General features: G+C 67.8%; 52 protein-coding genes, 1 tRNA gene and 1 riboswitch. Of the genes, 29 read left to right on the top strand and 24 right to left on the bottom strand.

Annotated features, from left to right (window positions below; genetic code table 11):
* The first annotated feature begins 117 nt into the window (after positions 1-117).
* From U5809_RS33050 to metF, 11 genes are all read left to right on the top strand, one after another.
* Positions 118-615: a VOC family protein gene (locus tag U5809_RS33050; protein WP_176048931.1), complete on the top strand. Its 498-nt coding sequence runs from the start codon at positions 118-120 to the stop codon at positions 613-615.
* Between the two features lie 110 nt (positions 616-725).
* Positions 726-896 carry a hypothetical protein gene (locus U5809_RS33055; RefSeq protein ID WP_322089640.1) on the top strand — a complete coding sequence of 57 codons (171 nt, stop codon included), beginning with the start codon at positions 726-728 and terminating at the stop codon, positions 894-896.
* A 17-nt stretch (positions 897-913) separates the two neighbouring features.
* Positions 914-1,294: a DUF805 domain-containing protein gene (locus U5809_RS33060; protein ID WP_282506364.1), complete on the top strand. Its 381-nt coding sequence runs from the start codon at positions 914-916 to the stop codon at positions 1,292-1,294.
* Between the two features lie 327 nt (positions 1,295-1,621).
* Positions 1,622-2,821: a flagellar biosynthesis protein FlhB gene (flhB, locus tag U5809_RS33065; RefSeq protein WP_322089641.1), complete on the top strand. Its 1,200-nt coding sequence runs from the start codon at positions 1,622-1,624 to the stop codon at positions 2,819-2,821.
* A complete protein-coding gene (gene flhA / locus U5809_RS33070; RefSeq protein ID WP_322089642.1) occupies positions 2,818-4,917 on the top strand; it encodes a flagellar biosynthesis protein FlhA in 2,100 nt (699 codons plus the stop codon). Before flhB ends, flhA begins: the two co-directional genes overlap by 4 nt.
* Entirely contained in the window at positions 4,914-6,689 is a 1,776-nt protein-coding gene (gene flhF / locus U5809_RS33075) for a flagellar biosynthesis protein FlhF (protein WP_322089643.1), read from the top strand. The genes flhA and flhF overlap by 4 nt, the downstream gene beginning before the upstream one ends.
* Positions 6,682-7,500, top strand: a complete 819-nt coding sequence (locus U5809_RS33080) for a MinD/ParA family protein (RefSeq protein WP_282506368.1) — start codon at positions 6,682-6,684, stop codon at positions 7,498-7,500. Before flhF ends, U5809_RS33080 begins: the two co-directional genes overlap by 8 nt.
* Before the next feature lie 22 nt (positions 7,501-7,522).
* Entirely contained in the window at positions 7,523-8,257 is a 735-nt protein-coding gene (locus U5809_RS33085; RefSeq protein WP_176048920.1) for an RNA polymerase sigma factor FliA, read from the top strand.
* Between the two features lie 87 nt (positions 8,258-8,344).
* Positions 8,345-8,472, top strand: a riboswitch (S-adenosyl-L-homocysteine riboswitch).
* 32 nt (positions 8,473-8,504) lie between these two features.
* Positions 8,505-9,923 (top strand): adenosylhomocysteinase, encoded by a 1,419-nt coding sequence (gene ahcY / locus U5809_RS33090; RefSeq protein WP_282506369.1) that lies wholly within the window; start codon positions 8,505-8,507, stop codon positions 9,921-9,923.
* A 101-nt stretch (positions 9,924-10,024) separates the two neighbouring features.
* Positions 10,025-10,378, top strand: a complete 354-nt coding sequence (locus U5809_RS33095) for a phage holin family protein (protein ID WP_006477367.1) — start codon at positions 10,025-10,027, stop codon at positions 10,376-10,378.
* Between the two features lie 34 nt (positions 10,379-10,412).
* Positions 10,413-11,243: a methylenetetrahydrofolate reductase [NAD(P)H] gene (metF, locus tag U5809_RS33100; protein ID WP_175904793.1), complete on the top strand. Its 831-nt coding sequence runs from the start codon at positions 10,413-10,415 to the stop codon at positions 11,241-11,243.
* A 94-nt stretch (positions 11,244-11,337) separates the two neighbouring features.
* On the opposite strand, the gene U5809_RS33105 is transcribed toward metF, so the two are convergent.
* Both U5809_RS33105 and U5809_RS33110 read right to left on the bottom strand, forming a co-directional pair.
* Positions 11,338-12,816, bottom strand: a complete 1,479-nt coding sequence (locus tag U5809_RS33105) for an amidase (protein WP_322089671.1) — start codon at positions 12,814-12,816, stop codon at positions 11,338-11,340.
* A gap of 81 nt (positions 12,817-12,897) precedes the next feature.
* Complete coding sequence (locus U5809_RS33110; protein WP_282506372.1) at positions 12,898-13,590, bottom strand: dienelactone hydrolase family protein; 693 nt, start codon at positions 13,588-13,590, stop codon at positions 12,898-12,900.
* Positions 13,591-13,813: 223 nt separating this feature from the next.
* Here U5809_RS33110 and U5809_RS33115 point away from each other — a divergent pair, with 223 nt between their 5' ends.
* Positions 13,814-14,893: an NAD(P)H-dependent flavin oxidoreductase gene (locus U5809_RS33115; RefSeq protein ID WP_322089644.1), complete on the top strand. Its 1,080-nt coding sequence runs from the start codon at positions 13,814-13,816 to the stop codon at positions 14,891-14,893.
* A 419-nt stretch (positions 14,894-15,312) separates the two neighbouring features.
* The gene (locus U5809_RS33120; RefSeq protein WP_322089645.1) at positions 15,313-16,455 is read left to right on the top strand and encodes a branched-chain amino acid ABC transporter substrate-binding protein; all 1,143 of its coding nucleotides are present in this window, start codon (positions 15,313-15,315) and stop codon (positions 16,453-16,455) included.
* Between the two features lie 94 nt (positions 16,456-16,549).
* On the opposite strand, the gene U5809_RS33125 is transcribed toward U5809_RS33120, so the two are convergent.
* A complete protein-coding gene (locus U5809_RS33125) occupies positions 16,550-17,767 on the bottom strand; it encodes an MFS transporter (RefSeq protein ID WP_176048912.1) in 1,218 nt (405 codons plus the stop codon).
* Positions 17,768-17,989: 222 nt separating this feature from the next.
* Here U5809_RS33125 and U5809_RS33130 point away from each other — a divergent pair, with 222 nt between their 5' ends.
* The 3 genes from U5809_RS33130 to U5809_RS33140 all read left to right on the top strand — a co-directional run bounded on the left by U5809_RS33130 (position 17,990) and on the right by U5809_RS33140 (position 20,698).
* Positions 17,990-18,649, top strand: coding sequence for a HugZ family protein (locus tag U5809_RS33130; protein ID WP_322089646.1), 660 nt, complete (start codon positions 17,990-17,992; stop codon positions 18,647-18,649).
* A gap of 356 nt (positions 18,650-19,005) precedes the next feature.
* Positions 19,006-19,299 (top strand): H-NS family nucleoid-associated regulatory protein, encoded by a 294-nt coding sequence (locus tag U5809_RS33135; RefSeq protein ID WP_006491875.1) that lies wholly within the window; start codon positions 19,006-19,008, stop codon positions 19,297-19,299.
* 241 nt (positions 19,300-19,540) lie between these two features.
* Positions 19,541-20,698, top strand: coding sequence for a cation diffusion facilitator family transporter (locus tag U5809_RS33140; RefSeq protein ID WP_322089647.1), 1,158 nt, complete (start codon positions 19,541-19,543; stop codon positions 20,696-20,698).
* Positions 20,699-20,745: 47 nt separating this feature from the next.
* On the opposite strand, the gene U5809_RS33145 is transcribed toward U5809_RS33140, so the two are convergent.
* From U5809_RS33145 to U5809_RS33155, 3 genes are all read right to left on the bottom strand, one after another.
* Positions 20,746-21,216: an Lrp/AsnC family transcriptional regulator gene (locus U5809_RS33145; protein WP_006477376.1), complete on the bottom strand. Its 471-nt coding sequence runs from the start codon at positions 21,214-21,216 to the stop codon at positions 20,746-20,748.
* A 79-nt stretch (positions 21,217-21,295) separates the two neighbouring features.
* Positions 21,296-21,955 (bottom strand): exonuclease, encoded by a 660-nt coding sequence (locus U5809_RS33150; RefSeq protein ID WP_322089648.1) that lies wholly within the window; start codon positions 21,953-21,955, stop codon positions 21,296-21,298.
* Positions 21,952-22,596, bottom strand: a complete 645-nt coding sequence (locus tag U5809_RS33155; RefSeq protein WP_176048906.1) for an MBL fold metallo-hydrolase — start codon at positions 22,594-22,596, stop codon at positions 21,952-21,954. The genes U5809_RS33150 and U5809_RS33155 overlap by 4 nt, the downstream gene beginning before the upstream one ends.
* Positions 22,597-23,251: 655 nt before the next feature.
* On the opposite strand from U5809_RS33155, the gene U5809_RS33160 reads away from it, so the two are divergent.
* Positions 23,252-23,860 (top strand): septal ring lytic transglycosylase RlpA family protein, encoded by a 609-nt coding sequence (locus U5809_RS33160; protein WP_176048904.1) that lies wholly within the window; start codon positions 23,252-23,254, stop codon positions 23,858-23,860.
* A gap of 99 nt (positions 23,861-23,959) precedes the next feature.
* Here the strand turns inward: U5809_RS33160 and rsmI are convergent, their stop codons facing one another.
* Positions 23,960-24,838, bottom strand: coding sequence for a 16S rRNA (cytidine(1402)-2'-O)-methyltransferase (rsmI, locus tag U5809_RS33165; RefSeq protein WP_322089649.1), 879 nt, complete (start codon positions 24,836-24,838; stop codon positions 23,960-23,962).
* Positions 24,839-24,884: 46 nt separating this feature from the next.
* Here rsmI and U5809_RS33170 point away from each other — a divergent pair, with 46 nt between their 5' ends.
* From U5809_RS33170 to U5809_RS33190, 5 genes are all read left to right on the top strand, one after another.
* A complete protein-coding gene (locus tag U5809_RS33170) occupies positions 24,885-25,313 on the top strand; it encodes a YraN family protein (RefSeq protein ID WP_322089672.1) in 429 nt (142 codons plus the stop codon).
* Positions 25,314-25,439: 126 nt separating this feature from the next.
* Positions 25,440-26,024, top strand: coding sequence for an SIS domain-containing protein (locus U5809_RS33175; protein WP_322089650.1), 585 nt, complete (start codon positions 25,440-25,442; stop codon positions 26,022-26,024).
* 17 nt (positions 26,025-26,041) lie between these two features.
* Positions 26,042-26,842: a BON domain-containing protein gene (locus U5809_RS33180; RefSeq protein WP_322089651.1), complete on the top strand. Its 801-nt coding sequence runs from the start codon at positions 26,042-26,044 to the stop codon at positions 26,840-26,842.
* On the top strand, positions 26,839-27,201 hold the full coding sequence (locus U5809_RS33185) for a c-type cytochrome (RefSeq protein WP_322089652.1): 363 nt from the start codon (positions 26,839-26,841) through the stop codon (positions 27,199-27,201). The genes U5809_RS33180 and U5809_RS33185 overlap by 4 nt, the downstream gene beginning before the upstream one ends.
* A gap of 66 nt (positions 27,202-27,267) precedes the next feature.
* Positions 27,268-27,343 (top strand) — tRNA-Ala (locus tag U5809_RS33190).
* An 87-nt stretch (positions 27,344-27,430) separates the two neighbouring features.
* Here U5809_RS33190 and U5809_RS33195 read toward each other — a convergent pair.
* The 4 genes from U5809_RS33195 to U5809_RS33210 all read right to left on the bottom strand — a co-directional run bounded on the left by U5809_RS33195 (position 27,431) and on the right by U5809_RS33210 (position 31,856).
* A complete protein-coding gene (locus U5809_RS33195) occupies positions 27,431-27,742 on the bottom strand; it encodes a hypothetical protein (protein ID WP_322089653.1) in 312 nt (103 codons plus the stop codon).
* A gap of 126 nt (positions 27,743-27,868) precedes the next feature.
* Positions 27,869-29,266 carry an enolase C-terminal domain-like protein gene (locus U5809_RS33200; RefSeq protein WP_322089654.1) on the bottom strand — a complete coding sequence of 466 codons (1,398 nt, stop codon included), beginning with the start codon at positions 29,264-29,266 and terminating at the stop codon, positions 27,869-27,871.
* Between the two features lie 62 nt (positions 29,267-29,328).
* The gene (locus tag U5809_RS33205; RefSeq protein ID WP_176048892.1) at positions 29,329-30,669 is read right to left on the bottom strand and encodes an MFS transporter; all 1,341 of its coding nucleotides are present in this window, start codon (positions 30,667-30,669) and stop codon (positions 29,329-29,331) included.
* A gap of 212 nt (positions 30,670-30,881) precedes the next feature.
* A complete protein-coding gene (locus U5809_RS33210; RefSeq protein WP_322089655.1) occupies positions 30,882-31,856 on the bottom strand; it encodes a LysR family transcriptional regulator in 975 nt (324 codons plus the stop codon).
* A gap of 40 nt (positions 31,857-31,896) precedes the next feature.
* Here U5809_RS33210 and U5809_RS33215 point away from each other — a divergent pair, with 40 nt between their 5' ends.
* The 3 genes from U5809_RS33215 (at position 31,897) to U5809_RS33225 (ending at position 34,729) form a co-directional block, all read left to right on the top strand.
* The gene (locus U5809_RS33215) at positions 31,897-32,628 is read left to right on the top strand and encodes a glutathione S-transferase (protein WP_322089656.1); all 732 of its coding nucleotides are present in this window, start codon (positions 31,897-31,899) and stop codon (positions 32,626-32,628) included.
* 124 nt (positions 32,629-32,752) lie between these two features.
* Entirely contained in the window at positions 32,753-33,379 is a 627-nt protein-coding gene (locus tag U5809_RS33220) for a DUF2239 family protein (RefSeq protein ID WP_322089657.1), read from the top strand.
* Positions 33,380-33,394: 15 nt separating this feature from the next.
* A complete protein-coding gene (locus U5809_RS33225; RefSeq protein WP_322089658.1) occupies positions 33,395-34,729 on the top strand; it encodes a carotenoid oxygenase family protein in 1,335 nt (444 codons plus the stop codon).
* A 13-nt stretch (positions 34,730-34,742) separates the two neighbouring features.
* Here U5809_RS33225 and U5809_RS33230 read toward each other — a convergent pair whose 3' ends face one another.
* From U5809_RS33230 to U5809_RS33245, 4 genes are read right to left on the bottom strand one after another with little or no spacing between them, the layout of a single operon-like run.
* Positions 34,743-35,909 carry an ABC transporter permease gene (locus tag U5809_RS33230; protein WP_322089659.1) on the bottom strand — a complete coding sequence of 389 codons (1,167 nt, stop codon included), beginning with the start codon at positions 35,907-35,909 and terminating at the stop codon, positions 34,743-34,745.
* A gap of 8 nt (positions 35,910-35,917) precedes the next feature.
* A complete protein-coding gene (locus U5809_RS33235) occupies positions 35,918-37,072 on the bottom strand; it encodes an ABC transporter permease (protein ID WP_322089660.1) in 1,155 nt (384 codons plus the stop codon).
* Between the two features lie 21 nt (positions 37,073-37,093).
* Positions 37,094-37,792 carry an ABC transporter ATP-binding protein gene (locus U5809_RS33240; protein WP_176048879.1) on the bottom strand — a complete coding sequence of 233 codons (699 nt, stop codon included), beginning with the start codon at positions 37,790-37,792 and terminating at the stop codon, positions 37,094-37,096.
* A 5-nt stretch (positions 37,793-37,797) separates the two neighbouring features.
* Entirely contained in the window at positions 37,798-39,003 is a 1,206-nt protein-coding gene (locus U5809_RS33245) for an efflux RND transporter periplasmic adaptor subunit (protein ID WP_322089661.1), read from the bottom strand.
* Between the two features lie 359 nt (positions 39,004-39,362).
* On the opposite strand from U5809_RS33245, the gene U5809_RS33250 reads away from it, so the two are divergent.
* Entirely contained in the window at positions 39,363-39,596 is a 234-nt protein-coding gene (locus U5809_RS33250; protein ID WP_043185133.1) for a hypothetical protein, read from the top strand.
* Between the two features lie 77 nt (positions 39,597-39,673).
* Here the strand turns inward: U5809_RS33250 and U5809_RS33255 are convergent, their stop codons facing one another.
* Positions 39,674-40,450 (bottom strand): Mut7-C RNAse domain-containing protein, encoded by a 777-nt coding sequence (locus tag U5809_RS33255; protein WP_322089662.1) that lies wholly within the window; start codon positions 40,448-40,450, stop codon positions 39,674-39,676.
* Here U5809_RS33255 and U5809_RS33260 point away from each other — a divergent pair.
* Positions 40,340-41,416: an NAD(P)-dependent oxidoreductase gene (locus U5809_RS33260; protein WP_322089663.1), complete on the top strand. Its 1,077-nt coding sequence runs from the start codon at positions 40,340-40,342 to the stop codon at positions 41,414-41,416. The genes U5809_RS33255 and U5809_RS33260 overlap by 111 nt on opposite strands.
* 71 nt (positions 41,417-41,487) lie before the next feature.
* Positions 41,488-42,129, top strand: a complete 642-nt coding sequence (locus tag U5809_RS33265; protein WP_282506405.1) for a LysE family translocator — start codon at positions 41,488-41,490, stop codon at positions 42,127-42,129.
* 90 nt (positions 42,130-42,219) lie between these two features.
* On the opposite strand, the gene U5809_RS33270 is transcribed toward U5809_RS33265, so the two are convergent.
* The gene (locus U5809_RS33270; protein ID WP_322089664.1) at positions 42,220-43,503 is read right to left on the bottom strand and encodes an MFS transporter; all 1,284 of its coding nucleotides are present in this window, start codon (positions 43,501-43,503) and stop codon (positions 42,220-42,222) included.
* A 97-nt stretch (positions 43,504-43,600) separates the two neighbouring features.
* Here U5809_RS33270 and U5809_RS33275 point away from each other — a divergent pair, with 97 nt between their 5' ends.
* Entirely contained in the window at positions 43,601-44,530 is a 930-nt protein-coding gene (locus U5809_RS33275) for a LysR family transcriptional regulator (RefSeq protein WP_322089665.1), read from the top strand.
* 184 nt (positions 44,531-44,714) lie between these two features.
* Here U5809_RS33275 and U5809_RS33280 read toward each other — a convergent pair whose 3' ends face one another.
* The 7 genes from U5809_RS33280 to U5809_RS33310 form a co-directional block, all read right to left on the bottom strand.
* Positions 44,715-45,548 carry an OmpW/AlkL family protein gene (locus U5809_RS33280; protein WP_322089666.1) on the bottom strand — a complete coding sequence of 278 codons (834 nt, stop codon included), beginning with the start codon at positions 45,546-45,548 and terminating at the stop codon, positions 44,715-44,717.
* Between the two features lie 18 nt (positions 45,549-45,566).
* A complete protein-coding gene (locus U5809_RS33285) occupies positions 45,567-46,808 on the bottom strand; it encodes a DUF2957 domain-containing protein (protein WP_322089667.1) in 1,242 nt (413 codons plus the stop codon).
* Between the two features lie 148 nt (positions 46,809-46,956).
* Positions 46,957-48,375 (bottom strand): DUF2957 domain-containing protein, encoded by a 1,419-nt coding sequence (locus U5809_RS33290; protein WP_322089668.1) that lies wholly within the window; start codon positions 48,373-48,375, stop codon positions 46,957-46,959.
* A 434-nt stretch (positions 48,376-48,809) separates the two neighbouring features.
* Entirely contained in the window at positions 48,810-49,760 is a 951-nt protein-coding gene (argC, locus tag U5809_RS33295) for an N-acetyl-gamma-glutamyl-phosphate reductase (RefSeq protein ID WP_282506411.1), read from the bottom strand.
* A gap of 161 nt (positions 49,761-49,921) precedes the next feature.
* The gene (locus tag U5809_RS33300) at positions 49,922-50,494 is read right to left on the bottom strand and encodes a flavodoxin family protein (RefSeq protein ID WP_322089669.1); all 573 of its coding nucleotides are present in this window, start codon (positions 50,492-50,494) and stop codon (positions 49,922-49,924) included.
* Between the two features lie 192 nt (positions 50,495-50,686).
* On the bottom strand, positions 50,687-51,283 hold the full coding sequence (locus tag U5809_RS33305; protein WP_322089670.1) for a YbhB/YbcL family Raf kinase inhibitor-like protein: 597 nt from the start codon (positions 51,281-51,283) through the stop codon (positions 50,687-50,689).
* A gap of 240 nt (positions 51,284-51,523) precedes the next feature.
* On the bottom strand, positions 51,524-52,210 hold the full coding sequence (locus tag U5809_RS33310) for an orotate phosphoribosyltransferase (protein ID WP_006482887.1): 687 nt from the start codon (positions 52,208-52,210) through the stop codon (positions 51,524-51,526).
* Between the last annotated feature and the right edge of the window lie 483 nt (positions 52,211-52,693).

The following is a 52,693-nucleotide window of genomic DNA, read 5'->3' on the forward strand; positions in this document are numbered from 1 at the left end:
TTTTTTTTATCCGGCGGCCGGGCGAGTGCGCCAATCCGGATTCCCGCCATCCGCGGGCGTAGCGCCTACGATGTAAGACCGGCACCGGTGCCGGCACGACATCGAGGAGACAACGCCATGAGCCCGCGAATCCAGCGCATCACGCCGTTCCTGTGGTTCGACCGCGACGCCGAGGCGGCGGCCGGCTTCTACGTGTCGGTGTTCGACAACGCGCGCATCGTGCACGTCGCGCGCTACGGCAAGGCCGGCGCGCATGCGTCCGGCAGCGCGGAGGGCGCGGTGATGACCGTCGCGTTCGAGCTTGACGGGCAGGCGTTCGTCGCGCTGAACGGCGGCCCCGTGTTCCAGATCACGCCGGCCGTGTCGTTCGTCGTCAACTGCCGCGACCAGGACGAGATCGATCGTTACTGGGCGCGCCTGGGCGAAGGCGGCGACGAGCGCGCGCAGCAGTGCGGCTGGCTGCGCGACCGCTTCGGCGTGTCGTGGCAGGTCGTGCCGGTGCAACTGTCCGAACTGATGGCCGGCGATGCCGCGCGCGCCGAACGCGTAATGGCGCAGGTGATGACGATGAAGAAGCTCGATCTCGCCGTGCTGCAGCGGGCGGCGGCCGGTTAATCGAATGCCGCACATGCGCTGATTATCGATCGTGCCGGATTTCATTCGGTTGTAATCAGTTGCTGGATTATGGGGGCTGTCGTTTCTGTCAGGTCTTCAAGATTATTAAAATGACGCGACATGCCAATCCGTGGCGCCGCTTTATGCTGCTGCGGCCTTTTCCGCGCTGTATCGGCGTGCTGCTCAAGCGGGCTGGCGGGCTGGCGCACAAGCGAAAAGAATTGGAATCCGGCGAAATTCAAACATATAATGCCGGCGTTGTTTCCGGGGTGCCAATATAAAACAGGAGGGTAATAAGATGGGTTTTTCCGAAGCCGTTCGTACCGTACTCAATAAATACGCGACATTCGAAGGCCGTGCGCGTCGCGCCGAATACTGGTATTTCACGCTGGTGAGCGTCATTCTTTCGATCGTGGTCCAGATCATCGGCGCGGTCGGCCGCGAAGGGGGCCTGATCACACTGTTGCTGCTCGGCATCATCTGCCTGGTTTCGCTGGCGCTGATCATTCCGGGCATCGCGGTGAGCGTGCGTCGCCTGCACGATACCGGCCGCTCGGGCTGGTTCCTGCTGATCGCGCTGATTCCGATCGTCGGCGGCATCCTGCTGCTCGTGTGGATGTGCTCGCGCGGCACCGACGGCCCGAACCGCTTCGGCGCCGATCCGATCCCGGCGGTCTGACCGACGCCTGCCCCGGCGCGCGACGCCGTCGCGCCGGGGCCTGAATGCTCCGCCTTTCCCGCCCGTCGTTTCTCCGTTTCTCCGTTTCCCCGCTTCCCGCCGTCGGCATCCTGCCCGCGGCCGGCATCTCGCCAGCGCGCCGATCGGCACGTTTTCCGCCTTGCCGCGCCTCGCTGCGCCCCGCGCCAGCCGCGTTCGCGCCGGCTCGGCCGATTCCCCGAAATACCCCCCTTTCCCGGCTTTGCTCGACCGATCGGCGTTTGACGCCTGCATGAATAATCGGTGTCACTGGAAAGCGGCATTCCGCCGTACCCGACTGGAGGCCCCGTGGCAGACGAGAGCGATCTCGACAAGACCGAAGCCGCCACTCCCAGGCGCCGCGAGAAGGCGCGCGAGGAGGGGCAGGTCGCGCGTTCGCGCGAACTGGCTTCGTTCGCGCTGCTCGCGGCCGGGTTCTACGGCGCATGGCTGCTCGCGGGCCCGTCGGGCGCGCATCTGCAGACGATGCTGCGCGGGGCGTTCACGTTCGATCGCGCGACCGCATTCGACACGAACCGGATGCTGTCGGCGGCCGGCAGCGCGAGCCTCGAGGGCCTCACCGTGCTGCTGCCGCTCCTCGCGCTCACCGGCCTCGCCGCGCTGCTCGCGCCGATGGCGCTCGGCGGCTGGCTGATCTCGCAGAAGACGTTCGAGCTGAAGTTCGACCGCCTGAACCCGATCTCGGGCCTCGGCCGGATCTTCTCGATCCAGGGGCCGATCCAGCTCGGGATGTCGGTCGCGAAGACGATCGTCGTCGGCGGGATCGGCGGCGTCGCGATCTGGCGCAGCAAGGACGAACTCCTCGGCCTCGCGACGCAGCCGCTCGGCGTCGCCCTCCCCGACGCGCTGCATCTGGTCGCCGTGTGCTGCGGCACGACGGTCGCCGGGATGCTGGTGGTCGCCGCGCTCGATGTGCCTTACCAAATCTGGCAGTACAACAAGAAGTTGCGCATGACGAAGGAAGAAGTGAAGCGCGAGCATCGCGAGAACGAAGGCGATCCGCACGTGAAGGGGCGGATCCGCCAGCAGCAGCGCGCGATCGCGCGCCGCCGGATGATGGCGGCCGTGCCGAAGGCCGACGTGGTCGTCACGAACCCGACGCACTTCGCCGTCGCGCTGCAGTACACGGACGGCGAGATGCGCGCGCCGAAGGTCGTCGCGAAGGGCGTGAACCTCGTCGCCGCGCGCATCCGCGAACTCGCGGCCGAACACAACGTGCCGCTGCTCGAAGCGCCGCCGCTCGCGCGTGCGCTGTATCACAACGTCGAACTCGAGCGCGAGATTCCCGGCTCGCTGTACTCGGCCGTCGCCGAAGTGCTCGCGTGGGTCTACCAGCTCAAGCGCTTCCGTTCGGAAGGCGGCGCGTTCCCGGCAGTGCCGGTCGATCTCGACGTGCCGGTCGAACTCGACAAGGGCGCGTCGGTGCCCGCCGACGACGAACGCGAAGAAGCCGAAGACACACTGGGCAAGCAAGGAGCCTCCGCATGAGCACCCCGACCGGCCTGCTCGGGAAGCGCCCGAACCCGTTCGCGGGCACCAACCTGCGCGCGCTCGCGGGCCCGATCCTCATCTGCATGATCCTGGGGATGATGATCCTGCCGCTGCCGCCGCTGCTGCTGGATCTGCTGTTCACGTTCAACATCGCGCTGTCGGTGATGGTGCTGCTCGTCAGCATGTACACGATGAAGCCGCTCGACTTCGCGGCGTTCCCGAGCGTGCTGCTGTTCTCGACGCTCTTGCGCCTGTCGCTGAACGTCGCGTCGACGCGCGTCGTGCTGCTCGAAGGCCACACCGGGCCGGACGCGGCCGGCCAGGTGATCGAGGCATTCGGCCACTTCCTCGTCGGCGGCAACTTCGCGGTTGGCATCGTCGTGTTCGTGATCCTGATGATCATCAACTTCATGGTGATCACGAAGGGCGCGGGGCGGATCGCCGAAGTGTCCGCGCGCTTCACGCTCGATGCGATGCCCGGCAAGCAGATGGCGATCGACGCCGACCTGAACGCGGGCCTCATCAACGAGGATCAGGCCCGCAAGCGCCGCCTGGCCGTGTCGCAGGAAGCCGAGTTCTACGGGTCGATGGACGGCGCGTCGAAATTCGTGCGCGGCGACGCGATCGCCGGCCTGATCATCATGGCGATCAACGTGATCGGCGGGCTGATCGTCGGGATGGTCCAGCACGACATGTCGTTCGCCGCGGCCGGCACGAACTACACGCTGCTGACGATCGGCGACGGCCTCGTCGCGCAGATCCCGTCGCTCGTGATCTCGACCGCGGCCGGCGTGATCGTGTCGCGCGTCGCGACCGACGAGGACATCGGCACGCAGATCACCGGCCAGCTGTTCACGAACCCGCGCGTGCTGACGATCACCGGCGTGATCATCGTGATCATGGGGCTGATCCCCGGCATGCCGCACTTCGCGTTCCTCGGGCTCGGCGGCGGCGCGATCTGGCTGGCCCGCACGCAGACCAAGCGCGCGGCGGCTCGCAAGGCAGCCGGCGACGTGTCCGACATCGCGCCGCCCGCGGTCCTGCCGACCGACAGCCACGAGGCGACCTGGGACGACGTGCAGCTGATCGACCCGCTCGGCCTCGAAGTCGGCTACCGGCTGATTCCGCTCGTCGACAAGGGCAGCGACGGCGAACTGCTCAAGCGCATCAAGAGCATCCGCAAGAAATTCGCGCAGGAAATCGGCTTCCTGCCGCCGGTGATCCATATCCGCGACAACCTCGAACTGCGGCCGAACGCGTACCGGATCGCGCTGAAGGGCGTCGAGATCGGCGTCGGCGAAGTGTTCCCGGGCCAGTGGCTCGCGATCAACCCGGGTCAGGTGACGGCCGCGCTGCCGGGGGCAGTCACGCAGGATCCCGCGTTCGGCCTGCCGGCCGTGTGGATCGACGTCGCGCTGCGCGAGCAGGCGCAGGTGTACGGCTACACGGTGGTCGACGCGAGCACGGTCGTCGCGACGCACCTGAACCATCTCGTCGTCCAGCACGCGGCCGAACTGCTCGGCCGCCAGGAAGTGCAGGCGCTCATCGAGCGCACCGGCAAGGACGCGCCGTCGCTCGTCGAGGACCTCGTGCCGAAGACGATCTCGCTGACGACGCTGCAGAAAGTGCTGCAGAACCTGCTCGAGGAAGGCGTGCCGATCCGCGACATGCGCACGATCCTCGAAGCCGTGTCCGAACACGCGGGCCGTGGCGACGCGTACGAGATCACCGCCGCGGTGCGGCTTTCGCTCGGCCGCGCGATCACGCAGCAGTGGTATCCGGGCGCCGGCGAAATGCAGGTGATGGGCCTCGACGCGAATCTCGAGCGCGTGCTGTCGCAGGCGCTCGCCACCGGCGCGAACCCGGGCCTCGAGCCCGGCCTCGCGCACAACCTTCTGACCGGCACGCAGCAAGCGATGCTGCGTCAACAGAATCTCGGGCTGCCGCCCGTGCTGCTCGTGCAGCACGCGCTGCGCGCGATGCTCGCGCGTTTCCTGCGCCGCAGCCTGCCGCAATTGAAAGTGCTGTCGTATGCCGAAGTGCCGGACACACGCACGATCAAAGTCGTTAACGTCATCGGGGGTTCCGCTTGAACATTCGCAAATTCACCGGCGCAACGAGCCGCGACGCACTTCGTCTCGTGCGCGAGGCGCTCGGCGCCGACGCGGTCGTGCTGTCGAACCGCACGCTCGATGACGGCAGCGTCGAAATCGTTGCACTCGCCGATTCGGACCTGGCCGCGGTGACGCCGCCGGCCGCCCGCCCGCGCCTCGCCACGCCGCGCCTGCCGGAATCCGTGCCGGCCGCCGCGATGTCCGGCATCGTGTCGCGCCCCGGCGCCGCGCCGGCTCGCCCGGCCGTCAATCCTTACGCTGCCGGCGAAGGCGGGCTGCCGGACGTATTCTCGTCCGTGTTCGGCGCGAGCGCCGATGCGGACGAGGCGAGCGCGCATGCGTCGGCGATCGACGCGGACACGCTGGCCGGCACACCGGCGGTTGCGGCCTCGCCGGCGAGCGCCGCATCCGCCGCCGATACGCCGGCCGCCGGTGCATCCGAACCCGCACCGTGGCTGGTCGAGCACGCGAAGCGCCTGACGCAGCAGCGCGACGCGCTGATCGCACGCGCGCAGTCGCCGGCCGCGCCGCCCGCGAGCGCGAGCGCGCCGCAGGCCGCCGCGCGCGCGACGCCGCCCGACTGGGCGCGCGACATCGTGCGCGACGCCGAGCGCCGGATGCCGGCCGCCGCCACCCGCGCGCCCGACACGAGCGCCGCGCACGCGGCGAAGACGGCCGAGCGCACGCGCCTGCCCGCCGACGCGGCCGCCGCGGTGGCCGATGCGGTGAAGTCGCGCATCGAGCGGATCGTCAACGACACGGTGATGCAGGAACTCGGCGAACTGCGCGGCATGCTGGAAGAGCAGTTCGACAGCCTGAAGTGGCACGACCGCCAGCGTCGCAGCGCCGTGCACGGCGCGCTGACGAAGCACCTGTTCGCGGCCGGTTTCTCCGCGCAGCTCGTACGGATGCTGGTCGACAACCTGCCGTCCGGCGACGGCGCGCAGACCTTCGAACAGGCTGCCGAATGGGCGCAGTCGGTGCTCGCGTCGAACCTGCCGGTGCTCGACAGCGAGGATGCGCTGATGGAGCGCGGCGGCGTGTTCGCGCTGATGGGGCCGACGGGCGTCGGCAAGACGACCACCACCGCGAAGCTGGCCGCGCGCTGCGTGATGCGCTTCGGCGCGAGCAAGGTCGCGCTGCTGACCACCGACAGCTACCGGATCGGCGGCCACGAGCAGCTGCGCATCTTCGGCAAGATCCTCGGCGTGCCGGTGCACGCGGTGAAGGATGCGGGCGATCTCGCGCTCGCACTGTCCGAGCTGCGCAACAAGCACATCGTGCTGATCGACACGATCGGCATGAGCCAGCGCGACCGCGCGGTGTCCGACCAGATCGCGATGCTGCATGGCGCGAACGCGCCGGTGCAGCGCCTGCTGCTGCTCAACGCGACGAGCCACGGCGACACGCTCAACGAAGTCGTGCAGGCGTACCGCAGCGCGGGCGAACATCCGCAGGCGGCATCCCCAGACCTGGCCGGCTGCATCCTCACGAAGCTCGACGAAGCGACCCACCTCGGCGGCGTGCTCGACACGGTGATCCGCTACAAGCTGCCGGTCCACTACGTGTCGACCGGCCAGAAGGTGCCGGAGAACCTGTACGTCGCCTCGACCAAATTCCTGCTGAAGAGCGCGTTCTGCGTGCCGCGCGACGGTTCCCCCTTCGTGCCGCAAGACGAGGACATGCCGACGCTGCTTTCCGCACTGACCGCACGTTCCACTGCCGAGCTGCACGAGGTGCGATTTGGATAAACGGATCATCGACCAGGCCGAAGGGCTGCGGCGCCTGCTGGCCGGGCGCGCGTCGCGCATCGTCGCGGTGACGGGCGGGCCGACGGGTGTCGGCTGCACGTCCACCATCGTGAACCTGGCTACGGCGCTCGCGTCGCTCGGCAAGGACGTGCTCGTCGTCGACGAACGCGCCGACGTGCATTCGGCCAGCGCGACCCTGGCGGGCGCATGGCTGCGCGACGGCGAACGCACGCGGGTGGCCGCCGGCTTCGGCCTGTGCGCGGCGGCGCGGCTCGCGCGCGCCGGCTACAGCGACGCGCAACTGAGCGATTTCATCGACGGGCCGGCCGACATCGTGCTGGTCGACACGCAACTCGGCGCCGACGGTTCGTTCTCGGCGCTCGCACGCGAAGCGCACGACGTGCTGGTCGTCACGCGCGTTGCCGCGCAGGCGATCACCGAGGCGTACGCGTGCATGAAGCGGCTGCATTTCGCGCACGCGTTCGCGCAGTTCCGCGTGCTGACCAATCACGTCGGCAGCCACGCGGACGCGAAGACGGCCTTCGACAACCTCGCGGGCGTCGCGAGCCGCTACCTGACCGTGTCGATCGCCGACGCGGGCTGCGTGAGCGCCGATCCGCTCGTCGAGCATGCACGCGAACTGATGCATGCGGTGGTCGACGCGTTCCCGTCGTCGGCGGCCGCGCGCGATTACCGGCAGATTGCCGCCGACCTGCTGTACTGGCCGATGCGCCCGCGTTCGGGCGCGGGGCGCGCGGTCCACGCGGGCGGCAAGCCGTCGTATGAGGCGGGCGCGGCACACGCCGCGTGAGCGCCACCGGAAGGAGAGAGCCATGATGTACAACGCTCAAGGAAAGATGTCCCAGGCCGACGTGCTCGCGCAATATGCGCCGCTCGTGCGCCGCCTCGGGCTGCAGCTCGTCGCGAAGATGCCGGCGAGCGTCGACCTCGACGACCTGATCCAGGCCGGCATGATCGGCCTGATGGACGCGGCCGGCCGCTACAAGGAAGACCAGGGCGCGCAGTTCGAGACCTACGCGACGCAGCGCATCCGCGGCGCGATGCTCGACGAGCTGCGCAGCAACGACTGGCTGCCGCGCAGCCTGCGCAAGACGTCGCGCGAGGTCGAGCACGCGGTGCACCAGGTCGAACAGCATCTCGGCCGCTCGGCGAGCGAGACCGAGATCGCGGAGCACCTGAAGATGCCGCTCGACGAATACCAGGGGATGCTGCAGGACCTGCACGGCAGCCAGCTCATCTACTACGAGGATTTCGACCGCGCGGCCGACGACGAGCCGTTTCTCGACCGCTATCGCGTCGATCACGCCGATCCGCTGTCGTCGCTGCTCGACGAGCATCTGCGCGAGGCGCTCGTCGAGGCGATCGAGCGGCTGCCGGAGCGGGAGAAGCTGCTGATGTCGCTGTACTACGAACGGGGTCTGAATCTGCGCGAGATCGGCGCGGTGCTCGAGGTGAGCGAGTCGCGCGTGTGCCAGCTGCACAGCCAGGCCGTCGCGCGCCTGCGCGCGCGGCTGCGCGAGCAGGCCTGGGTCGGCGCGGAGTCCTGACCCTTTCAGGGCGGCCCTGCGCGCCGACGCCGCGCGCTGGTGCCGTGCTCGCGCATTTCGCGCGCCGATTTGCTACAATCCCCTCCGTTTTCCGAGGAGCGTTGCGACGGACCCTCTGCGTCCGCCAGGCTCGGAAGGCTTCACCAAGCAGCCGTGCGGCGCGCGTTCAGCGTGTTGTCGCGCCGGCCCCGCTTCCTGAACGGCGCTCACGTCACCAATCTAGAAACTTTTTAGAAAGGAGGGCGTGATGAACGCCATTATCGATTCCAAGGCTTCCCACGATTACGTCGTCGCCGACATGGCGCTGGCCGGCTGGGGCCGCAAGGAACTCAACATCGCCGAGACCGAAATGCCGGGCCTCGTGCAGATCCGTGACGAATACAAGGCGCAGCAGCCGCTGAAGGGCGCGCGCATCGCCGGTTCGCTGCACATGACGATCCAGACGGGCGTGCTGATCGAGACGCTGAAGGCGCTCGGCGCGGACGTCCGCTGGGCCTCGTGCAACATCTTCTCGACGCAGGATCACGCCGCGGCCGCGATCGTCGAAGCCGGCACGCCGGTGTTCGCGTTCAAGGGCGAGTCGCTCGACGAATACTGGGAGTTCTCGCACCGCATCTTCGAATGGCCGAACGGCGAATTCGCGAACATGATCCTGGACGACGGCGGCGACGCAACGCTGCTGCTGATCCTCGGCTCGAAGGCCGAGAAGGACCGTTCGGTGATCGCGAAGCCGACCAACGAGGAAGAAGTCGCGCTGTACAAGTCGATCGCGAAGCACCTCGACGCGGACCCGACCTGGTACTCGACGCGCCTCGCGCACATCAAGGGCGTGACCGAAGAAACCACGACCGGCGTGCACCGCCTGTACCAGATGGAAAAGGACGGCCGCCTGCCGTTCCCGGCGTTCAACGTGAACGATTCGGTCACGAAGTCGAAGTTCGACAACCTGTACGGCTGCCGTGAATCGCTGGTCGACGGCATCAAGCGCGCGACCGACGTGATGATCGCGGGCAAGGTCGCGGTCGTTGCCGGCTACGGCGACGTGGGCAAGGGCTGCGCGCAGTCGCTGCGCGGCCTCGGCGCGACCGTGTGGGTCACCGAAATCGATCCGATCTGCGCGCTGCAGGCGGCGATGGAAGGCTACCGCGTCGTGACGATGGAATACGCGGCCGACAAGGCCGACATCTTCGTGACGGCAACCGGCAACTTCCACGTGATCGGCCATGACCACATGAAGGCGATGCGCCACAACGCGATCGTCTGCAACATCGGTCACTTCGACTCGGAAATCGACGTTGCGTCGACGCGCCAGTACCAGTGGGAAAACATCAAGCCGCAGGTCGACCACATCATCTTCCCGGACGGCAAGCGCGTGATCCTGCTGGCGGAAGGCCGTCTCGTGAACCTCGGCTGCGCGACCGGCCACCCGTCGTTCGTGATGTCGAACTCGTTCGCGAACCAGACGCTCGCGCAGATCGAGCTGTTCGTGCGCGGCAACGAGTACGAGAACAAGGTGTACGTGCTGCCGAAGCATCTCGATGAAAAGGTCGCACGCCTGCACCTCGCGCGCATCGGCGCGAACCTGTCCGTGCTGTCGGACGAGCAGGCTTCGTACATCGGCGTGCAGAAGGACGGCCCGTTCAAGCCGAACCACTACCGCTACTGATGCGTCGCGGCCGCCGCCGCGCCGTGCGCGCCCCGCTGCGGGGCGCACGGGGCGGCGGTGGTCGCTGATCGTACAGATCGACAACCGAACCGGAGCACTCCATGAGCGTCATCCTCACCTGGGTCATCAACGCGCTTGCGCTGCTGATCATCACGTATCTCGTGCCGTCGATCCACATCAAGAGCTTCGGCACGGCGCTGATCATCGCGGTCGTGCTGGGCCTGATCAACACGGTGATCCGTCCGGTGCTGATCCTGCTGACGTTGCCCGTGACGATCGTCACGCTCGGGGTGTTCATCCTCGTCGTGAACGCGCTGTGCTTCTGGTTCGCGTCGTCGCTGCTGAAGGGCTTCGAGGTGTCGGGATTCTGGTCCGCGTTCTTCGGTTCGATCCTGTACAGCATCGTGTCGTGGCTGCTGTCCGCCCTGATCTTCGGCCAGCGCGACATCGGCTGAGGGCTGGCGGGCGCAGGCCCAACCCCATCGAATCATGAAACCGATCGAACTTTCGTTTGAATTCTTCCCGCCCAAGACGGCGGACGGCGTCGAAAAGCTGCGCGCGACGCGTGCGCAGCTGCTGCCGCTGAAGCCGAAATTCGTCTCCGTGACGTTCGGCGCCGGCGGCTCGACGCAGCAGGGCACGCTCGATACCGTGCTCGACATGCAGAAGGACGGCCTCGAGGCCGCGCCGCACCTGTCGTGCATCGGCTCGTCGCGCGACAGCCTGCGGGCGATCCTCGACCAGTACCGCTCGCACGGCATCCGGCACATCGTCGCGCTGCGCGGCGACCTGCCGTCGGGGATGGGCGAGGTCGGCGAGCTGCGCTATGCGTCCGAGCTCGTCAGCTTCATCCGCGCCGAGCATGGCGACTGGTTCCACATCGAAGTCGCCGGCTATCCGGAGTACCACCCGCAATCGCGCTCGCCGAAGGCTGATCTCGAGAATTTCGCGCGCAAGGTGAAAGCCGGCGCGAATTCCGCGATCACGCAGTACTTCTTCAACGCCGACGCGTATTTCCGCTTCGTCGACGATGCGCGCAAGCTGGGCGTGGACGTGCCGATCGTGCCGGGCATCATGCCGATCACGAACTTCTCGCAGCTGATGCGCTTCTCCGAGATGTGCGGCGCGGAAGTGCCGCGCTGGGTCGCGCGCCGGCTCGAAAGCTTCGGCGACGATCGCGAGTCGATCCGCGCGTTCGGCGCGGACGTCGTCACGGGCCTGTGCCAGCGCCTGATCGATGCGGGCGTGCCGGGGCTGCATTTCTATACGCTGAACGCAGCGACCGCCACGCGGACGATCTGCGAACGGCTCGCCGTGTAGGCGCGGTCACGCGGTTGCAGGCGCAAAAGCCCCGCCGGGTTCGCCGGCGGGGCTTTTTTTCGATCGTGACGAAGGGCGAAAGCGCCTGCGCGCGTCAGCGCTGCGCCTGCATCAGCGGCGGGCGGCGGTCGAACCACGGCCGCGCCTGTTCGAGCTGCCGTGCCAGCTTGAGCAGCAGCGCTTCGTCGGCGTGGCGCGCGGCGAACTGCACGCCGATCGGCAACCCGCGCGCATTCCAGTACAGCGGCACCGACATCGCCGGCTGGCCGGTCAGGTTGAACAGCTCGGTGCAGCCGGCCCACGCGAAAGCCTTCTCCGACGATTTCGCGAGCATTTCCTTCAGCAGCGGCTTCACCGGCAGCGCGGCAACCAGCTTCATCTGTGCGGATTCGAACGGCGTCGGCTGCAGCTCGCCGATCTTCACCGGCGGCGCCGCGAGCGACGCGCACAGGATCGCGTCGTAGCGCGACACGAGGCCGGAAACCTGCACGGTCAGCTGACGTTGCCATTCGAGCACGTCCGGCAGGCGCGTGCGGGCGAGCCGCCGGCCGACCACGGCCATCGCCCATGTCGCTGCTTCGAATTCGCCGCGTCGCGGCGTGCGGCCGGTCAACTCGCGCGCGCCGAGCACCATCTCTTCGGCGATCGTCGCCCACAGCGTGAGGAAGGTTTCGGCCGCGCGCGCGTAGTCGACATGCAGCGTGGCGGGTTCGACGTGATGGCCGAGCGATTCGAGCAGCGCGGCCGCATCGTCGAGCGCGGCGCGCGTGTCGTCGGCGAGTGCCGGCGCGAGCATCGGATCGACGACGAGGCCGATCCGCAGCGGGCCGGGCGGCGTGTCGAGCTCGCCGAGGAACGTGCCGGGCGCGCCGGGCGGCAGCGTCTGGCCGGTCGTCACGTCGAGCAGCAGCGCGCTGTCGCGCACGCTGCGCGATACCGCATGCTGGACCACCAGCTCGCCGTTCGACGGCAGGTCGACGAGCACCGGGTTGCGGCTCGGCTTCAGGCCGAACAGCCCGCAACACGATGCGGGGATACGGATCGAGCCGCCGCCGTCGGACGCATGCGCGAGCGGCACGATGCCGGCCGCGACGGCTGCCGCGGCGCCGCCGCTCGAGCCGCCGGGCGTGTGGTCGAGATTCCACGGGTTGCGGCACGCGCCGAACAGCTCGGGTTCGGTGTACGGCATCTGGCCGATTTCCGACGTGTTGGTCTTGCCGAACACGTTCAGGCCCGCCGCGCGGCTGCGCGCGATCACCGGCGAATCGTCGGCCGGCACGAAATACCGGTAGTGCCGGCTGCCCATCGACAGCGGCAGCCCGGCGACGGCCGCGCCGAGATCCTTGACGAGGTACGGCACGCCCGCGAACGGCGCATCGGCGCCCGGTTCGGGCGTGGCGGTCGCGCGCTGGCGCGCGGCTTCGTAATCCTGCAGCACGATCGCGTTGATCGCGCCGTTGACCGCTTCGGCCTGGCCGATCGCGGCGTCGAGCAGTTCTCGCGGGCTGGCCTTGCGGTCGCGCACGAGCGCCGCGAGGCCGATCGCGTCATGCGCGAGATAGTCCGAGTGCATCGCAGTCACCCCCGTTGTGGCTCGTGGCGATGATGGGAGCATAACGCGGGCCCGGTGCATCGGGCCCGCGGCCGAGCGGTTTTACAGGTGCTCGGCGAGGAACGTCAGCGTGCGGCCATGCGCGAGCGCCGATGCGCGCTGGTTGTACGACGCGCGGTCCGTGCAGTTGAAGCCGTGCTCGGCACCCGGGTACACGTGGAAAGACGCGTGACCATGGCCGGCGAACGCGGCCTTCACTTCGTCGACGGCCGTCAGCGGGATGCCGTGGTCGTTTTCCGCGTAGTGGAACAGGATCGGCTGCGTGACCTTGCCGGCGAGGTCGAGTGCATTCTGGATGCCACCGCCGTAATAGGACACCGCCGCATCGAGCTTGCCGGTCGCGGCGGAGCGGTACGCGAGCTGGCCGCCGAAGCAGTAGCCGATCGCGGCGACCTTGCCGGCCACTTCGGGGCGTGCGCGCAACGCATCGGCTGCCGCGCCGATGTCGGCAACCGCGAGACCCACGTCGGTCTTCTTCATCAGCTCGATGCCCTTGTCGCGATCCGCGCCTTCGTAAGTCAGCTCGACGCGCGGCTGCGTGCGCCAGAACACGTCCGGCGCGAGCGCGACGAAGCCGTCGGATGCGTACTGGTCGGCGACCGCGCGGATATGCGAGTTCACGCCGAAGATCTCCTGGATGATGATGACGGCAGGGCCCTTGCCGCGCTTGGGCAGCGCGAGATAGCCACCGAAGCTGTCGTTACCGGTCGGGATGTCGATCCATTGGGCAGTCACGTTCTGAACTCCTGGCGAACGGGATGCGCGGTGCGCACCCCGGGGTGAAAGAGGGCGGCCTAGTGTGCCATCAATCGTCGGGTGATGCAGGGCGCGCGCCTGCTTCTCGCGCAGCGATCGTTTCGATCTCGATTATTCATTTTTCGGCGCTGCGCCGCTTCGATAGAGTCGATGTGTCGGCCTTTACAAAGCGCTTTCGCGCATCGTCATCGAAGGATTCGCCATGTCTGCCCGTCTGTTTTCCACCCCCTTTTCCGAACGCTTCGGCCTGCGCCTGCCGCTCGTGCAGGCGCCGATGGTCGGCGCGACCACGACCGCGATGGTCGCCGCCGCATCGAACGCCGGCGCGCTCGGCAGCCTCGGCGCCGCCGCGTTCGCGCCCGAGCGCCTCGCCACCGAAGTCGACGCCATTCGCGCGGCCACCGATCGCCCGTTCGCGATCAACCTGTTCGTGCTGCCGGATGCCACGCCCGATGTGGCGACCGTCGCGCGGGCGCTGGCCGCGATCGACCCGCTGAACGCGGCGCTCGGCTTGCCGCCGGGTACCGCGCCGGCCCGCTATGCGCCCGACTTCCGCGCGCAGCTCGATGCGCTCGTGGCGCTGCGCGTGCCGGTCGCGAGCTTCACGTTCGGCGTGCTCGACGCGGCCGACGTCGCGCGCCTGAAGGCGGCCGGCACCTATGTGATCGGTACCGCGACGCACGTGGCCGAAGGGCTCGCGTGGCAAGCGGCCGGTGCCGACGCGCTGTCCGCGCAGGGCGCCGAGGCGGGCGGCCATCGCGGCACGTTCATCGGTTCCGCCGACGATGCCCTGATCGGTACGCTCGCGCTCGTGCCGCAGCTCGTCGACGCGACCGGCCTGCCCGTGCTCGCCGCGGGCGGCATCATGGACGGCCGCGGGATCGCGGCCGCGCTCGCGCTCGGCGCGCAGGGCGCCCAGCTCGGCACCGCGTTCCTCACCTGTATGGAAAGCGCGATCGCGGCGGACTGGAAGGCACGCCTGCTCGCGAGCACCGATACGTCGACGCAGGTCACGCGGGCGATCACCGGCCGCCATGCGCGCGGATTGCGCAACACGCTGATGGCGCGGCTCGGTGAACATGTGGCCGACGTCGCGCCGTACCCGGTGCAGAACGCACTGACGCAGCCGCTGCGCCAGGCCGCCGCGCGCGCGAACGACGGCGACTACCTGTCGTTGTGGGCCGGGCAGGGTGCGCCGCTTGCGCGGCGGCGCGGCGACGCGCTGACGACGTCGCAGCTCGTCGCTGCGCTCGATGCCGAATGGCGTGCATCGGCCGCCTGAATCGTTCATATCGGACGACGAAACGCGCGTGTTGTCACGCGCGTTTCATTCAATGATCCCGGGCACAAAATACCGAATCGAAATGACCCGGGAATCCTTTGAAACGACCTTTCATCGGGTTGCCATGAATTAGCGGAAACCCTTATCCGGCGGGGCTCGCGGCGATATTCGAGTAGTCATTCCAGAGTGTGCATATCAGTAGTGTTACCACTACCCCAAAAAAGTCCCACAAATTAATTTGATCACCTACACTTGCGCGCAAGTACGGACGGGTGGCTGCTAAAAGCGGCTGTTTTCACGTGCTTGAGGCCAAGTGCATGAACGATGCAACCGGCGAATCGTCCAGTGATTGCAAACACAGGGATGGCAGCGGGGCACCGGGCGATGGCGTTTTATTGGGACCGAAACTGGAGACTTACATGAATATCAAGATGCAAAAGCTGTTGCCGATCACCGCCGCGGCGATGCTGTGCGTTGCAGCTGCAAGCAACGCGGCCGCCGATCAAGTCGTCAAGATCGGCCACGTCGCGCCCTTGACGGGCGGTATTGCACACCTGGGCAAGGACAACGAAAACGGCGCACGTCTCGCAGTTGAAGAGATCAACGCGAAGGGTCTCACGGTCGGCGGCCAGAAAATCACGCTGCAACTCGACCCGCAGGATGACGCGGCCGACCCGCGGCAGGCCACGCAGGTTGCGCAGAAGCTCGTCGACGACAAGGTCGTCGCCGTGGTCGGCCACCTGAACTCGGGCACGTCGATCCCGGCCTCGAAGATCTACAGCGATGCGGGCATCGTGCAGATCTCGCCGTCGGCGACCAACCCGGCTTACACGCAGCAAGGCTTCAAGACCACGTACCGCGTGGTCGCGACCGATGCGCAACAGGGCCCGGCACTGGCGAACTACGCGCACTCGAAGGGTATCAAGAGCGTGGCGGTGGTCGACGATTCGACCGCCTACGGCCAGGGTCTCGCGAACGAGTTCGAGAAGAAGGCGAAGGCGCTCGGCCTGAAGGTGATGTCGCATGATGCGACGAACGACAAGGCCGTCGACTTCCGCGCGATTCTGACCAAGATCAAGGGCGAGAATCCGGACGCGATCATGTACGGCGGCATGGACGCCACCGGCGGCCCGTTCGCGAAACAGGCGAAGCAGCTCGGCCTGCGCGCGAAGATCCTCGCGGGCGACGGCGTGTGCACGGAAAAGCTGGCCGACCTGGCCGGCGACGCGACCGACAACGTGGTGTGCTCGGAAGCCGGTGCTTCGCTCGAGAAGATGTCGGGCGGCGCAGCGTTCAAGGCGAAGTACGAGAAGCGCTTCGGCCAGCCGATCCAGATCTACGCTCCGTTCACGTATGACGCCGTGTACATCATCGTCGATGCGATGAAGCGCGCGAACTCGACGGATCCGGCGAAGATTCTCGCCGCAATGCCGGCGACGAACTACTCGGGCGTGATCGGCACGACGACCTTCGACTCGAAGGGCGACCTGCAGCACGGCGTGATCTCGCTGTACAACTACAAGAGCGGCAAGAAGTCGCTGCTCGACGAAGTGAAGATGTAACGCGCCTGGCGGCCGACAGAAGGGGTGAAAGCGCGCATGCGGCAACGCATGCGCGCTTTCTTTTTGGCCGCTCGGGCCGATGAGCGCCGCGCCGTCAGATTTTCAGGTGGGCGAGCACCTTCGGCGCGATGATCGCGACGAGCGCCGCACACAGCGCGACGACCGACAGGCCGATCGTCAGGTTTGCGGCCTGCGCGACCGCACCGATCACGACCGGACCGAACAGCAGTCCGAAATACGCGAGCCCCGCCACGTGCGCGAGCCCTTCGGCCGCATGGATGCCCTTGACGCGCGCGGCGGCGGCGAACAGCACGGGCATCATGTTCGCGAGGCCGAGGCCCATCAACGTGAAGCCGGTCAGCACCGCGACGGGATTCGGCAGTAGCAGCGCGCCGATCATCCCCGCGCATGCGAGCGACGCGCTCGCGAATACGAGCTGCGGCGCGCCGAAGCGCGCCCGCACGGCGTCGCCCGCGAAGCGCGCGATGGCCATCCCGCCGGAGAACGCCGCATAGGCGGCGCTCGCGAGTGCGGGGCTCGCCGCGACGACGTCGCGCATGTAGACCGTCGCCCAGTCGTACATCGCGCCTTCGGCGATCAGTGCGATCAGCGCGATGCCGCCGAGCATCCACAACGCGGGCGAGCGCCAGCGGTTGCCGCCGCCGTGTGCGTGTTCGTGGTGCGGCACATGCGGCAGCACGGCCGGGCTGGCGGCCACGAGTACCGCGGCGCTCACGGCTGCCGCGAGTGCGAGATGCACGGCCGGCGCCATGCCGGCCGACAGCAGCGCGCCGCCGGCGGCCGCGCCCGACATCCCGCCGATGCTGAACATCCCGTGCAGCGACGACATGATCGGCTTGCCGAGCGCGATCTCGACCGCGCTGGCCTCGGCGTTCATCGCGACGTCGAGCGTCGCCATCGAGAAGCCGAACAGCGCGAGCACCGCGAGCAGCATCCAGTAGTCGGGCACGACGAGGATCAGCGCCGCGCACGCGGACATCACGAGCCCGCCCGTGACACATGCGGTGCGCGAGCCGACGCGGGTGATCCAGCGCGCGATGGTCAGCATCGCGGCGATCGAGCCGCCGGCGACCGCGAACAGCGCGATCGACAGCAGGCCGGGGCTCAGCGCGAACTTGTCGCGCACGGTCGGCACGTGCACACCCCATGACGCGTACATCATGCCGGCAACGAAGAACAGCGCCATGGACGCCGTGCGCGCGCGCTGGCGGGCCGGCAGCGGCAGCACGCGATGCGCATCGGGCGGCGCGGCGAACGGGGACGACGATTCGGGAGAAGAGGATTCGGACACGGGAAGGCTCGTCAAGAAATGCACGGACGCACGCAGCGTCCGTCGGAATCGTCCGATTCTATCGAACCGCTTACGATCCTGCCGGGCGCTGTCCGTTCGACCGACGATCGGGGGCCGGACAGCATCGGCCGTTCGACCGATGCGCGGCGCGCCGCGTCGGCGGGTAACATCGAAGCGCATGCGGCATGAACGACGCGCCGCCCTTCGACCGCAGGAGTCCTCTTGAACATCGATCCCGCCCTCGCGCTGCATCTGCTGCACCGTTGCGCGCTCGGCACGCTCGCTACCCATACGCGCGAACCGCAGGGTTTCCCGTACCCGACGGTCGTCCCGTTTGCACCCGATGCAAGCCATCGTCCCGTGATTCTCGTCAGCGGCCTGGCCGAGCACACGCGCAATCTCGCCGCCGATCCGCGGGCGGGCTTCCTGGTTGTCGACGCGCCGGATGGCGACGTGCTGAACGCCGAACGCGCGACGCTGCTCGGCCGGTTCGTGCCGCTCGCCGCCGATCCGCATGTCGCCGCGCGCTACCTGCGCTACGAGCCGGACGCCGCGCGTTATCTCGCACTTGGCGATTTCACGTTCTGGGCGCTCGATATCGAGCGGCTGCGCTATATCGGCGGTTTCGGGCGGATGGGCTGGGTCGACGGCACGCATCTCGACGGACTGTCGCCGCTCGCGTTCGACGACGAGCAGGCGCTGTGGAACGCCTACGATACCGGCGAGGCACACCGCGACGGGCTCGACCTGCTCGGCGTCGATCGCCACGGCGCCGACTGGCGATACGACGGCCGTCGCGTGCGCACACCATTCGATATGCCGTCGGCCGATATTGGCGCGCTGCGCGACCGGCTGATTGCATGTGCTCGGGATGTGACGTGACGTCGCGGGTCAGTCATTTGTGCGTTTGGCAAACCGCGTCATGTGGTTTTAGCAAAGCTGTCGTCCGATGAGAGCTTCGATTTTCCCGAATACAGGGTAATTGCGTATGTTGATAGCCCTAATAGGCAATCACTAATGTCCTAATCTCTGTACAGGGACGTAAAAATTTGAGAAAAGGCCGCGGCAGGTCAAAATGACATGCGCGAATTACAATTGGTCTCGGGATTTTCGTGAATCTCGCTTCTATCAAATCTTTTTTGTGCTAATCTCTGCCTTCGAAAATCCGAGGCACATATATTTCATGAATGGTGAGCTGGCTGCAGACCGGCGCCATTGGTCAGATAGAAAGGGAAACTATGTCTTCTTACAAGGACCTGCTGGCCCAGCGGGAAAAGCTGGAGAAGCAAATCGAAGAAGCGAAGTCGCGTGAATACGCTGAAGTGCTGAATGACGTGAAGCAGAAAATTGCCGACTACGGCTTTTCGCTCGCTGAACTCGGTCTCAGCCGCGCGAAGGCAGGCAAGGTTGGCCGTCCGCGCGCAGGCGTGGCCGCGAAGTACCGCGATCCGGAAACCGGCGCAACGTGGTCGGGCCGTGGCAAGCCGCCGCGCTGGATTGCCGGCAAGAACCGCGAGCAGTTTGCGATTTAAACGTTTGTTTAAGTCGTCTGTGCTTCAAAAGAGCCGCGTATCCGTTCAGGAGCGCGGCTTTTTTGTTTCTGGGCACCGCCGGTGCGCAAACATTGTCATGAAAATGTAATAATGCCGCGTGAATGAAAATGCGACACGTTCGCATAAGCGATTGATTTAAATAAGAAATTTGTGGGTATTGGGCGGGTTCGCGGGGTGCGTTTGATAGAATTGCCCATCGCAAACCGATATCCCATATTTCATGTCCACGTTTTCCGGCGACGCGCAGAGCGCAGATAAGCACGCGGTTGCGCGCAAGAGCACGCTCGTCAGTATTGTGCTGAATGTCGTGCTTGCGACATTTCAGATCGTCGTCGGTACGATTGCGCATTCGCAGGCATTGATTGCTGACGGTGTGCATTCGATATCCGATTTGATCTCGGATTTTGTCGTGCTGGTTGCGAATCGCCATAGCGGTGCATCGCCGGATGCCGACCACAATTACGGCCATAGCCGCTACGAAACGGTCGCGTCATTGTTTCTCGGCGCGATCCTGATTGCGGTCGGGATCGGCATGCTCTGGCGCGCCGGCGATCGCCTCGTTAATCTCGAAAACATTCCCGCTGTCCATTTCTCCGCGCTGATCGTCGCGCTGACGGTGCTCGTGTCGAAAGAGGCGCTGTTTCGCTACATGCTGCGCGAGGCGCGGCGCGTGCGTTCGGCGATGCTCGTCGCCAACGCGTGGCATGCGCGCTCGGATGCCGCGTCGTCGCTGGTCGTCGCGATCGGTATCGTCGGCAGCCTGGCCGGCGTGAAGCTGCTCGACCCGATCGCGGCCGCGATCGTCGGCTTCATGGTCGCGCGGATGGGCTGGACGTTCGGCTATGACGCGTTGCAGGACCTGTCCGACCGTGCGCTCGACACGGCCGACACGGCCGAGATCCGCGCGCTGCTCGCGGCGACGCCCGGTGTGCGCGACGTGCACGACCTGCGCACGCGCAAGATGGGCGACGCCGCGCTCGTCGACGCGCACATCCTCGTCGATCCGAAGATCTCCGTATCCGAAGGGCACTACATTGCCGAGACCGCGCGTGCGCGCGCGCTGTCCGATCCGCGCGTGCTCGATGCGTTGATCCACGTCGACCCGGAGAACGACGCCGCGCGCCGCCCGGCGCTCGCGCTGCCGCCGCGCGGCGAGATCGCGGCACGGCTCGAAGCCGCGCTCGCGCAGCGCGGGCTGCGTGCGACGGCGATCAACCTGCATTACCTGAGTACGGGGCTGGAGATCGACGTCACGCTCGCCAGCGATCCGCACGATACCGATGCGGCGCTGGCCGGCCGGATCGACGTCGGCGCGCTGGAGCGCGAGTTCGGCGCGCGCCGGATCGGCTTCACGCGCGCGATGCCTGCGCAACCGTGACCGACGGCAGGTCGCCTGGCCGCGAACGCCGCGCACCGGCCCGCGCGTTACAGCGGCAGTTGCGTGTCGAACTTGATTTCGCGCAGCACGACGCTCGTGCGCACCTGCGACACGGCCGGGATCTTGAAGATGCGTTCGTGCAGGAAGACGTCGTAGGCCTTGATGTCAGGCGCGACGATCTTGAGGATGTAGTCGGCTTCGCCGGTCGTGCTGTAGCACTCGGTGACTTCCGGGCAGGTCGCGATCTCGCGCTCGAACTGCTCGACGCCGCCTTCGTTGTGGCGCGTCAGGTGCACGTGCGCGAGCGCGCAGACGTGCAGGCCGAGCTTCTCGCGATCGAGCAGCGCCGTGTAGCGCTGGATCACGCCCGACTGTTCCATGTCCTTGATGCGACGCCAGCACGGCGTGCTCGACAGGCCGACCTGGTCGGAAATTTCCTGAACGGAACGGCGCGCGTCGAGCTGCAACAGGCGAAGGATTTTTTGCGAAAAGGAATCGAGCGTCACCTGCGCCTCCATGCGGCAGCAACAACATGCTGAATGTTAGAGGGCCGGGAAAGGAAAGGCAATCTGGCGTGGCGCTGGTGAGCGAGATTCGCTAATTTGCTCGCGGATCCGTGGGATTTTGCCCCGACTCCGTGTTTTCCGACCGACCGGTGTCCGCGACGGCGAGGTCCGCGAGCGCGGCCTGCTGCCGGCGCAGGTCGGCGAGCATGTTGCAGAACAGCGCGCCTTGCTCGATCGCGTCGTCGAGCGCGACGTGCGTATGCGGATGGTCGTCGAACCAGTGCTTCGGAAAGCGCGGCTTGATCGCCTTGCGGTACGGCAGGCCCGTGATCGCGAACGCGAGCGTCTTGATGTCGAGCGCGGACCACGAGAACGGGCAGCGGCCCGTGAAGCGCATCATGTACCAGAACATGAACGTGAAATCGAAGCCGGCCGGCATCGCGACGAACACGGGCTTGCCGGGCAGCGCCTCGACCCAGTCGACGTACGCGAGCAGCGCCGCCTCGGGCGCCTGCAGGTCGCGCCGGCACGCGGCCCACGCTTCGGGTTCGGTCTTCCACCACGCTTCCTGCACCGGGTGCGCCTGCGCGCCGGGCAGCGTCTCGAGGTTGGCCGAGAACGTCGCGATCAGCTGCTTGTCCTCGGTATAGGCGGCCGACGCGAAGCTCAGCATCGAGTGCGGGCCGGGAATCGGGCCGTCGGCCTCGACGTCGGTGCTGACGTAGATTTCCGGGATGGCGGTCTGGTTCATCCGAATACCTTGTCGGACACGAACGGGTTCGTGCGGCGCTCGTCGCCGAACGTCGACACCGGGCCGTGGCCCGGCACGAACGTCACGTCGTCGCCGAGCGGCCAGAGCTTCTCCTTGATCGAACGGACGAGATCCTCGTGATTGCCTCGCGGGAAATCGGTCCGGCCGATCGAGCCGGCGAACAGCACGTCGCCGACGATCGCGACGCGATGCGCGCGGCTGAAGAACACGACATGGCCGGGCGTGTGGCCCGGGCAGTGATAGACCTCGAGCGTTTCGTCGCCGAACTGCACGGTGTCGCCGTCGTTCAGCCAGTGGTCGGGCTCGAAGGCGTCGGCGGCCGGGAAGCCGAAGCGCTCGCTCTGCATCGGCAGCTTCTCGATCCAGAAGCGTTCTTCTTCCTGCGGCCCCTCGATCGGCACGCCGTAGTGCGTCGCGAGCGTCTTCGCGCCCGCGCAGTGATCGATGTGCCCGTGCGTGAGCAGCACCTTCTCGACCTGCACGTTCTGCCGCGCGACTTCCTGCTGGATCCGATCGAGATCGCCGCCCGGATCGACGACGGCGGCACGGCCCGTTTTCTCGCAGACGAGCAGCGAGCAGTTCTGCTGGAACGGCGTGACCGGAATGAGCGTGACTTTCATGGAGACACCGGCGGCTAAAAGGAGCGATTGTACCGGTCGCGCGCGCCGCCTGCCGTTCGCTCGACGCGTGCCGCGACGCGCGGATGAGGGCATTCCCGGAGCATGTCGATTGTTACAGCCATAGTGAGAATCAATGGTCCTCCGGGGGGGCTTTCCGGGTAGACGTTTTGGTTTATGTATAATGCGCCCCATTGAGCGTGAATTTCACGCCATTCGCTGGTGTTTCGGCCCCGTTAAAAAAGGGCGTCGGAAGCACCGTCAAGCATCAGCCGCCGGGGAGTCCGGCGGTGTATCCAGCACCGAGCATTCGGTGCTCACGTCTTGTCCGGCCGGGTGCTGCGCGCCCGCCTGCGGCCCTGCTGCCGCGCCGCCGGATGAGGCCTGTGCCGCCGTTCCTGTGCGTTGGTCGTATCGACGCGCGCGAACTTGAAGCCATGTTCGATGGCGGCATGTGGGGTCTGGTCAGGCTGTTGGGGACAGGTTGCGCCAGACGTGAAAGCTAATCAGGACGGTTGCGGCATAGACGAAAGCCGCGCCCATGCTAGCCGCCTGCTCGCATTCGAGCGGGGCGTGCACGCATTTGCCGTCCGGGCCGCGAGTCTGCGCTGTGAACAGCGTGATGTAGGAGCGGCCCGAACCAGAAGGCGACACGTCGATGAACGTACGATTTCCGAGCCGATTCGGGACCATTGCATTATTTTTTGCGTTGACGGGCTGTGCGGTGCCACCCAGCCAGACCACCGGAAGCGCGAACCAGAAGAACGCGGTCGACAAGACGGCCGCTGCCGCGAAAGCGGACAACGACAAGCAACTGAATTTCGATTCCGCACTGGCATCGATGCCGGCTGCCGACGCCAAGGACGCGAAGAAGTCGTCGCTGGCGGACGCCGAGCCGATCGACGGCAAGGACGTGTCCGACTTCCGTCAGACGGGCCGCGCATCGTGGTACGGGCGGGATTTCCACGGCCGCCGCACCGCGAACGGCGAACGCTTCAACATGAATGCGCTCACCGCCGCGCACCGCACGCTGCCGCTGTCGTCGTACATCAAGGTGACGAATGCGTCGAGCGGCAAGTGGGTCGTCGTGAAGGTCAACGATCGCGGGCCGTTCAAGCGCGGCCGCGTGCTCGACCTGTCGTATGCCGCTGCCAAGATGATCGGCCTCGTGCATGCCGGCACGGGCCGCGTGAAGATCGAAGGGCTGTCGCCGCAGGAAGCACGCGAGGCACGCGACGAAATGTTCGCGTCGATCTCGGCGAAGTAACGCGGCGGTTCGCCCGCTCACGCATCAGGTATCACGCATCAAGTACAAAGGGCTGCCTCCCGGCAGCCCTTTGTCGTTTCGGCGCGGCATCGTCGCGCGTCAGCCTTCCTTCAGCGCGAGCGCACGCGCATACAGCGTGTTGCGCGATGCGCCCGTCAGCGCGGCCGCGAGCTTCGCGGCGCTCTTCACCGGCACTTCTTCCAGCAGCAGCCTGAGCAGCGCGTCGTGCGCGGTGTCGTCGGCTTCGCCGCTCGCCGCCGGCGCGCCTTCGACAACCAGCACGAACTCGCCGCGCTGCCGGTTCGCATCGCCGGCAAGCCAGGTCTGTCCTTCGGCCAGGGTGCCCTGGAACAACTGCTCGTGTAGTTTGGTGAGTTCGCGCGCAATCAGCAGCCGGCGCGCGGGGCCGAACGCATCGGCGAGTGCGGTGACGGTTTCGGCGATCCGGTGCGGCGCTTCGTAGAACACCAGCGCATACGGGTGAGACACCAGCGCCTGCAGCGCGGTTGCGCGCTGCCTGGCCTTCGGCGGCAGGAAGCCGGCGAACGTGAACGCGCCGGCCCATTCACCGGCCACGCTCAGCGCGGTCACGGCCGCGCTCGCGCCCGGCAGCGGGATCACCGCGAAGCCGGCCGCGCGCACCGCGTCGACCAGCCGCGCGCCGGGGTCCGAGATGCCGGGCGTGCCGGCGTCCGAGACGTAAGCCACGCGTTCGCCGCCACGCAGCATGTCGATCACGCGCTGCGCGGCTTCGCGTTCGTTGTGCTCGTGCACGGCCAGGAGCGGCTTCGAGATCCCGTAGCGGGCGAGCAACTGGCCGGTGTTGCGGGTGTCTTCGGCCGCGATGCGGTCGGCGAGGCCGAGCACGTGCAGCGCGCGCAGCGTGATGTCGGCCGTATTGCCGATCGGCGTGGCGACCACGTAAAGCGTGGCGTCCGGGTAGTGCTGCGTATGCGCGAGTTCGAGGAGGGCAGTCATGGCAGGCAATGCACGCAATCGCGGCGCAAGCGGAACAAGGTCGGCATTGTGCCACGCGGCGCCGGCCGGCCCGGGCGACAGGCGCGGTTTGCCGCGCGCGGGCGACAACTTTTCCGGCGCGGCACGATCCAAACCGGTCGGCGCGGCGTTCGAGCTGCGCGCGCGGCAATTTCTCGAGCGGCGCGGCCTCGGGTTCGTCGCGGCGAACGTGACGATGCGCGGTGGCGAGCTCGATCTCGTGATGCGCGAGCCGGACGGCATGCTCGTGTTCGTCGAAGTGCGCGCGCGGCGCAGTGTCCGGCATGGCGGCGCGGCCGCGAGCGTCGGCTGGCGCAAGCGGCGGCGTCTCGTCGCGGCGGCGTTGCAGTTCTGGGCGCGGCACGGTGCCGGTGCCGCGTGCCGGTTCGACGTCGTCGCATTCGAGGCCGGCCGGCTCGTGTGGCTGCGCGACGCATTTCGTACCGACGATGCGTAGCCGCGACGTGTGACGAGATGTAAAGAGTTCTTGCCGGACCCCCGGAGAGGGTGCTGGAGTACGGTAAACTCGCCGCACCCACGATGTCGCGCGATATGTGCCACGCGCCCAGTTCACCAGGAATCGATGTCAGTCGAACGTATTCAGCAACAATTCCACGACAGCGCCGCGCTTCACGCCGAAGCGGCCGACGCGCTGGCGTTGCCGATCGCAGCCGCGGTCGATGCGATGTTCGCCGCGCTGGCGAACGGCAACAAGATCGTCGCGTGCGGTGAAGGCCCGTCGGCCGCCGCCGCGCAGTACCTCGCCGCGTCGCTCGTCGGCGGCTTCGAGCGCGAGCGTCCGGGCCTGCCCGCGATCGCGCTGGCCACCGATGCATCGCAGGCCGGCCTCATGGGGGCGATGGCCGCCGAGCAGCTGTTCGCGCAGCAGGTGCGCGTGCTCGGCCAGACGGGCGACATCCTGCTGGTGCTCGATTCGGGCGGCGCGTCGCCGCGCGTGCTGGCAGCGATCGACGAGGCGCACGAGCGCGAGATGACCGTCGTCGCACTGACGGGCGGCAACGGCCATGCAGTTGCGGCCGCGCTGTCCGATACCGATATTCCGATCAGCGTGCACGCCGTTCGCGCGGCACGCATCCACGAAGTCCATCTGCTGACCATCCACTGCCTGTGCGACGGCATCGACGCGATGCTGCTGGGTGAGGATTGAACGAAGGAGAGCTGTCGATGAATCAAAGCCGCGTCAAACAGACGCTCGTCAGGACCACGCTGCTCGCCGCGCTGATGGCGGGCCTCGCCGTGTCGCTGCAGGGTTGTGTGCTCGGGATCGTGGGTGCGGCGGCCGGCGGCGGCGCGCTGGTCGCGACCGACCGCCGGACGCTCGGCGCGCAGACGGAGGACCGCGAGATCCAGGTCAAGTCGCTCTCGCAGATCAACAACGGGCTGCCCGACCAGTCGCACGTGAACGTGACGGTGTTCAACCGCCGCGTGCTGCTGACGGGTGAAGTGCCGAACGATGCGTCGAAGCAGCGCGCCGAGGAAATCGTGCGCGGCATCAACAACGTGAACGGCATCGTCAACGAGCTGTCGGTCGAGCCGGCGGCGTCGCTGTCGTCGCGCGCGAACGACTCGTACCTCGAAGGGCGCGTGAAGTCCGAGCTGATCGCGACGAAGGGCATCTCGGCGAACTACTACAAGGTCGTCAGCGAGCGCGGCAACCTTTACCTGATGGGCCTCGTGACGGTGGATGAAGGCAATCGCGGCGCGGAAGCCGCGAGCCAGGTGCCGGGTGTCGAGAAGGTCGTGAAGGTATTCCAGTACGTGAAGCCGCAGGATGCGCAGGCGCTGCAGGACGCATCGCCCGCGAGCGGCGCGTCCGGCGCGCCGGCTGCCGCCGCTCCGGCGGACAGCGCGACGGTCGGCGCCGTGCCGGACGCATCGGTGCAGTCCGCGCCGCTGCAGTCGCCCGCGCCGATCTCGAATTCGTCGAGCGTCCACCCGGGCAACCCGAAGGCGCCGGCGCAATGAAGAGTGTGCAGATGAAGCAGATGAAACGCTGGATGGTGCAGGGCGCCGCGGCCGCGGCGCTCGTGGCCGGCACGCTGGGCGCAGCGCACGCGGACGTCGGCGACGGCCTGAAGGTTGCGCGCAGCAACGCCTGCATGGGCTGTCACGCGGTCGACCGCAAGCTCGTCGGCCCGTCGTTCAAGGATATCGCCGCGCGCTACAAGTCCGATCCGCAGGCCGTCGCGAAGCTGTCGAAGAAGGTGAAGGAAGGCGGCTCCGGCGTCTGGGGTGCGATTCCGATGCCCGCGCATCCGCGCATGAGCGACGCCGACGTCCGTTCGGTGGTCGAATGGGTGCTGGCCGGCTCGCCGTCAAAGTAGCGCTTCGGGGGGCACGTAACCCCTATTGCCAAGCGCAGAAATGCGTGTGTATGATGATTGACTGTTGGGGCGGTAGCTCAGCTGGGAGAGCGTCGCGTTCGCAATGCGAAGGTCGGGAGTTCGATCCTCCTCCGCTCCACCAACGGAATTCGAAAGGCCCGATCTCAAATCGGGCCTTTTTGTTTTGGGAACCCGCAGGCATGCGCGGCATGCGCAAACGCGCGGCCCGCTAGTTCAGCAGGTCATGGATTTCCTTGAGCGTCGGCACCGACAGCGCTGCGAATGCCACCGCGATCAAGACGAGCGGCACGATCCTTTTCCGCAGCAGCACGCAGATGCCGATTCCCAGCGCGAAGAACGCGCAGCTCAGCAGCATCGTGAGCCAGAGCCATGCGTAACCGGCGCCACCCTCGAAGCGCGAGACGTTCTCGGTCATCCGGAGGGCGACATAGCCGGCGACGGTCATGCTGGCCGGCAGGCACAGGATCGAACAGGGTACGAGGAGGGCGATCTGTCGCGGTGTCGGATCGGGAGACGTCATGACGAGCGCTTTTCCTTCGAGTGGACGGGGCACCCGGCCGTGCGCCGCGCGGGCCGGTTCAGGCAGCCGGCAGGATGCGGGCGTTTTCCGCGTTTGGCAACAGCCACCCGCCATCCAGCCTTCCCGTCACCCCCGCCCGAAACTCGGCCGCTTCGGATCGTACGTCCACCCCGGCACCAGATACCGCATCGCGACCGCGTCATCGCGCGCGGTGCCGCCCACCTCTTTGTACAGCGCATGCGCGGCCTCGACCTGCGCCATGTCGATCTCGATCCCGAGCCCCGGCCGTTCCGGCACGGCTACCTTGCCGCCGACGATCGCGAGCGGTTCGCGCGTGAGCCGCGCATCGCCTTCCTGCCAGATCCAGTGCGTATCGATCGCGGTGATCGTGCCGGGCGCGGCTGCCGCCGCATGAGTGAACATCGCGAGCGACACGTCGAAGTGGTTGTTCGAGTGCGAACCCCACGTGAGCCCCCAGTCGCGACACAGCTGCGCGAGCCGCACCGAGCCCTGCATCGTCCAGAAATGCGGGTCGGCCAGCGGGATGTCGACCGCCTGCAGCCGCACCGCGTGATCCATCTGCCGCCAGTCGGTCGCGATCATGTTGGTCGCGGTCGGGATCCCCGTCGCGCGGCGGAATTCAGCCATCACCTCGCGGCCCGAATAGCCGCTTTCCGGCCCGCACGGATCTTCCGCATACGCGAGCAGGTGGCCTTGCCCGCGGCACAGCGCGACGGCCTCGTCGAGCGACCATGCGCCGTTCGGATCGAGCGTCGTGCGCGAATCGGGGAAGCGCGCCTTGATCGCCGCGATCGCTTCCATCTCGTCGGCGCCGGCCATCACGCCACCCTTCAGCTTGAAATCGGCGAAACCGTAGCGCTCGACCGCGGCTTCGGCCTGCCGCGCGATCGCGGCCGGTGTGAGCGCTTCCTCGTTGCGCAGCCGGAACCACGGGGAGCGCGCCTGCGCCTCGTCGCGATACGGCAGGTCGGTGCGGCCGCGATCGCCGATATAGAACAGATAAGCGAGCATCGGCACCGCGTCGCGCTGCTGGCCTTCGCCGAGCAGTGCCGCGACCGGCACGTCGAGATGCTGGCCGAGCAGGTCGAGCAGCGCGGCCTCGATTGCCGTGATCACGTTGTCGAGCCGCAGGTTGATCTCGTGCGGCTGGCGCAGCACTGCTGCCTCGCCGGCCGACGTCACCTCGTGCCGGATCGTGCGGCCCACCCCCGCGCCCGCGCCGGACAGCGCCGCGCGCACCGCGTTGAGCGTCGCCTGATAGCGCCCGATCGACTGGCCGACCACGAGATCCGTCATGCGCTCGAGCGCCTGGCGAATGCCTTCGCCGCCCGGCACTTCGCCGACGCCCGTATGCCCGCTGCTGTCGTCGAGGATCACGAGGTTGCGCGTGAAGTACGGCGCATGCGCGCCGCACAGGTTGAGCAGCATGCCGTCGCGGCCGGCGACGGGAATCACCTGCATGCGCGTGACGCGCGGCGTGCCGGCACGGCTGGGTTCGGACATCGGTTCGCTCCTGGTTCCGGTGGCGCGCGGGCCGCCGGACGCGCCGGCGAGGCCCGCGCCGTTCATTGAAGCTCGACGCGGCGGATCTCGCCGACGACGAACAGGTAGCAGATCACGGCGACGAGCGCGTGCGCGACGACGTAGACGAGCGCGCCGTTGAACGAGCCGCTGCGGTCGACGATATAGCCGATCGCGATCGGCGTCGTGATGCTGGAGAGGTTGCCGCACGTGTTGAGCAGCGCGCCGCTCAGCCCCGCGATCTGGCGCGGCGCGGTGTCGGCGTTGACGGCCCAGCCGAGCGCGCCGAGCCCCTTGCCGAAGAACGACAGCGCCATGAACAGCACGACGAGCACGTGCGAATCGGTGTAGTTGCAGACGATCATCGACATCGACAGCAACATGCCGAACACGATCGGCACCTTGCGCGCGACCGACAGCGAGCGGCCCTGCTTGAGCAGCGCATCGGACACGACGCCGCCGAGAATCCCCCCGAGGAACCCGCACACGGCCGGGATCGACGCAACGAGCCCCGCGTTGAGGATCGACATCCCGCGCGCCTGCACGAGATAGACGGGAAACCAGGTGATGAAGAAATAGGTGAGCGCGTTGATGCAGTACTGCGCGACGTACACGCCGACCAGCATCCGGTTTCTCAGCAGTGCCTTGACGTGGCGCATCGACGGGCCGCCGTCGCGCCCGCCCGTCGCCTGGTCGATGTTGACGAGCGCGCCGCCTTCGGCGAGGTAGTCGAGTTCCGCGCGGTTGATGTTCGGGTGGTCCTTCGGGTCGTACATCGTGCGGTTCCACACCAGGACGAACGCGAAGCCGAGCACGCCCATCACCGCAAACACCGACTGCCAGCCGAACGCGTGCACGAGCCAGCCCATCAGCGGCGCGAACACGACGGTCGCCGCGTACTGCGCGGCGTTGAAGATCGCCGACGCGGTGCCGCGTTCGGCGGCCGGGAACCACGCGGACACGATCCGGCTGTTGGCCGGGAACGACGGCGCCTCGGCTGCACCGACCAGGAAGCGCAGCCCGAACAGCAGCGCGAACGCGGCTGCGCCGCCGAAGAAGCCGATTCCGCCCTGCAGCAGCGTGAACAGCGACCAGAAGAAGATGCTGAATGCGTAGACGATGCGCGACCCGTAACGGTCGAGCAGCCAGCCGCCAGGCAGTTGCGCGATCACGTACGACCAGCCGAACGCGGAGAAGATGAAGCCGATCTGCACGTGGCTCAGGTGCAGCGCGCGGGCGAGGCTCGGGCCCGCGATCGCGATCGCCGCGCGATCCGCGTAGTTGATCGTCGTGACCGCGAACAGGACGGTCAGCACGAGCCAGCGTACGCGCGTGCGCCGGGCCGTTGCCGACGCGGACGCCGGCAGCGCGTGAAGCGGATTCATGACTTGTCTCCTCCGAAGGGCGGAAGGTGCCGTCGTGCGGCCGGCGCGTCGGTGCGCGCGTTATATGTACGAGTGCTTCCGGCCGGGAGCCGGGCCCCGGACGCCGATACGGGCAGGGCGTCCGGACCATTCTGTCATGTCGAAATTTGCGCTTTCATGCCAATTGCTGACTTGATCGATTCAGCATTTGAATCGATCTGCGCCGCGATCGGTCACGCGCTCGCGTCGTCCGCGCCGGTGCCGTGATGGTGCGCCACGTGCTGCGCGAGAAACTCGACGGCGGCGCGCACGCCGGGCAACTGGCCGCGCCGGTGCGGCATCAGCAGTGTCGTGGTGACGGTGCCCGCGCGCCAGCCGGGCAGCACGCGCACGAGCGCGCCGGACGCGAGCGCGGCGCCGGCGATCCAGTCGGGCAGGCATGCGATGCCGAGGCCGGCTGTCGCCGCTTGCAGCAGCAACGTCGATTCGTCGGCCTGCAGGCGGATGCGCGGCGCCACGTCGACGGTGTCGTCGCCACGCTGCAGCCGCCACGGCTGCTGGCTCGGGTGCAGGCCGTCGTGCCGCGCGAGATCGGCGGGTTCGTCCGGGATGCCGGCATGTGCGAGATAGGCCGGCGACGCCACGGCGATGATGGGCGACGTCGCGAGCGGCCGCTGCACGAGCGCGGAATCGGGCAGCGGCGCGAAATGGCTGCGCAGCGCGATGTCGAAGCCTTCCTGCGCGATGTCGACGAGACGGTCGCTCGCATGAACCTGCAGCAGCAGCTTCGGATGCGCGACGGCCAGCGCCGGCAGGCAGGGTGCGAGGATGTGCTGCGCGACCGGCACCGAGCTCGTGATCCGCACGACGCCGGCCGGTTCGGCGGCCTGCCGCAGCACCGCGTCGCGTGCGCTGTCGGCCTCGATCACGGCTGCGCGTGCGTGCTCGAAGAATTCGGTGCCGACCGGCGTCAGCCGGAAGCTGCGCGACGTGCGATGCACGAGCCGCGCGCCGAGCGTGCGCTCGAGCTCGGCCACGCGTTTGCTGACCGTCGATTTCGGCAGGCCGAGCCGGCGCGCGGCCGCCGACATGCTGCCCGCATCGACCGCCTGCACGAACAGATAGAGGTCGTTCAGGTTCACTTTCAGCGTCCACATGAAGAAACGACGGGTTTCAATTTTAGCGGCTACTGCGCCATCGTTCGCCATGGGAGCATGACTGCTCGTTCAACTTCTGCGGAATCTCCCGATGTCCCCGATCCTTCTCTACGGCATTCCCGCCGGCTGCTCGTTCGGCTCGATCGTCGCGCTTGAATGGGCCGGCCGCCCGTACCGGCTATCGCGCATCGCGATGCCGAGCGTCGCGACGAGCGACGCGTATCTCGCGCTGAACCCGGTTGCCGAGACGCCGGCATTCGTGACCGCGAACGGCGAGGTGCTGACCGAAAGCCTCGCGATCCTCGGTCACATCGGCGCGCAGGCGCTCGACACCGGCCTCGCGTTTCGCCAGGGCAGCGCGGATTTCGACCGGCTGAACCGGATGCTCGCGTGGCTGAACACGACGTTCTTCAACGCGTTCGGCGCGCTCTGGTACGTGTACGAACACGACACCGAGGGCGCCGAGAAAGCGGCGCTGCAGGCTTATGGCCGCGGCAAGGTGCTGAAGGCGCACCGGCAGCTCGAGGCGCTGCTCGAGCGCGGCGACGGCCCGTGGCTGCTGGGTGCGCGGCGCACGCTGGCCGACGCGTACTTCTCCGGGATCGCTCGGTGGGCCGACTACCACGCGGTATTCGAGCGCGACGCGTTCCCGCGTATCGCCGCGCTGCGTGCGCGGCTTGCCGACGATGCGGGCGTGCAGTTCGCGCACGCGATCGAGGAAAACCTGCCGCTGCCGGCGTCGCTGGCGTTCGAAGGGCATGTGTCGCTCGACGACGCGCTGGCAAGCGCACGCGGTATCGCGGCGCCGGCCCGAGCGGCCTGACCGGCAACGCGGTTGTCCGAAGGGGGAATCCGTGACGGTGTTTTTTTACCCGGATAATATTGACATCCAATTAATACCCGGATAAAAATAGCGTCATTCCGATTCCTGCCTCCGGGTGACCACGATGACAACCTCCACGCTCCTCCCTTCGTACACGGCCTTCGACGGCCACCGGCGGCTTGCGTCGGGCCCGCTCGCGACGGTCGCGCTCGCGGTCCGGCAGGCAGCCGGCGACGCGATGCCCGGCGCGATCCTGATCTTCGATGATGCGACGGGCCGCTCGATCGACCTCGACCTGCGCGGCACCGAGGACGACATCCGCGCGCGCTATGCGCCGCCGTCAGGCGATACGTCCGGCGCGGCCGGCGAGCCGGCAGGCACCGGCGAACAGCGCGGCCGTGGCCGGCCGAAGCTCGGCGTCGTGTCGCGTGAAGTCACGCTGCTGCCGCGTCACTGGGAATGGCTCGGCGCGCAGCCGGGCGGCGCGTCGGTGGCGCTGCGCAAGCTCGTCGAGGACGCGCGGCGCACGCATGCGGCGGCCGACCGGCACCGCGATGCGCAAACCCGCGCGTACCACTTCATGTCGGCGATGGCGGGCGACCTGCCCGGTTTCGAGGAAGCCGCGCGGGCGCTGTATGCGAACGATCCGGCGCGGCTCGCCGAGCTGGCCGCCGGCTGGCCGGACGACGTGCGCGACCATGCGCTCGCCCTGGCGCGCGGCGACCTGCCGCCGTCCGCCGAAGACTGTTGACGGAGCACCGATGCAATGACCGTATTCGATCTGAACCGCGGCGCGATTGCGCCGGTTGCCGACGAAGTCGATGTCGTCGATCTGCGCGTGACGGGCGCCATCCCGCGCGAACTCTGCGGCACGCTGCTGCGCAACGGCCCGAATCCGCCGGGCGGCCGCTTCGAAGGCAACGACATGCTGTCGTGGTGGCCGGAAGCCGCGATGCTGCACGCGATCGCGTTCGAAGACGGCCGCGCAGCCGGCTACCGGAACCGCTGGGCGCGCACGCAGCGCTGGGCCGCCGTGCGCGCGCCCAAGCAGGCGCCGCATCTGCCAGACACCAATCCGAACGTGAACGTGCTGCAGCATGCGGGCGAATTGCTCGCGCTGGCCGAGGGCGGCGCGCCGCTCGCGATCACGGCCGAACTCGATTCGCTCGGCGTGCCGGCGCGGCATGGGGGCTTCGACGGCGGCATGACCGCGCATCCGAAGGTCGATCCGGTGACCGGCGAGCTGATGACGTTCCGCGCGGACTGGCGCGCGCCGTGGCTACGCTACGGCGTGATCGACGCGCACGGCGTGCAGCGTGTCGACGTCGAGATCGACCTGGGTGCGCCATCGATGATGCACGACCTCGCGATCACGGAAACTCGCAGCCTGTTGCTCGACCTGAACGTCGGTTACGACTTCTCGCTGCTGAAGCAGGGCCACCGGATGCCGCTGCGCTGGCACGACGACCGGCCCGCGCGCGTCGGCGTGATTCCGCGCCACGGCGGCGCGGTGCGCTGGTTCGGCGTCGAGCCGTGCTTCATCCAGCACGTCGTGAACGCGTACGACTGCGACGAATCGTGCATCGTGCTCGATGCGGTGCGTTATCCGTGGTTCCTGCGGCTCGACGCGCACACGGGCCGCTTCGCCGACAACCCGGTCGGCGAGCTGTGGCGCTACGTGATCGATACGGCGAACGGGCTGATCGACGAAGGGCCGCTCGCCGACGGCGGCATCGAATTGCCGCGCATCAACGAAAGCCGGACGGGGCGCCGCTATCGCTACCTGTACGCGGTCGAGCAGCCGAACAACGCGGAAATGCGCGGCGTGATGCGCTTCGATCACGTGCGCGGCACGTCGACGCACTACGCGGTGCCGGCCGGCGACCAGAACGGCGAGCCGGTGTTCGTGCCGCGCCCGGGCGGCACCGACGAGGACGACGGCTGGCTGCTGGTGATGGTCTACCGCGCCGCGACTGACACGAGCGACGTCGTGATCCTCGATGCGCGCGCGATCGACGCGGAGCCGGTCGCGACGGTGCACCTGCCACGCCGTGTGCCGGCCGGGTTCCACGGCGCGTGGGTGCCGCGCGCAGGCGGATGAACGGCTGCGCGCGTCACTGCGCGCGCAGCGCGTCGACGATCTTCAGCCGCGCGGCGCGCATCGCCGGCAGGAAGCCGCCGACGAGCCCCATCACGAGCGAGAACAGCAGCGTCTTCACGACGATGGCGGGCGTCAGCACGAAGCGGAACGACAGGTCCGAGAAGGTCTGGAAGTTGGTCGTCGAGAACGACGCGAACTGCATCAGCGATGCGCACGCGAGCCCTGCGACGCCGCCGACGAAGCCGAGCAGCAGCGCTTCCAGCAGGAACGCGGCGAGCACGTTCCTGCGCTTGAAGCCGAGCGCGCGCAGCGTGCCGATCTCGGCCACGCGGTTCGCGACCGACGCATACATCGTGATCATCGCGCCGATCATCGCGGCGATCGAGAAGATCGTCGACAGCGTGATGCCGAGGATGTTGATGAACGTGGAAAGCGACTTCGACTGGTCGCCGTAGAACGTCTGCTCGCGCTTCGCTTCGTCGGTCAATCGCGGGTCGACGTCGATGTCGGCCTTGAAGCGCGCGAAGCCGTCGGCGCTCGGGATGCGCAGCACCATCGACGAATAGCTGGTGCGCCGGAACGACTGCATCAGCTGGTCGACGTCGCCCCAGATTTCCGAGTCGAAGCCGCTGCCGCCCGCGTCGAAGATGCCGACGATGGTCCAGTCGCGCTGCGCGAAATGCAGGCTGTCGCCGAGCTGCGTGCCGCTGAAGCCTTTCGCGATCGCGCTGCCGACGATGATCTCCGACGAGCCGGGCGTGAACATCCGGCCGGCCATGAGCTTCACGTGCGGGCGCAGCGCGAGCCCGGCGGGCGACACGCCGCGGATCACGACATTCGACGGTTTGCCGGTCGACGTCTTCACGAGCGAGATCAGCACGACGGCTTCCTTCGACACGAGCGGCCGGCCGTTGGGGCCGAGCGCGACGGCCGGATGCATCTCGAGTGCGTTGGCCTGCTGGTGGTCGATCGAACTCTGGATCTCGGTCTCGGCGCCCTTGCGGATCACCACGGCGTTGTCGGGTTCGCCGGTCGAGACGAGCGTCTGCGTGAGCCCCGCATCGAGCATCTGCACCGTCGCGAATACGAAGATCACGAGCGCCATCCCGCCCGCAGTGAGCGCGGTGGTGAGGCGCCGGGTCCACAGGTTGCGCGCGATGTAGTTGAGCGGGATCGCCATGCGCATCGCTACCCGATTGCCCGCAGGCCCTCGACCACACGCACGCGCGCGGCCTGCCACGCCGGCACGATCGCGGCAGCGAAGCCGACCGCGACCGAGCATGCGGCCTGCAGCACGACGGTCTCGGTCGATACCTTGAACACCGGGAAGATGCCGCCTGCCGCCTGCTTGAACAGGCTTGCGGCCGGCGGCGTCGCGAGGATCCCGAGCCCGCCGCCGGCCACCGCGATCACGACCGATTCGCCGAACACGATCAGCGCGAGAAAGCCGGGGCCGAAGCCGAGCGCCTTCAGCGTCGCGTATTCGGACGTGCGTTCGCGCGCACTCATCGCCATCGCGTTGGCCATCACGGCCATGATGATCAGGATCACCACGTACGACACGACGCGGATCGCCGCGATGATCTGGTTCGACATCGCGACGAAGCCCAGCTGGAACGCCTGCTCGGTCTCGGTCAGCGTCTCGGCGAGCGAGTTCTTGAACACCGCGTCGACGTTGCGCGCGATCGATGCGCCGTCGTCGGGGTTCGCGACGCCGAGCACGAACACGCCGACCTGGTCGGCCTGCTTCGGCGTGCGCTGGCGCACCGTTTCGTTCAGGTAGTCCCAGTGGAATACCAGTTGGCGCGTGATCGTCGAGTCGTCGCGGCCGTCGAGGATCCCGCGCACGACGAAATCCCACGTGCCCGGATAGATCGTGCCCTTCAACGGGATCACGTCGCCGATCTTGAAGCCGAACTGGGTAGCGAGCTGGCGGCCGACGAGGCAGCCGCGGCGGTCGCGGTCGTAGTCGGCGCGCTGCTGCGCCGGGATGATGTATTCCGGATACAGGTCGAGATAGTTTTCCGATACCGCGAAGCTCGCGAAGAAGTTCTTCGGGTCGCGGTAGATGCCGCCGAACCAGTTCGAGCGGACCACGGCCGTCACGCCGTCGACGCCGCGGATCCGGTTCTCGTAGCTGACGGGCAGCGGAAACACCAGCGAGATCGCGTTGCGCGTGACGAGCCGACCGCTGGACGCGGCGGCCGCGCCCGCGTACCACGCGTCGACCACGGTGTGCAGCAGCCCGAACGCCAGCACCGCGATCGTGAGCCCGAGCACGGTCAGCAGCGTGCGCAGCCGGTGGCGCAGCGCGTTGCGCGCGATCAGCTTCAGCACGTACATCGCGCGCGCTCCCGCAGCCGGTCAGCCGGCGTGCCCATCGATCAGCTCCCCTTTTTCCAGATGGACGAGCGCGCGCGCGGCGCCGGCCGCGTGTGCGTCGTGCGTCACCATGATGATCGTCTTGCCGAGCTCGGCGTTCATCCGCTGCAGCATCGCGAGCACGTCGGTAGCCGACGCGCGGTCGAGGTCGCCGGTCGGCTCGTCGGCGACGATCAGCACGGGGTCGGTGATCAGCGCGCGGGCGATCGCGACGCGCTGCTGCTGGCCGCCCGACAGCTCGGACGGGTAGTGGCTCGTGCGGTCGCCGAGATTCACCATGTCGAGCACGAGCTCGACGCGCTCGCGCCGCTCGCGGCGCGACAGGTGCGTGAGCATCAGCGGCAGCTCGACGTTCTCGAACGCGGTGAGCACCGGCATCAGGTTGTAGAACTGGAAGATGAAGCCGACGTTCGCCGCGCGCCATTCGGCCAGTTGCGCCTCCGCGAGCTGCGAGATGTCGAGCCCGCCCACGCGCAGCTCGCCGCTGTCGGGCCGGTCGATGCCGGCCACCAGGTTCAGCAGCGTGCTCTTGCCGGAGCCCGACGGCCCCATCAGCGCGACGAAGTCGCCTTCGCCGATGTCGAGCGTGATGTCGGTCAGCACGGGCACGATCTGGTTGCCGCGCCGGTACGACTTCGCGACGTGGCTGATCTCGACGAGGGGCGGCGAGGCGTCGTTCACGCGCGTTACTTCTTCGCGACGGTCACGTTCGCGCCGTCCTTCAGCTTCACGCCGGGCGCAAGCACGACCGTGTCGCCGGGTTTCACGCCGCGGACCGCGACGAGTTCGCCGATCCGCATGCCGCGCGTCACGGCCGCCGCGTGCACGGTGTCGTCCTTCACGACGAACACCACCGGCCGGCCGTCGCGCTCGACCACGGCGCTTGCCTGCACGGCCGTCACGGGCTGCCGGTCCTGCGCCGACACGGGCTTCGACAGGAACGCGATTTTCGCGCTCATGTCGGGCAGCACGCGCTCGTCGCGGTCGACGAAGCGCACCTTCACGAGCACGGTGGCCTTCGAGCGGTCGACGGTCGGCACGATGCGCGACACGCGGCCCGCGAAGCGCATGTCGGGCAGCGCGTCGAGCTGGATCTCGCACGGCTGCTCGGCGCGGATCTTCGCGATGTTCGATTCGGCGACGTCGGCCTCGACTTCGAGCGTGTCCATGTCGGCGATCGTCACGACGGCGCCCTTGCTGTCCGACGCGGACGAAAACGGCGTGATGTTGTCGCCGACGTTCGCATGCTTCGCGAGCACGATTCCGTCGAACGGCGCGCGGATCACCGTCTGGTCGACCGCGACCTGCGCGGCCTGCGCGTTGGCGTCGGCGGACACGATCGCGGCCTCGCCGCTGCTGAGCGATGCGCGTGCCTTGTTCACGCGGGCCGTGTCGATGTCGAGTTGCGCGGCCGGCACCGCGCCCTTCGGCGCGAGCGCCGCGGTGCGGCGCAACGCGATCTCGGCGTCCTTCAGCTCGGCCTGCTGCACGCCGAGGTTCGCGCGGGCGACCTTCGCCTGCGCGAGCGCCTGCGCCAGCGACGCTTCCACGTCGCGGCTTTCGAGGCGCGCGATGATCTCGTCCTTCTTCACGCGCGTGCCTTCGAGCACGCCGAGCCATTCGACGCGCCCCTGACCCTTCGACGCAACCGCGGCCTTGCGCTGCGGCACGACGTAGCCGGTCGCATTGAGTTGCGTGTCGTTCTGGTACGGGTAGGCGGACGTGACAGATGTGGTTTCGACGGTCGGCCGGCCGGTGAGCGCGATGCCGGCGACGATCGCGACGACGACGATCACGGCGGCGGCCACATAGCGCACCCATCGGCGCCGGCGGGGCGCCGGTGCGATCGGACGCCGGTCGATTTTCAGTTTGTCCAGATTGTGATCGGGCAATTTGAGCGCCTCGAGACGGCGGCGGTCTGGCGACGGCCGCGATCCGGTTTCCGGGGAAAGGGACGGATGGACGCCAGTATAAGCGTCGTCCCGATGGCGCGCGAGCCGGTTTGCAGCGCTGTCGTGGCGGCCGCCGCAGCGGCCACGGACATGGGAATACGCGTGCTCCCCCGGGGAAACCCGAGGGACGCAAGCAACGTGTCAACTTGCCGCGAACACGATGCGTTATGGAACCAGTGCGTCAGGTTTTGTCGCGACGGAACGGCGAAAGCCGGCCTCGCGGCCTGGGGCTCCGATGCGAATGCCTCGCATCTTTACCTACCGGTACGTTTGATTTTTTCTCCGCTAAAGGAAGAACAATGAAGAAGACGCTCGCTTCGATCATCGCCGCAGCATTCGCACTCGCATCGGTTTCGGCATTCGCACAGGCGTCCGCGCCGGCAGCCGACACGTCGGCAGCTGCTCCGGCACCGGCCAAGAAGGATCACAGCAAGCCGAAGCACCAGCTGAAGCACCACGGTTCGGCCAAGGGCAAGGCGAAGGCCGCCGCCGCTTCGGCAGCCGGCACGAACGACGCAGGCGCAGCAAACTAAGCGCTTCGCCCGGGGCCGGCACCGCCGGCCGCCCGTCGCGAGACCCCGCATGTTTCGGCATGCGGGGTTTTGTTTTTTCAGGTGTCGCGTTCGCCGGGCAGCGGCGATGGCGACGGCGACGGCGGTGGCGTACGCATCGCATCGACCACCGCGCGCATGCGCCGCCAGTGCGAGCCTTCCCAGAACACGCGCCGGCACACGTCGCACGCGGCGAAACGGCGGTGCCGCTGCCGGACGCCGTCCGGCACACGTGGCGCGGCGGCGGCCGCGTCGAGCGGATGCAGCGGCGCATTGCAGCGCAGGCACAGCCGGAACGGCCGCATGTGCGGTGCGAGATCGAGCCGCTCGAACAGTTCGCGCAACTGGTCGGCCGGCTGCAGCGCGTGCAGGTAGCAGCCGCGCACGACCGCGCGCCGCTTGAGCAGTTCGCGGTCGCGGGTCAGCACGATCCGGCCCTCCCGCGTGGCCAGCGCCGCGAGTTCGTCGTCGCGGTAGTGGTTGTCGTAGCAGGTGTCGAAGCCCGCGAGGCGCAGCAGTTGCGCGAGGCCGCCGAGATGCGCGTCGGCGACGAAGCGCCACGGCGCCGCTTGCGGCGCGGTCGCACCGTTCGCCACCGGCTGCGCGCGTTCCGGAAAGGCTTCGACGCGGTCGCCGTCGCCGAGCGGCTGGTCGAGCGCGGCCGGCGCGTCGTTCACGCAAAGCCGGCCGATTTCGGTATGCGGGACGCCAAGCGCCTCGATCGCATGCTTCACCGTCGCGTCGCGCGCGCACGCCTGCCCGAACGCGCGGTCGCGCTGCGCGCGCGGGAGAAAGGCGTTCAGTTCGCCGTGGAAGCGGAAGGTCGCGGTCGCCATCCGTCCAGTATCGCACCGCGCCCGGCCGGCGGCAGGCGCTGCAGACGGCCGGCATCTGTGTTTAACTCGCGGCTTCACGGAGCGAAGGAGCGGGCAATGGATCTCGGGTTTATCGGGCTGGGCGAAATGGGGCAGGCGATCGCGACGAACCTGCTGAAGGCGGGCCACACGGTGCGGGTCTGGAACCGGTCGCGCGAGCGTGCCGAGCCGCTCGCGGCGTTCGGCGCGCAGATCGTCGACACGCCGGCCGACGCGTTTCGCGGCGACGCGGTGTTCTCGATGCTCGGCGACGATGCCGCCGCGCGCGCGGTGTTCGACGACGCGCTGCTCGCGCAGGCGCCGCGGGGTCTGATCCACGTGAACATGGCGACGGTGTCGGTCGCGCTCGCCGAATCGCTTGCGCATGCGCACGCATCGCGCGGCATCCACTATGTCGCAGCGCCCGTGATGGGGCGGCCCGACGTCGCCGCCGCCGCGCGCCTGACGATCATGGCCGGCGGCCCGGCCGAGGCGATCGACCGCGTGCAGCCGCTGTTCGACGCGATCGGCCAGAAGACCTGGCGGTTCGGTTCGCTGCCGCAGCATGCGAACGTCGCGAAGATTGCCGCGAACTTCACGCTCGCGTCGGCGATCGAGACCCTCGGCGAGGCGTCCGCGCTGCTGGGCGCGCACGGCGTCGCGATGCGCGACTTCCTCGACGTGATCACCAGCAGCGTGTTTCCGGGCCCCGTCTATGCAGGCTACGGCTCGATGATCGCCGAGCGGCAATACGAGCCCGCGCGCTTCAAGGCCCGGCTCGGGCTGAAGGACGTCCGCCTTGCGCTGGAAGCCGGCGACGCGACGTCGGTGCCGCTGCCGATCGCGAGCGTCGTGCGCGACAGCCTGCTCGATGCGCTCGCGCACGGCGGCGGCGACCAGGATTTCGCGGTGCTCGGCGAGGTCGCGCTGCGCCGCGCAGGCCGCTGACGCGCGACACGAGCGCCGTGCTCACGGCATAATCGACGTTTCGTTTTCCCGACATTCAGGCAGAGGCGGTCATGAACTTGCATACGTGGTGGCTTTTCGTGGCGACGGTGTTCGTCGTATCGGCGATTCCGGGTCCGAACATGCTGCTCGTGATGACACACGGCGCGCGGCACGGGCTGCGACGTTCGGCGTGGACGATGGCCGGCTGTCTTAGCGCGCTGGTACTGATGTTGTCGGTGTCGGCGGCGGGTCTCGGTGCCGTGCTCGAGGCGTGGCCGGCGATGTTCAACACGTTGCGCTTTGCGGGCGCGGCCTACCTGATCTACCTCGGCGTGAAGGCGTGGCGCGCGCGCGTCGACGACGAGCAGCCTGCCGACGACGTCGAAACCGTGTCGCGCCAGGTCGCGCCGGCATCGCGCGGGACGCTGTTCCGCAACGGTTTCCTGGTCGCGGGCAGCAATCCCAAGGCGATCCTGTTCGCGGCCGCGCTGCTGCCGCAGTTCATCAACGCGGCCGAACCGACGCTGCCGCAGTTCGGCATCCTCGTCGTGACGTTCGCGGTGATCGAGGTGAGCTGGTATCTCGTCTACGCGTCGTTCGGCACGCGCATCGGCGCGACGCTGAAGAGCCAGAGCGTCGCGAAGGTGTTCAACCGGCTGACGGGCGGGCTGTTCGTCGGCTTCGGCGCGATGATGGCGCTGGTCCGTCACTGATTTCGACCTGACCGGATTCCGGTGTGCCGAACGCCCCGTCCCTCGCAAGAGGGCGGGGCGTTCGGCTTTTCGGGGCCGCTTTATGTCTGCCTACGCCCGCGGGCGAGTCAACGCAGTGTCGCCGGCCCCGCGTCCGGCCGCGAGCCCGAACACGGCGGCTGCGCCTGCGAACGCGAAGCCTGCGCCGCACACCGCGCTCCATCCGCCCCAGGCCCACGCGCTGCCCGCGAGCGCTGCCCCAAGTGCGCCGCCGACGAAGAACAGGCCGACGAACAGCCCGTTCAGGCGGCCGCGCGCGGCCTGGTTCAGCAGGTTGATCTCGCGGCGGCCGATCGTCTGGTCGACGATGACGCCCGCGTCCAGCAGCGCCGCACCGCCGGCCAGCAGCGCGAGCGCGACACCGCGATGCGCATGCGCGTCGAAGCCGAACCAGCCGGCGCCGGCGATGCCGAGCACGACGAGTGCGGCGAGCATCGTGCCGTGCGCGATCCGCTGCGCGGCCGGGCCGTGGCCATGGTCGCCGGCGCGGCCGGCGAGCGGCGTGACGATCGCGCCGCTGGCGCCGGCGAACGCGAATAGCGCGATCCCGTGCAGGTCGAGCGCGAACGGCGGCTGCGCGAGCCGCAGCCCGACGGCCGTCCAGAACGCGCTGAACGCGGCCATCGCGAGCGCCGCCGAGAGCGCGTGCCGGCGCAGTACCGGTTCGTCGGCGAGCAGGCGCCCCATCGACGCGAGCAGCGCGCGGTAGCCGGCCGTGACCGGCGGGGTACGCGACGGCAGGCGCAGCGCGAGCACGACGGCGATCGCCGCATTCGCGACCGCCGCCAGCAGGTAGAACGCGCGCCAGCCGGCCGAGCCCGCAATCAGGCTCGCGAGCGGTCGCGACAGCAGGATGCCGAGCATCAGCCCGCTCATCACGTTGCCGACCGCGCGGCCGCGCTGCGCTTCGGGCGCCATCGACGCCGCCATCGGCACGAGCATCTGGATCACGCTCGATGCGGCGCCGGCGACGAGCGTCGCGAGCAGGAATACGGTGCCGGACCGCGTGAACGCGGGCAGCGCGAGCGCGGCCGCACACGCGGCAAGCGTCGCGACGATCAGGCGGCGGTTCTCGAGCAGGTCGACCAGCGGCACGAGCAGCACGAGCCCGGCCGCGTAGCCGAGCTGCGGCAGCATCGCGACGAGGCCGGCGAGGCCGGGCGGCAGATGAAGGTCGGCGCTGATCGGGCCTGTCAGCGGTTGCGCGGCGAACAGGTCCATCACGATCACGCCGACCGTCGCGGCGAAGAACAGCGTCATCCCGGTGCTCAGCGCGGGCGGCACGGCGACGGACGGAGGAACGGCGGCGGGGCAACGGTTGGCAGGGCAGTTCATCGGAAGCCTGGGAGAGGGGGCGAAGGAATCCCCATCGTAGGTGCCCGATGTTTATGCGACAATTGAAATATGTCTAACATGATTATGCGAGTTTGTTTTGAATACGCGTGATCTCCTGGCGTTCGTCGCGGTGGTCGACAGCGGGTCGATGGTCGCCGCGGCCGCGAAGCTCCACCTGACGCAGCCGGGCCTGACGCGGCGCGTGCAGAACCTCGAAACGCTGCTCGGCGTGCCGCTGCTCGAACGGCAAAGCAAGCCGCTGAAGCCGACCGCCGCCGGGCGCGACGTCTACGCGCTCGCGCGCAACGTGCTGGGGGCGGTCGACGAGCTGATGGCGGCCGGTGCGCCGGACAGCGAGCCGTCGGGCGAGTTGCGCATCGGCGTCCCGCCGTTCCTGTCCGAGCTGGCGCTCGAGCGGCCGATCGACCGGCTGCGCGACGCGTTCCCGCGCCTCACGCTGCGCGTGACGGCCGGCTGGTCGCCGGCGCTGACGCAGGGCATCGAGCGCGGTGCGCTCGACGTCGCGGCCGTGATGGTGCCGGCGAGCGCGGTGCTGCCCGACGCGTTCACCGCGACGCTGCTCGCGACGCAGCCGACGGTGCTCGTCGCCGCGCGCGACTTTCCGTTGCCGGACGGTCCGCTGTCGCTCGACACGCTGTCGGGTTTTCCGTGGGTGCTGAGCCAGGACGGCTGCGGGATGCGTTCGGCGCTGAGCCGCGCGCTCGGCGCGGCCGGGCTGCCGTTCGACGTCGCGGTCGAGGCGTTCGGCTCGGAGTTGCAACTGTCGCTGGTCGCGCGCGGCGCCGGCATCGGCATCGCCGCGCCGAATGCGCTGGCGCGCAGCGCGCATCGCGATGCATTGAGGGTCGTGGAAACGGCAGGGCTGGAAACGCGGATCAACGTGTGGATCGTGCACGGCACGCTGCCGGGCCGGCTGGTGCGGCCTGTCGCGCTGTTGCGCGACGCGCTGGGCGAGGTGCTCGACCGCGAGAACGGAAGAGGGTCGGATGCGTTAATGGCGAACTAGAGGCAGCATTCGAGGGAAAATCCTTATTTTCTCTACGGAAATGTTGCATTGCGGAAACCGATTCGCTATAGTTGCACCTGTCTCCTCCATGTCTCCTCTGATATGGATTCAGCCCGCCTCTTAGGCGGGCTTTTTTTTGCCTGCGATTTTGCCGCGGCAATCCATGCGCCGGCGCTTGCCGGCGTCAGAACTTGTACGTCATCCCGACGTAGCTGATGATCGGGTCGGCTTTCAGGTCCGATTTCGACTCGGCGAGCACCGAACCGTCGGCCGCCTTGATCGTCACCGTCGACGTCGTCTTCAGCGGGATGTAGGTCACCGACGCGACCAGCCCGAAATGCTCCGTCATGTTGTACTGCAGGCCCGCGTTGAACACCGGCTGCCATGACGACGACGCCTTCGCTTCCACCGATGTCGTACCCGGCTTGCCCGCACCCGCCGCGAGGATCGCGCCGAGGTTGTCCTGCGTCTGCTTGATGAAGTTCGTGTTGAGCTGCAGGTCGCTGAACCAGTTGTACGACACGCCGAGGCCGAGGAACGGCCGGAACTTCGCGGTCGCCTGCCCGAAGTAGTACTGCAGGATCACCGCGGGGCTCCACTGCCGCACGCTCTTCACGATCGGGTTGACCGAGCCCAGCCCGATGTTCTGCGTGCCGAGCGCGCCGGCAGGGCCGGGCGGCTTGATCGTGCCCTGGCCCGACACCTTGAACACCGGCGGTACGCCGGCCACCGACGTGACCGCGATGTGGTCGGTCAGGAAGTGGCTGACCGTCAGGCCGACGGTGTCGGCGCCGCTCGTGTGCAGCCCGGTGCCCGGCGACGTGAACGACGGCGGCAGCCGCAGCGGCGTGTTGATCGGCGTCGGTGCGACGTTGGTCGTCATCGGCGTGCTGCTCTGCTGCGGCATCACGTGGAACCAGCCCAGCGTGACGACGTTGCTGCCGGCGCTCTGTGCGTGCGCCGCGAGCGGCGCCAGCACGGCGGCGCCGGCCGCCGCGCGGAGAAGGGTTTTCTTCATCACGGCTTCCGCCTCCGCTTACTGGACGAACGCGCCGATCGTGAAATACGGCGTCGATCCCGCGTTATCGAGGAAACCGAACACGCCACCCGTGAAGATGAACTTGCCGGTCGGCGACGTGCTGCCCGAACCCGTGTGAATCGTCGTGACGGTACCCGGCACCTTCTGCGTGTAGTCGAGATCGAGCGCGGTCGCGAGCGAGGCCTGCGACGGCTGGAACGGATCGAGCAGTGTGGCCTGGTTGTTGATCAGCGCGGTGGTCCGGTAGTCGAACTGGCTGTCGACGCCCACGTACTCGCCGTTCTGCGAACCGGCCGCGATGGCCGTCTGCGGCGAAAGGATCGAGATGCTCGATTCGTCGTCGGCGGTGAGGCCCGGCACGCCGTTGCTGTCGGGCGTCGGGTTCGGGTTTGCGACACCCGTGCGAACGAGGATCGGCACGAGCTGGTTGCGCAGCTTGCCGACGATCATGAAGCCCTTGCCCTGCGGCGTTGCCGACAGCGTCGGCTTCAGCTGGCTCGCGTAGTTGTTCGACTGGAACGCGCCGCTGCCGTCCGCGGATTGCGCGAAGTTCGTGCCTTGCTGCGTGCATGCGCCGCCGGCGAACTGGCCGGTCGAATCGCACTTGGTCCACGAGCCGTCCGCGTTGATCGTCACCTTCGCGTCGATCGATGCAGGCGCGAAGTTCTGCGACGGCACTTCACCGAAGCCGATATGGCTGTACGTCCCGGCGACCTTCGTGATGTCGGTTTCGATCGACGAGAAGCCGATGAACGGGTAGTACGGGAATTTCGTGTCGGGCACCGCGGCCTGGCCGAGCACGCCGTTGAACTGGATTTCCTTGCCGGGGATCGTGCCGCCCGCGACGCCTTCGCCGACGAAGATCCGCGCCGGGCGCGACGGATCGAGGCTCGCGCCGTTCAGGCGGAACGCGCACTGGTTCAGCTTGTTGGTCGGCAGCAGCGTTTCCTGCGTGAGCGTGCCGCTGTCGACGGTGCCCGCGCGGGTCGGCGTGACGGTGCCGGTCGTGCGCGGCACGGCCGATTCCACGTACGTCACCTGCCAGGTCATCTTGGTCGTGTCGAGCTGGACCTTCGCGAGTTCGCCGCTGCCCGCGCCGCCCGTGAACACGGTGCTGTAGTCGAGCGTGGCGGGACAGAGCCGGTCTTCGACGAGCGGGGGCGGGTTGTCGCTGCCGCCGCCGCAGGCGGAAAGAAGGGGGGCGGCAAGGGCCGCCGCCAGAATGAGGTTGCGCTTCATGTTGCTCCTCCAGATTTGTCTTGTGCGGCGGCCAGCTCCCTGTCGGCCGCTTCTGTTGGTGGTGCTCGTCCTGCCTGCGCCGTGCCGCGCGCGTCGTGCCGCCGTGCGTTACGCGGCAGCGGGCCAGCCGCCGCCGCGTCCCCGTTCGCTACTTGCTGATCTGCGCACCCACGCCGAAGTACGGTGTCGACGAGGTCGTCGAGTTCGCCGACGTCGACGTGACGCCGCCGTTCACCGTGCCCTGGACCAGTGCCGCGTACAGCCCGCCCGTCGCGATCACCACGCCCGATGCGGACGGGTAGCTCGCGCCGCTCGGCGGCGTCGTCTTCGCGTTCAGCAGGCCCGGCGTCGCCTGGCCATAGTCGAGCGTGAAGCCGTCTTCCTCGGCCTGCGTGCTCGGGTTGATGAACGACGCGTTGCTGCCGCGGATCAGCGCAGCCGTGTACTTGAAGTTCGAGTCCGCGCCCGCGTAGCCGCCGTCGATCGCGCCCGACGTGATTGCCGTTGCCGAGCCGAGCACCGCGATGCCCGATTCGTCGTCGACCTGCGCATCGACGTGCAGCGGCGGCGTGCCGAGGTTCACGTTGCCCGTACGCACGATCACCGGCACCGTCGCGCCGTTGAGCTGGCCGATCACCATGTGGGCGGTCGCCGACTTGCCGGTCGCGCCGACGATCGGCAGTTGCGTCTGCGGCAGCGTCTGCGGCGCCTTCGTGCTGTCGAAGTAGCCGCCGTTCGCGCTCGTCTTCCACGGATCGCCGGTTGTCTGGCAGCCACCCGAGCCGCTCGACGTGCACGCGCCGTTCGCATCGAACGTCTCGCTCGAGTTCGTGCCTTTCGTCGCGTAGTTGCCCGACGGCACGAGGTGATAGATCAGCGCGTTGTACGTGCCCGGCAGCTTCGACAGGTCGGTGGTCGTGCTCGCGAAACCGAGGAACGGATAGAAATCGAAGTGGCGGTTCGGCACCTGGCCGACGTTCTGCACGACGCCGGGGATGATCGTCAGCCCGTCGTACTGGATCGTCGCACCGGGAATGCCGCCGCCTGCGACGCCCATGCCGACCAGCAGCATCGGCGGGTTCGCCTGGTTGAAGTCGGCGGCCGTCGAATAGGTCGAGCCGTCCGCCGCAGGGCCCGTGCCCGGCGTGAGGACGAACGCGCAACGCGTCTGCTCGGCGGTCGGCAGCGTGCCGGTCGGCGGATGGATGACCTTGCCGGCGATCGTCGTGCCGACGCGACTCGGCGTGACGGTGCCCGTCTTCAGCGGAATCGGCGATTCGAGCCACTTGAGCGTGTACGTCATCGCGACTGCGTCGATGTTGACGCTGACGATCTCGCCGCTACCTGCGCCGCCGAGATACGTGCTCTTCACGATGTCGGCGTTGGCCGGGCACAGCGCGCCGTTGACGGGCTGCGAAGGCGGCGGCCCTTGCGTGCCGCAGCTCGATCCGGAACATTGGGGCGCGTTGATCGGCGCAGGTGCGCCGCCGTCCCCCCCACCACATGCAACCAGGAAAGGGGCAATGGCAAAGGCCGTTGCCACCCCCTTCGATAAGGCGTGCGACATGCCGCTGTCTCCAATCGTTTAATTGTGCGAGCTAATGTCGCCGCCTTGATTTTTGCTGTCAATTGATGAACCCGTCTAAAAAAGGCGATTGAAACGGGTATCGGCTATTGATTCCTTGTCGGATACGGCATTCGGTAAGAATTTAAACGCGCAAGAGGTCGCCGCAAGCTGCAGGAGTGGGGGATGTGCCACGCTTGGCAGGCTGTCGAAGGGCCTTCCTGCGTATAACGGCAGCGTTTAAAGCGGCGGTATCCGGTCTATCCCTATTCGGGATTGACTGGATAAAGAAGGGCGGAGTTAATCCGCTGGTAATCGCGCAACGGAAAGCTTGTAAATATTTGTAAATGCGCGATCCGGGATTTTTTATTTATTGCCTGGTACGGGTAAATAAAAAGCCGGCCAGTGGCCGGCTTTGCATTGCGTGCGATGTTGAATCAGCGTTTGAGACCGGCGTCCTCGGCCGCGCCGATGCTCAGGTTCATGCACTGGATCGCGGCGCCCGACGCGCCCTTGCCGAGGTTGTCGAGGCGCGCGACCGTGACGAAGCGCTCGGCGTTGCCGAACACGAACAGGTCGACACGGTTCGTATCGTTGTTCGCCTGCACGTCGAAGAAGCCGCCGTCGAGGTTCGCGTCCGCGTCGAACGGTGCGACGCGCACGAACGCTTCGTCCGCGTAGTACTCGGCGAACACGCGCTGCACGTCCTGCGGCGTTGCGCGCTTCGCAAGCTGCTCGGGCGTGAAGTAGGTCGTCACCGCGAGACCCTTCAGGAACGGGCCGACGATCGGCGTGAAGATCGGTGCGTTCGCGAGGCCCGTATGCGCGGCCATTTCCGGCAGGTGCTTGTGCGCGAGGCCGAGTGCGTACGGACGCGGGCTCGCGAGCTTGCCGCCCGGCGCTGCATTTTCGTAGTCGGCGATCATCGACTTGCCGCCGCCGCTGTAGCCGGTGATCGAGTAGCTGTGCGCGGCGAACGTCGGCGCGACGATGCCGGCATCGACGAGCGGGCGCATCGCGAGCACGAACGCCGATGCGTGGCAGCCGGGCACCGCGATGCGCTTCGATGTACGAATCTTCTCGCGCTGGGCGCGGGTCAGTTCCGGCAGGCCGTAGGCCCAGTCGGCGCTCGTGCGGAACGCGGTGCTCGCGTCGATCAGCGTCGTGTTCGGGTTCTCGACGAGCGAGGCCGATTCGCGCGACGCGACATCCGGCAGGCACAGGAACGTGACGTCCGACGCGTTGATCAGGCGGCGGCGCTCGTCGACGTCCTTGCGCTTCGCTTCATCGATACGCAGGATTTCGATGTCGTTGCGTGCCGACAGGTATTCGAAGATCTTGAGGCCGGTCGTGCCTTCCTGGCCGTCGACAAAAACTTTGGTGCTCATTTCGCTCTCACTGAATGAAACGCGGGCCCGCGCCCGGAAACCGCCATTTTAAGACGTCATCCGGCGGGTCTGCGCCGCGCGGGGCGAAAAAAGACGGCCGGCGGGCCGTCTTGTGTCCCTTTGATGCCCGCCGCTGCGGGCGCGCGGGCGTCGGGGCGGGCTCAGCGGGCGCCGGCGTCCCAGCGTGCGGTCGCTTCGGCCACGCGCCGGCCGAACGCCTTGCCGGTCTCGAGGTCGCCCGGCAGCGGGCCCTCGTCGGGCGTCGAATCGGCCGGCGATTGCGCGAGCAGGCCCGTGGAGCCGCCGAGGTAGTTGATGTCGTTGCGCGTGGCCGCCTTCGAGTTGGCCGGCATCAGGCTCGTGCCGACCCACACCATCCCATGCTGCATCGCCAGCGTGACGAAATATTGAATCGTCGAGAACTTGTCGCCGTTCATCGTCGCGGAGTTCGTGAAGCCCGCGGCGATCTTGTCCTTCCACTTCTGCGTGAACCACGCTTTCGACGTGGCATCGGCGAATTGCTTGAACTGCGCCGACGGGCCGCCCATGTAGGTCGGCGCGCCGAAGATGATCGCGTCGGCCGCGTCGAGCGCGGCCCAGCCCGCGTCGTCGAGGTCGCCGACGGCGATCAGGCGCGCGTTCGCGCCGGCGTCCTGCGCGCCGGCATGCACGGCCTCGGCCAGTTTCTGCGTGTGACCGTAGCCGCTGTGATACACGATGACGATGTTCGACATGAAGCGTTCTCCGGAAAGGGACGGGAACGGCGGACCGCAGGCTCGCCGCGTCACGCGTCGCCGGCGGGCGGCGCGACGGATGCGCGGCGTGGCGCCGCGACCGGTGACCACGAGTCTAGCAAGCCGAAATGACGGGAAAACGCGCGCAGGCGGCGCACTGAAATTCCCGGCGGCCGGCAATCGCGACGGCCGTTACTGCCCGTAGTTGACCGTGAGTTGCGCGGTGCCGATCGCCAGTGTGCCGATCTCGTGTTCGAACATCGGCGCGGGGCGGCCCTGCGACACACGCAGGTCGGTGCCCTTCAGCGCGTAGACGGTGATCACGTAGCGGTGCGGCTTGCCGGGCGGCGGGCACGGGCCGCCGTACCCGTCGATCCCGAAGTCGTTGCGCGCCTCGCTCGCGCCGATGCGCCGCAGGAAGCCGGACGCGCTCGCGTCGGCCGGCAGGCTCGTGACGGTGCCCGGGATGCCCGCGACGGCCCAGTGCCACCAGCCGTGGCCGGGCGCGTCGGGATCGAAGATCGTGACCGCATAGCTGCGCGTGCCGGGCGGCGGGTTGTGCCAGGTGAGCTGCGGCGAGCGGTTCGCGCCCTTGCAGTCGCCGCGGTCGAACACGTTCGCGACATGCACGCGCCCGCCCGGCGTCAGGTCGTCGCTCGTCACGGTGAAGGGGCTTTGCGCATGCGCGGGCAGCACCGCGAACACGGCGGCGCAGACGAAGACGAAGAGGATGGACGGAGACGGGCGACCCGATGGCGCAGGCGGAGTGATCCGGCGATCCACACGCATATGGCGCTTCTCCCGTCACGTGGGCCGGGCCGATGCTCCCGGCGTTGTTGGCGTTGTGCGTTGCCCGCGCAGCTGATGGCGGCGACGGTTCAAGTCTAGCATTAGGGTTCGATGAGCGACGCACGCCGCAACCCGCGATTGCGATCGGTCATCGTGCGGACCGGCGGACGAAAAAAAACCGCCCGCGATCGAGCGGGCGGTTTTTTCAGCCAGGACGCCGGCATGCATGCCGGCGCGGCGTCATTCCTTCGGGGCCGTGGCGCCGCCGTGCGCAGCCGACCACTCGGCCGGCGCGTGCAGGAATTTCTCGACTTCGTCGAGCGTCTTCGTCTCGAAGTAGCCCGACGCCTTCGCGACGCGCAGCACGTCCCACCACGTCGCCAGCGCATGCAGGTCGACGTCGATGTCCTTCAGGACCGACACGCTTTCCTTGAAGATGTTGTAGTGGAACAGCACGAAGCAGTGGTTCACCGTCGCACCCGCGGTGCGCAGCGCGTTGACGAAGTTGATCTTGCTGCGGCTGTCGGTCGTCAGGTCTTCCACCAGCAGCACGCGCGAGCCTTCTTCCAGATGGCCTTCGATCTGCGCATTGCGGCCGAAACCCTTCGGCTTCTTGCGCACGTACTGCATCGGCACCATCATCCGGTCCGCGATCCAGGCCGCGAACGGGATACCGGCCGTCTCGCCGCCCGCCACCGCGTCGATCTGTTCGAAGCCGATGTCGCGCGTGATCGTCGTTTCCGCCATTTCCATCAGCGCCCGGCGCACGCGCGGGTACGAGATCAGCTTGCGGCAGTCGATATAGACGGGGCTTGCCCAGCCGGACGTGAAGATGAACGGTTTTTCGGCGTTGAAGTGCACCGCCTGCACTTCGAGCAGGATTTTGGCGGTCGTATCCGAGATCGACTGACGATCGTAGCCTGTCATGGGCATTCCTTGGGTGTTGAGCGAGGAGCGGGCGCGGGCCCGGTGGCGCAGCAAGGGGAACCTGCCCTGGGGGCCGGGGCGCGATCGGGGGGCCAATCGCATCGCTGCGCGCGTAGCCCGACATTTTACCCGATTCAGGCCGGTTTCCGGCGGAATTCGAGCAGGTTCGCGCCCCCGCTCACCACCGGCGAAACAAACGGGGCGCGACCGCCCCGACGCTGATGCCAGGGATGCGGCGCTGCACCAACGGAGGTCATTTAGGGGGTGTACACTAGGCGGCCCTTAGAAATCGTTCAGTACTTTGTACTTTCCTCTTGCCACCCGCCAAGGTTCGATGGCGTGCCGACCCGGCGCGTCGCGTGCCGTCTCGCAGTCGACCATCCCCTCGATTCAAGCAGACGCGGCTGAAGGTGCTGTGTACTGAGCCGTCAATATTTCGCATGTCTCTCGCAGGTCAATCATGGACGAACAACTGAAGCAGGC

The sequence above is a fragment of the Burkholderia sp. BCC1999 genome (assembly GCF_905339975.1).
GTDB lineage: Bacteria > Pseudomonadota > Gammaproteobacteria > Burkholderiales > Burkholderiaceae > Burkholderia.

What these genes read in the sequence shown, in the direction of transcription:
- U5809_RS33085 (WP_176048920.1), top strand. Translation starts at nt 7,523, where the DNA reads ATGATGTACAACGCTCAAGGAAAGATGTCCCAGGCCGACGTGCTCGCG.
- U5809_RS33290 (WP_322089668.1), bottom strand. Translation starts at nt 48,375, where the DNA reads ATGTCGCACGCCTTATCGAAGGGGGTGGCAACGGCCTTTGCCATTGCC.
- U5809_RS33120 (WP_322089645.1), top strand. Translation starts at nt 15,313, where the DNA reads ATGAATATCAAGATGCAAAAGCTGTTGCCGATCACCGCCGCGGCGATG.
- U5809_RS33055 (WP_322089640.1), top strand. Translation starts at nt 726, where the DNA reads ATGACGCGACATGCCAATCCGTGGCGCCGCTTTATGCTGCTGCGGCCT.
- U5809_RS33310 (WP_006482887.1), bottom strand. Translation starts at nt 52,210, where the DNA reads ATGACAGGCTACGATCGTCAGTCGATCTCGGATACGACCGCCAAAATC.
- U5809_RS33180 (WP_322089651.1), top strand. Translation starts at nt 26,042, where the DNA reads ATGAATCAAAGCCGCGTCAAACAGACGCTCGTCAGGACCACGCTGCTC.
- U5809_RS33185 (WP_322089652.1), top strand. Translation starts at nt 26,839, where the DNA reads ATGAAGAGTGTGCAGATGAAGCAGATGAAACGCTGGATGGTGCAGGGC.
- U5809_RS33115 (WP_322089644.1), top strand. Translation starts at nt 13,814, where the DNA reads ATGTCTGCCCGTCTGTTTTCCACCCCCTTTTCCGAACGCTTCGGCCTG.
- U5809_RS33105 (WP_322089671.1), bottom strand. Translation starts at nt 12,816, where the DNA reads ATGCACTCGGACTATCTCGCGCATGACGCGATCGGCCTCGCGGCGCTC.
- argC (WP_282506411.1), bottom strand. Translation starts at nt 49,760, where the DNA reads ATGAGCACCAAAGTTTTTGTCGACGGCCAGGAAGGCACGACCGGCCTC.
- U5809_RS33140 (WP_322089647.1), top strand. Translation starts at nt 19,541, where the DNA reads ATGTCCACGTTTTCCGGCGACGCGCAGAGCGCAGATAAGCACGCGGTT.
- U5809_RS33195 (WP_322089653.1), bottom strand. Translation starts at nt 27,742, where the DNA reads ATGACGTCTCCCGATCCGACACCGCGACAGATCGCCCTCCTCGTACCC.
- U5809_RS33225 (WP_322089658.1), top strand. Translation starts at nt 33,395, where the DNA reads ATGACCGTATTCGATCTGAACCGCGGCGCGATTGCGCCGGTTGCCGAC.
- flhA (WP_322089642.1), top strand. Translation starts at nt 2,818, where the DNA reads ATGAGCACCCCGACCGGCCTGCTCGGGAAGCGCCCGAACCCGTTCGCG.
- U5809_RS33265 (WP_282506405.1), top strand. Translation starts at nt 41,488, where the DNA reads ATGAACTTGCATACGTGGTGGCTTTTCGTGGCGACGGTGTTCGTCGTA.
- U5809_RS33235 (WP_322089660.1), bottom strand. Translation starts at nt 37,072, where the DNA reads ATGTACGTGCTGAAGCTGATCGCGCGCAACGCGCTGCGCCACCGGCTG.
- U5809_RS33220 (WP_322089657.1), top strand. Translation starts at nt 32,753, where the DNA reads ATGACAACCTCCACGCTCCTCCCTTCGTACACGGCCTTCGACGGCCAC.
- U5809_RS33250 (WP_043185133.1), top strand. Translation starts at nt 39,363, where the DNA reads ATGAAGAAGACGCTCGCTTCGATCATCGCCGCAGCATTCGCACTCGCA.
- U5809_RS33095 (WP_006477367.1), top strand. Translation starts at nt 10,025, where the DNA reads ATGAGCGTCATCCTCACCTGGGTCATCAACGCGCTTGCGCTGCTGATC.
- rsmI (WP_322089649.1), bottom strand. Translation starts at nt 24,838, where the DNA reads ATGACTGCCCTCCTCGAACTCGCGCATACGCAGCACTACCCGGACGCC.
- U5809_RS33300 (WP_322089669.1), bottom strand. Translation starts at nt 50,494, where the DNA reads ATGTCGAACATCGTCATCGTGTATCACAGCGGCTACGGTCACACGCAG.
- U5809_RS33210 (WP_322089655.1), bottom strand. Translation starts at nt 31,856, where the DNA reads ATGGCGAACGATGGCGCAGTAGCCGCTAAAATTGAAACCCGTCGTTTC.
- U5809_RS33150 (WP_322089648.1), bottom strand. Translation starts at nt 21,955, where the DNA reads ATGAACCAGACCGCCATCCCGGAAATCTACGTCAGCACCGACGTCGAG.
- U5809_RS33305 (WP_322089670.1), bottom strand. Translation starts at nt 51,283, where the DNA reads ATGCGTGTGGATCGCCGGATCACTCCGCCTGCGCCATCGGGTCGCCCG.
- U5809_RS33145 (WP_006477376.1), bottom strand. Translation starts at nt 21,216, where the DNA reads ATGGAGGCGCAGGTGACGCTCGATTCCTTTTCGCAAAAAATCCTTCGC.
- U5809_RS33280 (WP_322089666.1), bottom strand. Translation starts at nt 45,548, where the DNA reads ATGAAGAAAACCCTTCTCCGCGCGGCGGCCGGCGCCGCCGTGCTGGCG.
- U5809_RS33230 (WP_322089659.1), bottom strand. Translation starts at nt 35,909, where the DNA reads ATGGCGATCCCGCTCAACTACATCGCGCGCAACCTGTGGACCCGGCGC.
- U5809_RS33285 (WP_322089667.1), bottom strand. Translation starts at nt 46,808, where the DNA reads ATGAAGCGCAACCTCATTCTGGCGGCGGCCCTTGCCGCCCCCCTTCTT.
- U5809_RS33160 (WP_176048904.1), top strand. Translation starts at nt 23,252, where the DNA reads ATGAACGTACGATTTCCGAGCCGATTCGGGACCATTGCATTATTTTTT.
- U5809_RS33060 (WP_282506364.1), top strand. Translation starts at nt 914, where the DNA reads ATGGGTTTTTCCGAAGCCGTTCGTACCGTACTCAATAAATACGCGACA.
- U5809_RS33200 (WP_322089654.1), bottom strand. Translation starts at nt 29,266, where the DNA reads ATGTCCGAACCCAGCCGTGCCGGCACGCCGCGCGTCACGCGCATGCAG.
- U5809_RS33135 (WP_006491875.1), top strand. Translation starts at nt 19,006, where the DNA reads ATGTCTTCTTACAAGGACCTGCTGGCCCAGCGGGAAAAGCTGGAGAAG.
- ahcY (WP_282506369.1), top strand. Translation starts at nt 8,505, where the DNA reads ATGAACGCCATTATCGATTCCAAGGCTTCCCACGATTACGTCGTCGCC.
- U5809_RS33155 (WP_176048906.1), bottom strand. Translation starts at nt 22,596, where the DNA reads ATGAAAGTCACGCTCATTCCGGTCACGCCGTTCCAGCAGAACTGCTCG.
- U5809_RS33215 (WP_322089656.1), top strand. Translation starts at nt 31,897, where the DNA reads ATGTCCCCGATCCTTCTCTACGGCATTCCCGCCGGCTGCTCGTTCGGC.
- U5809_RS33270 (WP_322089664.1), bottom strand. Translation starts at nt 43,503, where the DNA reads ATGAACTGCCCTGCCAACCGTTGCCCCGCCGCCGTTCCTCCGTCCGTC.
- U5809_RS33175 (WP_322089650.1), top strand. Translation starts at nt 25,440, where the DNA reads ATGTCAGTCGAACGTATTCAGCAACAATTCCACGACAGCGCCGCGCTT.
- U5809_RS33255 (WP_322089662.1), bottom strand. Translation starts at nt 40,450, where the DNA reads ATGGCGACCGCGACCTTCCGCTTCCACGGCGAACTGAACGCCTTTCTC.
- U5809_RS33050 (WP_176048931.1), top strand. Translation starts at nt 118, where the DNA reads ATGAGCCCGCGAATCCAGCGCATCACGCCGTTCCTGTGGTTCGACCGC.
- U5809_RS33260 (WP_322089663.1), top strand. Translation starts at nt 40,340, where the DNA reads ATGCTTCACCGTCGCGTCGCGCGCGCACGCCTGCCCGAACGCGCGGTC.
- metF (WP_175904793.1), top strand. Translation starts at nt 10,413, where the DNA reads ATGAAACCGATCGAACTTTCGTTTGAATTCTTCCCGCCCAAGACGGCG.
- U5809_RS33205 (WP_176048892.1), bottom strand. Translation starts at nt 30,669, where the DNA reads ATGAATCCGCTTCACGCGCTGCCGGCGTCCGCGTCGGCAACGGCCCGG.